51 protein-coding genes (1 of these 51 running past the window's edge) are annotated in these 57,671 nt (G+C 54.0%); 17 read left to right on the forward strand and 34 right to left on the reverse strand.

All coding sequences use genetic code 11. The features are described 5' to 3' along the window. The first annotated feature begins 254 nt into the window (after nucleotides 1-254). The 4 genes from FZF01_RS14860 to FZF01_RS14875 are packed head-to-tail and all read left to right on the forward strand — an operon-like array spanning nucleotide 255 to nucleotide 6,178. Nucleotides 255-2,372, forward strand: coding sequence for a type VI secretion system Vgr family protein (locus FZF01_RS14860; protein ID WP_150278186.1), 2,118 nt, complete (start codon nucleotides 255-257; stop codon nucleotides 2,370-2,372). Continuing rightward, nucleotides 2,357-3,199, forward strand: a complete 843-nt coding sequence (locus tag FZF01_RS14865) for a DUF4123 domain-containing protein (protein ID WP_150278185.1) — start codon at nucleotides 2,357-2,359, stop codon at nucleotides 3,197-3,199. Before FZF01_RS14860 ends, FZF01_RS14865 begins: the two co-directional genes overlap by 16 nt. Nucleotides 3,200-3,201: 2 nt before the next feature. Then, a complete protein-coding gene (locus tag FZF01_RS14870; RefSeq protein ID WP_150278184.1) occupies nucleotides 3,202-5,253 on the forward strand; it encodes a LysM peptidoglycan-binding domain-containing protein in 2,052 nt (683 codons plus the stop codon). After that, nucleotides 5,246-6,178, forward strand: coding sequence for a formylglycine-generating enzyme family protein (locus FZF01_RS14875; RefSeq protein WP_150278183.1), 933 nt, complete (start codon nucleotides 5,246-5,248; stop codon nucleotides 6,176-6,178). The genes FZF01_RS14870 and FZF01_RS14875 overlap by 8 nt, the downstream gene beginning before the upstream one ends. 391 nt (nucleotides 6,179-6,569) lie before the next feature. Here FZF01_RS14875 and FZF01_RS14880 read toward each other — a convergent pair whose 3' ends face one another. Next, complete coding sequence (locus FZF01_RS14880; protein WP_150278182.1) at nucleotides 6,570-7,901, reverse strand: ferredoxin reductase family protein; 1,332 nt, start codon at nucleotides 7,899-7,901, stop codon at nucleotides 6,570-6,572. A gap of 206 nt (nucleotides 7,902-8,107) precedes the next feature. Further along, nucleotides 8,108-8,536 carry an MAPEG family protein gene (locus FZF01_RS14885; RefSeq protein ID WP_150278181.1) on the reverse strand — a complete coding sequence of 143 codons (429 nt, stop codon included), beginning with the start codon at nucleotides 8,534-8,536 and terminating at the stop codon, nucleotides 8,108-8,110. Between the two features lie 186 nt (nucleotides 8,537-8,722). Here FZF01_RS14885 and FZF01_RS14890 point away from each other — a divergent pair, with 186 nt between their 5' ends. Beyond that, nucleotides 8,723-10,078, forward strand: a complete 1,356-nt coding sequence (locus FZF01_RS14890) for a nucleotide sugar dehydrogenase (RefSeq protein WP_223825476.1) — start codon at nucleotides 8,723-8,725, stop codon at nucleotides 10,076-10,078. 17 nt (nucleotides 10,079-10,095) lie between these two features. After that, nucleotides 10,096-11,202, forward strand: a complete 1,107-nt coding sequence (locus tag FZF01_RS14895) for a glycosyltransferase family protein (protein ID WP_150278180.1) — start codon at nucleotides 10,096-10,098, stop codon at nucleotides 11,200-11,202. Here FZF01_RS14895 and FZF01_RS14900 read toward each other — a convergent pair. Genes FZF01_RS14900 through FZF01_RS14920 form a run of 5 tightly spaced genes read right to left on the reverse strand, consistent with a single transcriptional unit; the run spans nucleotide 11,199 to nucleotide 16,151 of the window. Beyond that, nucleotides 11,199-11,951: a class I SAM-dependent methyltransferase gene (locus tag FZF01_RS14900; protein WP_150278179.1), complete on the reverse strand. Its 753-nt coding sequence runs from the start codon at nucleotides 11,949-11,951 to the stop codon at nucleotides 11,199-11,201. The genes FZF01_RS14895 and FZF01_RS14900 overlap by 4 nt on opposite strands. After that, nucleotides 11,948-12,886, reverse strand: coding sequence for a hypothetical protein (locus tag FZF01_RS14905; RefSeq protein ID WP_150278178.1), 939 nt, complete (start codon nucleotides 12,884-12,886; stop codon nucleotides 11,948-11,950). Before FZF01_RS14905 ends, FZF01_RS14900 begins: the two co-directional genes overlap by 4 nt. After that, nucleotides 12,883-13,764: a glycosyltransferase family 2 protein gene (locus tag FZF01_RS14910; RefSeq protein WP_223825475.1), complete on the reverse strand. Its 882-nt coding sequence runs from the start codon at nucleotides 13,762-13,764 to the stop codon at nucleotides 12,883-12,885. Before FZF01_RS14910 ends, FZF01_RS14905 begins: the two co-directional genes overlap by 4 nt. After that, complete coding sequence (locus FZF01_RS14915) at nucleotides 13,700-15,694, reverse strand: hypothetical protein (RefSeq protein ID WP_190325447.1); 1,995 nt, start codon at nucleotides 15,692-15,694, stop codon at nucleotides 13,700-13,702. The genes FZF01_RS14910 and FZF01_RS14915 overlap by 65 nt, the downstream gene beginning before the upstream one ends. Before the next feature lie 52 nt (nucleotides 15,695-15,746). Beyond that, nucleotides 15,747-16,151 carry a pilin gene (locus FZF01_RS14920; RefSeq protein WP_150278176.1) on the reverse strand — a complete coding sequence of 135 codons (405 nt, stop codon included), beginning with the start codon at nucleotides 16,149-16,151 and terminating at the stop codon, nucleotides 15,747-15,749. Nucleotides 16,152-16,415: 264 nt separating this feature from the next. Between FZF01_RS14920 and pilB the strand changes: the two genes are divergently transcribed. From pilB to mutT, 6 genes are read left to right on the forward strand one after another with little or no spacing between them, the layout of a single operon-like run. Beyond that, nucleotides 16,416-18,119, forward strand: a complete 1,704-nt coding sequence (gene pilB, locus FZF01_RS14925; protein WP_150278175.1) for a type IV-A pilus assembly ATPase PilB — start codon at nucleotides 16,416-16,418, stop codon at nucleotides 18,117-18,119. 3 nt (nucleotides 18,120-18,122) lie between these two features. After that, nucleotides 18,123-19,391, forward strand: coding sequence for a type II secretion system F family protein (locus FZF01_RS14930; RefSeq protein WP_150278174.1), 1,269 nt, complete (start codon nucleotides 18,123-18,125; stop codon nucleotides 19,389-19,391). A gap of 3 nt (nucleotides 19,392-19,394) precedes the next feature. Further along, nucleotides 19,395-20,267, forward strand: a complete 873-nt coding sequence (locus FZF01_RS14935; RefSeq protein WP_150278173.1) for a prepilin peptidase — start codon at nucleotides 19,395-19,397, stop codon at nucleotides 20,265-20,267. Between the two features lie 3 nt (nucleotides 20,268-20,270). Then, entirely contained in the window at nucleotides 20,271-20,876 is a 606-nt protein-coding gene (gene coaE, locus FZF01_RS14940; protein WP_150278172.1) for a dephospho-CoA kinase, read from the forward strand. Further along, on the forward strand, nucleotides 20,873-21,061 hold the full coding sequence (gene yacG, locus FZF01_RS14945; RefSeq protein ID WP_150278171.1) for a DNA gyrase inhibitor YacG: 189 nt from the start codon (nucleotides 20,873-20,875) through the stop codon (nucleotides 21,059-21,061). Before coaE ends, yacG begins: the two co-directional genes overlap by 4 nt. 4 nt (nucleotides 21,062-21,065) lie before the next feature. Further along, nucleotides 21,066-22,127 carry an 8-oxo-dGTP diphosphatase MutT gene (gene mutT / locus FZF01_RS14950; protein WP_150278170.1) on the forward strand — a complete coding sequence of 354 codons (1,062 nt, stop codon included), beginning with the start codon at nucleotides 21,066-21,068 and terminating at the stop codon, nucleotides 22,125-22,127. Here mutT and ispH read toward each other — a convergent pair whose 3' ends face one another. The 6 genes from ispH to murJ all read right to left on the reverse strand — a co-directional run bounded on the left by ispH (nucleotide 22,128) and on the right by murJ (nucleotide 29,863). Then, nucleotides 22,128-23,075, reverse strand: coding sequence for a 4-hydroxy-3-methylbut-2-enyl diphosphate reductase (ispH, locus tag FZF01_RS14955; protein WP_150278169.1), 948 nt, complete (start codon nucleotides 23,073-23,075; stop codon nucleotides 22,128-22,130). A 322-nt stretch (nucleotides 23,076-23,397) separates the two neighbouring features. After that, nucleotides 23,398-23,835, reverse strand: a complete 438-nt coding sequence (fkpB, locus tag FZF01_RS14960) for an FKBP-type peptidyl-prolyl cis-trans isomerase (protein WP_150278168.1) — start codon at nucleotides 23,833-23,835, stop codon at nucleotides 23,398-23,400. Beyond that, complete coding sequence (lspA, locus tag FZF01_RS14965; RefSeq protein WP_150278167.1) at nucleotides 23,832-24,332, reverse strand: signal peptidase II; 501 nt, start codon at nucleotides 24,330-24,332, stop codon at nucleotides 23,832-23,834. The genes fkpB and lspA overlap by 4 nt, the downstream gene beginning before the upstream one ends. Continuing rightward, a complete protein-coding gene (gene ileS, locus FZF01_RS14970; protein WP_150278166.1) occupies nucleotides 24,325-27,156 on the reverse strand; it encodes an isoleucine--tRNA ligase in 2,832 nt (943 codons plus the stop codon). The genes lspA and ileS overlap by 8 nt, the downstream gene beginning before the upstream one ends. 11 nt (nucleotides 27,157-27,167) lie before the next feature. Then, nucleotides 27,168-28,118 carry a bifunctional riboflavin kinase/FAD synthetase gene (ribF, locus tag FZF01_RS14975; RefSeq protein ID WP_150278165.1) on the reverse strand — a complete coding sequence of 317 codons (951 nt, stop codon included), beginning with the start codon at nucleotides 28,116-28,118 and terminating at the stop codon, nucleotides 27,168-27,170. A 173-nt stretch (nucleotides 28,119-28,291) separates the two neighbouring features. Next, nucleotides 28,292-29,863: a murein biosynthesis integral membrane protein MurJ gene (gene murJ, locus FZF01_RS14980; protein WP_150278164.1), complete on the reverse strand. Its 1,572-nt coding sequence runs from the start codon at nucleotides 29,861-29,863 to the stop codon at nucleotides 28,292-28,294. Between the two features lie 242 nt (nucleotides 29,864-30,105). Here murJ and rpsT point away from each other — a divergent pair, with 242 nt between their 5' ends. Beyond that, nucleotides 30,106-30,378 carry a 30S ribosomal protein S20 gene (gene rpsT / locus FZF01_RS14985; RefSeq protein WP_150278163.1) on the forward strand — a complete coding sequence of 91 codons (273 nt, stop codon included), beginning with the start codon at nucleotides 30,106-30,108 and terminating at the stop codon, nucleotides 30,376-30,378. 89 nt (nucleotides 30,379-30,467) lie between these two features. Here the strand turns inward: rpsT and FZF01_RS14990 are convergent, their stop codons facing one another. From FZF01_RS14990 to rplU, 12 genes are all read right to left on the reverse strand, one after another. Beyond that, on the reverse strand, nucleotides 30,468-31,409 hold the full coding sequence (locus tag FZF01_RS14990) for a lysylphosphatidylglycerol synthase transmembrane domain-containing protein (RefSeq protein ID WP_150278162.1): 942 nt from the start codon (nucleotides 31,407-31,409) through the stop codon (nucleotides 30,468-30,470). Between the two features lie 6 nt (nucleotides 31,410-31,415). Continuing rightward, complete coding sequence (locus FZF01_RS14995) at nucleotides 31,416-31,817, reverse strand: GtrA family protein (protein ID WP_150278161.1); 402 nt, start codon at nucleotides 31,815-31,817, stop codon at nucleotides 31,416-31,418. Further along, nucleotides 31,814-33,100 carry an NAD(P)/FAD-dependent oxidoreductase gene (locus FZF01_RS15000; RefSeq protein WP_150278160.1) on the reverse strand — a complete coding sequence of 429 codons (1,287 nt, stop codon included), beginning with the start codon at nucleotides 33,098-33,100 and terminating at the stop codon, nucleotides 31,814-31,816. The genes FZF01_RS14995 and FZF01_RS15000 overlap by 4 nt, the downstream gene beginning before the upstream one ends. A 2-nt stretch (nucleotides 33,101-33,102) precedes the next feature. Further along, nucleotides 33,103-34,044 carry an NAD-dependent epimerase/dehydratase family protein gene (locus FZF01_RS15005; RefSeq protein ID WP_223825474.1) on the reverse strand — a complete coding sequence of 314 codons (942 nt, stop codon included), beginning with the start codon at nucleotides 34,042-34,044 and terminating at the stop codon, nucleotides 33,103-33,105. A gap of 196 nt (nucleotides 34,045-34,240) precedes the next feature. After that, nucleotides 34,241-34,978 (reverse strand): SDR family oxidoreductase, encoded by a 738-nt coding sequence (locus FZF01_RS15010; RefSeq protein ID WP_150278159.1) that lies wholly within the window; start codon nucleotides 34,976-34,978, stop codon nucleotides 34,241-34,243. After that, nucleotides 34,975-37,323 (reverse strand): hypothetical protein, encoded by a 2,349-nt coding sequence (locus FZF01_RS15015; RefSeq protein WP_150278158.1) that lies wholly within the window; start codon nucleotides 37,321-37,323, stop codon nucleotides 34,975-34,977. The genes FZF01_RS15010 and FZF01_RS15015 overlap by 4 nt, the downstream gene beginning before the upstream one ends. 58 nt (nucleotides 37,324-37,381) lie before the next feature. Beyond that, nucleotides 37,382-38,692: an FAD-binding oxidoreductase gene (locus FZF01_RS15020; protein WP_150278157.1), complete on the reverse strand. Its 1,311-nt coding sequence runs from the start codon at nucleotides 38,690-38,692 to the stop codon at nucleotides 37,382-37,384. Then, entirely contained in the window at nucleotides 38,692-40,128 is a 1,437-nt protein-coding gene (locus FZF01_RS15025) for a UbiA family prenyltransferase (protein ID WP_150278212.1), read from the reverse strand. The genes FZF01_RS15020 and FZF01_RS15025 overlap by 1 nt, the downstream gene beginning before the upstream one ends. A 108-nt stretch (nucleotides 40,129-40,236) precedes the next feature. Then, nucleotides 40,237-41,355, reverse strand: coding sequence for a glutamate 5-kinase (proB, locus tag FZF01_RS15030; protein WP_150278156.1), 1,119 nt, complete (start codon nucleotides 41,353-41,355; stop codon nucleotides 40,237-40,239). Between the two features lie 190 nt (nucleotides 41,356-41,545). Continuing rightward, nucleotides 41,546-42,754: an Obg family GTPase CgtA gene (gene cgtA, locus FZF01_RS15035; protein WP_150278155.1), complete on the reverse strand. Its 1,209-nt coding sequence runs from the start codon at nucleotides 42,752-42,754 to the stop codon at nucleotides 41,546-41,548. Nucleotides 42,755-42,854: 100 nt separating this feature from the next. Then, a complete protein-coding gene (gene rpmA / locus FZF01_RS15040; RefSeq protein WP_150278154.1) occupies nucleotides 42,855-43,112 on the reverse strand; it encodes a 50S ribosomal protein L27 in 258 nt (85 codons plus the stop codon). 23 nt (nucleotides 43,113-43,135) lie between these two features. Beyond that, a complete protein-coding gene (gene rplU, locus FZF01_RS15045) occupies nucleotides 43,136-43,447 on the reverse strand; it encodes a 50S ribosomal protein L21 (protein ID WP_150278153.1) in 312 nt (103 codons plus the stop codon). A gap of 312 nt (nucleotides 43,448-43,759) precedes the next feature. On the opposite strand from rplU, the gene FZF01_RS15050 reads away from it, so the two are divergent. After that, complete coding sequence (locus tag FZF01_RS15050) at nucleotides 43,760-44,728, forward strand: polyprenyl synthetase family protein (RefSeq protein ID WP_150278152.1); 969 nt, start codon at nucleotides 43,760-43,762, stop codon at nucleotides 44,726-44,728. A gap of 66 nt (nucleotides 44,729-44,794) precedes the next feature. Here the strand turns inward: FZF01_RS15050 and FZF01_RS15055 are convergent, their stop codons facing one another. After that, nucleotides 44,795-45,409, reverse strand: a complete 615-nt coding sequence (locus FZF01_RS15055) for an FKBP-type peptidyl-prolyl cis-trans isomerase (RefSeq protein WP_150278151.1) — start codon at nucleotides 45,407-45,409, stop codon at nucleotides 44,795-44,797. Between the two features lie 118 nt (nucleotides 45,410-45,527). On the opposite strand from FZF01_RS15055, the gene FZF01_RS15060 reads away from it, so the two are divergent. Both FZF01_RS15060 and trmA read left to right on the forward strand, forming a co-directional pair. Beyond that, a complete protein-coding gene (locus FZF01_RS15060) occupies nucleotides 45,528-46,820 on the forward strand; it encodes an NCS2 family permease (protein WP_150278150.1) in 1,293 nt (430 codons plus the stop codon). Then, a complete protein-coding gene (gene trmA / locus FZF01_RS15065) occupies nucleotides 46,820-47,905 on the forward strand; it encodes a tRNA (uridine(54)-C5)-methyltransferase TrmA (protein ID WP_150278149.1) in 1,086 nt (361 codons plus the stop codon). Before FZF01_RS15060 ends, trmA begins: the two co-directional genes overlap by 1 nt. Nucleotides 47,906-47,922: 17 nt before the next feature. On the opposite strand, the gene FZF01_RS15070 is transcribed toward trmA, so the two are convergent. From FZF01_RS15070 to FZF01_RS15095, 6 genes are all read right to left on the reverse strand, one after another. After that, complete coding sequence (locus FZF01_RS15070) at nucleotides 47,923-48,318, reverse strand: type IV pilin protein (RefSeq protein ID WP_150278148.1); 396 nt, start codon at nucleotides 48,316-48,318, stop codon at nucleotides 47,923-47,925. A 9-nt stretch (nucleotides 48,319-48,327) separates the two neighbouring features. Further along, nucleotides 48,328-51,540, reverse strand: coding sequence for a pilus assembly protein (locus FZF01_RS15075; protein WP_150278147.1), 3,213 nt, complete (start codon nucleotides 51,538-51,540; stop codon nucleotides 48,328-48,330). 61 nt (nucleotides 51,541-51,601) lie between these two features. Then, entirely contained in the window at nucleotides 51,602-52,090 is a 489-nt protein-coding gene (locus tag FZF01_RS15080) for a pilus assembly PilX family protein (protein WP_223825473.1), read from the reverse strand. 11 nt (nucleotides 52,091-52,101) lie between these two features. Then, nucleotides 52,102-52,836: a prepilin-type N-terminal cleavage/methylation domain-containing protein gene (locus FZF01_RS15085; RefSeq protein WP_150278146.1), complete on the reverse strand. Its 735-nt coding sequence runs from the start codon at nucleotides 52,834-52,836 to the stop codon at nucleotides 52,102-52,104. Further along, on the reverse strand, nucleotides 52,833-53,321 hold the full coding sequence (gene pilV, locus FZF01_RS15090) for a type IV pilus modification protein PilV (protein ID WP_150278145.1): 489 nt from the start codon (nucleotides 53,319-53,321) through the stop codon (nucleotides 52,833-52,835). The genes FZF01_RS15085 and pilV overlap by 4 nt, the downstream gene beginning before the upstream one ends. Then, nucleotides 53,318-53,773 carry a GspH/FimT family pseudopilin gene (locus tag FZF01_RS15095; protein WP_150278210.1) on the reverse strand — a complete coding sequence of 152 codons (456 nt, stop codon included), beginning with the start codon at nucleotides 53,771-53,773 and terminating at the stop codon, nucleotides 53,318-53,320. The genes pilV and FZF01_RS15095 overlap by 4 nt, the downstream gene beginning before the upstream one ends. A 159-nt stretch (nucleotides 53,774-53,932) precedes the next feature. On the opposite strand from FZF01_RS15095, the gene FZF01_RS15100 reads away from it, so the two are divergent. Beyond that, nucleotides 53,933-54,451 carry a GspH/FimT family pseudopilin gene (locus FZF01_RS15100; RefSeq protein WP_150278144.1) on the forward strand — a complete coding sequence of 173 codons (519 nt, stop codon included), beginning with the start codon at nucleotides 53,933-53,935 and terminating at the stop codon, nucleotides 54,449-54,451. Nucleotides 54,452-54,617: 166 nt separating this feature from the next. Here FZF01_RS15100 and argJ read toward each other — a convergent pair whose 3' ends face one another. Together argJ and secA are read right to left on the reverse strand one after the other, a co-directional pair. Then, a complete protein-coding gene (gene argJ, locus FZF01_RS15105) occupies nucleotides 54,618-55,835 on the reverse strand; it encodes a bifunctional glutamate N-acetyltransferase/amino-acid acetyltransferase ArgJ (RefSeq protein ID WP_150278143.1) in 1,218 nt (405 codons plus the stop codon). Nucleotides 55,836-56,103: 268 nt separating this feature from the next. Then, nucleotides 56,104-57,671, reverse strand: partial view of a preprotein translocase subunit SecA gene (gene secA, locus FZF01_RS15110; protein ID WP_150278142.1) — the 3' portion only. The gene runs 1,177 nt beyond the window's last position; 1,568 of the gene's 2,745 nt are visible here — the last part of the coding sequence; the start codon falls outside the window, past its right edge; it ends in the stop codon at nucleotides 56,104-56,106.

Below are 57,671 nucleotides of genomic sequence, written 5' to 3' on the forward strand. Positions count from 1 at the left end.
CGAGTAATACGGCCAACATAGGTGTTACCTATGTGGCCGGTTTGTGGTGTTACCTATGTGACCGGCTCAACAACCTTCCCGGCCACAACCAACTGCGCCAATTCTTGCGCACTTTGCCAGCTCTATCCCGCACCTCCAACCAACGTCTGGCGAAACCTCCAACCGCTGCCCGTTTTGCCGACCACCTCACGTTTTTCATTTTCTCGATCTGCAATAATGCTGCCGCTCCACAGCCCAAGCACAAGGAACAATGGATGTTCGCCCCTGCCAACATGGCCGCTTTTACGCTGGAAATCTCAGGCATCGCCCACGACTTCAAAGTGCTGTCATTCACCGGCACCGAAGCCATCAGCCAGCCCTACCGCTTCCAGCTGGAACTGGTTAGCGAACGCCCTGATCTGAATATTGAAGCACTGCTGCAGCAGCCGGTTTTCTTCAGATTCGCCGGCGAGGGTAAAGGCATCCATGGCCTGATCCACCGCGTTGCCCAGGGCGACGCCGGCAAGCGCCTGACCCGTTACCACATCGACCTGGTGCCACATTTGTATTACCTCGGCCACCGTACCAACCAGCGCATCTTTCAGCATCTCACCGTGCCGCAGATCATCGCCCGGGTATTGAACGACCATGGCATCCAGGCAGATACATTCCGCTTCCAGCTCAACAGCGAATACCCCCAGCGGGTCTACTGCACCCAATACGACGAAACCGATCTGCATTTCATCCAGCGTCTGTGTGAAGAAGAAGGCATCCATTACCACTTTGAACACAGCACCGATAACCACCTGTTGGTGTTCGGTGATGATCAGACCGGCTTTCCCAAGCTGGATCGCCCCACCGCTTACATACAAGACAGTGGCCTTGTTGCCGACGAGCCGGTGATCAAACGCTTCGCCATGCGCTTCGAAACCCGCCCCACCAGAGTGACCCGCCGCGATTACGACTTTGAAAAGCCTCACCTGGTGATGGAAGCCGCACACAAAGCACAGCAGCCAGCCGAAAGCGAACAGCCACCCACCCCCCTGCCCGACCTGGAAGACTACGACTACCCCGGCCGCTTTACCGAACGCGCCCGCGGCAAACAGCTAGCCAAACGCAGCCTGGAACGCCACCGCAGCGACTACCGCCTCGCCGAGGGCAAAAGCGATGTCCCCACATTGGTCACCGGCCATTTCCTGACCCTGTCAGAGCATCCACGCACCGAATGGAACGACCTGTGGCTAGTCCTCAGCATTCGGCACGAGGGCAAGCAGCCCCAGGTACTGGAAGAGTCCGTCACCAGTGATACCAAGGAGTCAGACGGTTTTACTCAGGGCTACCGCAACCAATTCACCGCTGCCCCTTGGGATATTCATTACCGCCCGCAACTCGACCACCCCAAACCCAAAGTGCTCGGCACCCAGACCGCCGTGGTTACCGGCCCAGTAGGCGAAGAGATCCACTGCGACAGGTACGGTCGCATCAAGGTGCAATTCCACTGGGATCGCGAAGGCCAGGGCGACGAGCGCACGAGCTGCTGGCTTAGAGTTTCGTCCAGCTGGGCAGGCAATCAATACGGCGGCATCGCCATCCCGAGAGTAGGGATGGAAGTACTGATCACCTTCCTCGAAGGCGACCCGGACCAGCCACTGGTCACCGGCTGCCTCTACCACAAGACCCACCCAGTCCCGTATGAACTACCCGCCAACAAAACCCGCAGCGTGTTCAAGACCCTCAGTTCCCCGGGTGGTGGCGGCTACAACGAGCTGCGAATCGAAGACAGGAAAGATCAGGAGCAGATCTACATCCACGCCCAGCGCGACTGGGATGAAAACATTGAGAACGACAAGAAGATCCGCGTCGGCAACGAACGCCACGATCGTGTGGAGGCCAACAGCTACACCGAGTTCATGGCCGAAGAGCACCACACCACCCACAGCGATCGCAAAACCGAGATCAAGGCCAACGATCATCTGACAGTCGGCACCAGCCAACACATCAAGCTCGGCACCGGCCAGTTCATCCAGGCAGGTAACGAAATTCACTATTACGCCGGCGACAAGGTTGTGATTGATGCGGGTATGGAACTCACCGCCAAAGGTGGCGGCTCGTTTCTGAAGCTTGATCCCAGTGGGGTGACGCTGATCGGGCCGGCGGTCAAGATTAATGCGGGGGGAAGTGCCGGGCGGGGATCGGGCGTAAGCATTCAACTACCTACTATACCTGGCGCTGCCGATCGGGCTGTCGCAGGGCAATTGACGCTGAATGCACAGCCAAATGATCTGTCCCGGCTCAAGTCAGCGGCCAGAGATAACCTGCTCCTCTCCAGCCAGTGTCACCGCCAACCGGATGGCCACTGCCCATTGGAGGCTTGTCCATGTCTGAGCGCATGAATGTACGGCAGGCATCAGCTCCTGATTATTCCGACGATTGCTACCTGTTGCTGGATGGTTTGAACATGGACGTACCATTCACCGCATATACCCATGATGACCACCCCACAATCGTACCGCTGTTTCGCGGCACCAGACATGCCAAGGTCATTGAAGCCAGTCCCTGGCTGGTCAAGCCCAGTGCGGGAGGGCAATTGCTGGCCAAGCCTGAAACCTGGCAAGACTATGGTCTAGTGCTGCGCTCGGCAGCCGGCAAGGACACCATTGCCGATCATCTGCGTAGCCTGATCAGCGTACTGCTACCTTCCCGGCAACTGGCCTATTGCCGTTTCTACGCCCCTACCTGGGCCGACAGACTGTTCAGCACCATGCGTCCTGAAGAATTCGAGTCATGGTCTGGCCCCATATCTCAATGGCTTCTTCACGATGGCAGCGCGTGGAAAGCATACGTCAGTACGGCCAACGGCAAGCCTCGGGGTCTCAACGAGGAGGGTTGGTACCTACTTCGCGAGGAACAACTTTCTCAATGGCAAACCGATGAACATGAACGATTTATCGACAAGGCCACGCATCACCTGGGCTGCAATCAGGGTCATGCGGGTTACTTGAACCAACGCGAGCACATCGCCGCCCTGATCAAAAAAGCCCATGACTATGGCTTCAGGCTTGAGCATCAGACGCTCCATTACCTCGAGTTGGCCTGGCGCTTTCCCCAGGAGCTAAGCAGTCCCTATTGGGCTGAGTACCTCGGCGATCAAACCCATACGGCCGATCAGCGCCTGGCATTCTCCGAACAACAGCTCTTTGGTCTGAACAAGGACGTCTAGCCATGGAATATATCGTCAAATCCGGGGACAACCTCAGTCTGATCGCGCGGGCCAACGGCACCACTATCGCCACACTGATGCGCTTGAACCCCGAGATAGAAGATGCCAACAGTATCTATCCGCAACAGCGCCTCCGACTGCCTGACACAGACGACGCCCGGCAAACCCGTGAGGTTGGGCAGATCACCGATTGCAGTGAGTGCGCAGACGACTATGTGGACCTGCTGCACCAGGCAGATGAAGCCGTTTTCATCCCCTTGACCGCAGAGCACCAACGGGAAATTCAGCAAGAGGAGGCCGTTCTGGAGCAGCTTATCCAGCAGTTTCACTCTGAAATGGAAGGCACTGAGGAAAGCATCGCCGGTTTCAAGGACAGCTTTATCGAGCGCCTCCAGCAAGAGCGGGTAATCGACAGCGCCAAGCCAACCGAGCCCATGCAGCTCACCGAAATAAGGCGACTGATGGGCAATCGGCACTATGCCTATGTACGGAAGGATTCAGGTTGGCGGCGCCACCGCAGCTACAGCATCGAGTCTCAGGACAGAGCGAGCACCAAAGGCTGGTATGACCCTGCCAGCGGAAGAGTAGACGGTCAGAAGCTGATCGACTCAATAGCCAAGGATATGCGCAGCCCTACGCTAAAAGCCAAGCTGACCCTTCACAGTAGTTTTACCGACTGGTGTCTGCTCGAATGGCAAAGTGATCCAACGCGCTGGACACCTGTCGACGGCATGCCGCCCATCGTCATCGGCACCCAAGCACAGGCCATGCGCTATGCCATGGGCGCCAGCCTGAACGCCGGCTTCGACGCAAAGAAGATGAATGCCCACGTCGCAGCCAAGGCCAGCGTCAGCGCCAACCTCATAGAAGCGAAAGCTCATGCTGAAAGCTCCTGGCCAGCCGAGGAGGACAGTGAGTGGATAATTCGCTATAGAGATGAATTCAACAGTTTGCAGGAAGCATCATTGGGTAAGTTTCGCGCTCTGATCAAGGCCGAACTAACCGGCTTTGCCGGCGCCAGCGCCCTGCTTAGCGCCAACGTGCATGTCGACATGAAAAATGGCCTCCCGCAGTTGCGCGGCACCGGGGGCTCAAGCAGCAGCCAAAGCAACGACGGTCCTGCATCCGCAGAAGCCAGCGCCTTCGCCGGCGTCCGCGCCGACGGCAAGCTGGAAGGCAGCGTGGAATGGCAGGACACGCTTGCTGAGCCAGCCGCATGGACAGCTTTGTGCACCCTCGGAGTGGGAGCTGGCGCTGCTCTTGGCCTGGGTGGTGAAGCCAAGTTGAAACTCAAGTGGAGCGCCCGGACGCACAAATTCTACTTTAACGTGCAGGCCGGTCTGGTAGCAGGCGCTGGCGCCTCTGGAGAATTAGGTGCCGAAGTAGATGCGGGTACATTCCTGGCTATGGTCAAGTGCGTCTACAACAGCCTACTCACCGTGGATTTTCATAAGGTTGAGGATATTGATTCTGATGCGTTTGGTCAGTTGATCAACTTTGCTTTTCTTGGAATCCTTGCTGGCGCAACTCATGCTGCCGTAACGGTGCGCTTGGGTACAAGAATTGCCGAACGAATCGGCGACGATATCAATAGAATCAGATCTGATCACAGAAGCGCCCTTGAAAGAGAACAGTTGGCCATAACAACGGCCAACAACGTCATTTCCGACCTCGCCAGGGGGGGTGAAAGCTGGGTCAGGTACGCACCTCCTGAAGTAAAGGGTCGTCTTCTGGACATTTTCTGTTTCGACTACGGCCCGAGCTTTTGGGACACTTATACGATGGGTTATAACCGCCGTGAAAGAGCCGTTTTATCTCTCCTTGAAGTTAGCCAGAGCTGGCGTGACTACGAGGAAACCGTCACCCGCATCAATCCGGCAGGCACAAAGGGCAGCTTCGCCCACAACCGCACTCGCTTACGCAATCTAATGCGCCTGTTTCCCAGCCTGCAGATAGACCGTATCGAGAGCGAACTACGGGGAAAGCGGGCGGTCCCCAACCAACCAGTGCAACTAGCCAAACATGTCCAACTGACGGGAACCTACTATGCGTAACCTATCTCTCGTAACGATATTGATTAGCTGCAGCACACTTCTCAATGGTTGTCAGAACAGTCAGCCTCCTAACGCAACTTATGATCTGCCTAAGCTCGTCACCCTGCTAACCGAAAGAACCCGAGACAACCTGGCCTTCATCGAAGGCGGCACTTTTATCATGGGCGACTTCGGCGCCGTCGGAGAAGATGGCGTATGGCGACCCTATTTCCCGCCAACAATTGAAGAAGACCAGCCTCATAAAGTAACTCTGTCCAGCTATTCATTGAGTAAATACAAGACCACATGGCATGATTTTGATACCTATCTGCTAGCGAATGACCTGCCATTGATCGAGCGGGGCCTGTCCAAGACGTGGGAAAGAAATCCTTTTGAGCAAGATCCGGCTAGCCGCCTATTTGTCGAAAAGCCTGCTCGAGTCACTTGGCAGGACGCCAAGAACTATTGTCAGTGGCTAGGCAGCCTGACCGACCTGCCACTGGATTTACCCACCTCGGCCCAATGGGAGTTTGTTGGACGCAACCGAGGCAGTAAGAATTGGATCTACTCTACCCATGACGGACAACCACTAAGCGCTCATCCCGAGCTATCCGAGCGAGTCCACGACACCGGAGAGTACGTCCCAGTGGGAAGCCGGTTGCCCCCCAATCCGTTAGGCATTTACGATATGGCCGACAACGGTATGGAATGGGTCAACGACTGGTTCTCGGAAACATGGTATCGGGAAAATCCGGAGATAACTGATCCAAAAGGGCCCGACGAGGGCGCCGAAAGGATTGTCCGTAACATGGATTTCAGCTTTTCACGTATTGGCATGCCAGAGTCGCTCCCCAGTGCACTCAATGAAGAATGGGACAGCATTTCGGAGTACACCTTCCGCTGCGCCCTTCAGAGCCCCATCCCTCTCACTGACAGCGATCAATAGGCAATCTAGTTTTTATCAAAAGCGAATTACCGTTACCCAGGAGTATGAACAAGTGAAATCATGGATGAACCATATCTTCGCACTCGCATTGTCGCCCATGAGCTTTTCTCTCGCAGAGCTCTACTGGCAGTGTGACCTTCCCTGAAGCGGGTACAAAGCTGAGGGCTGCCTTTCTGGGCGCGATTCTTGCGCTGCTCATTGCCGTGTCGTGGTTAATACTTGCCGGCTTTTCGTGGAGCTCTTAGCCCAGATCACTTGGGCTTGGCTCGTCCTTACCCACGCACGCAGGATCCCGGGCAACGACCAAATACGCTCTGACTGATACCCAGGGATCGATGACTCTGCCCCCCATTGATCTCCATTGATTCGAAATCTGGCCCAACCAACACCATTAACGCATATCAAAAAACTCCCGGTGCATGCGCCTGGCCGGTACGCCCCATTTGCGAAACTGACCGAACACCGCACTGGCGAACTTCACCGGGCCGCAGAACCACAGGCTGGCCTGCTGCCAATCGGGCACAGCATCACGGATATCCTGCGCTGTCAGCCTGCCCTCTGCTTTGCTACGCCGAATGATCAGATTGACACCTGCAGCCTCGGCATCGGCGCGCAGCTTATCGAGCGCCTCTTCGTTGACATCCTCTGTGGTATGGAACAGGTATACGGTGCGGTGATCCGGATGCCTGGCCAGGTAATTCATGCGGGCAATAAAGGGAGTAATACCAATCCCGCCGCCCACCCATATCTGGGTAAGGCTGTCATCTTCAAAGTTGAAAGCACCATAAGGTCCTTCCACCGTTACCGGCATACCCTGGCACACCTTCGCGCTGGCCAGCCGGGTGTGATCACCCAGCTCCTTCACAACAAACTTCAGGAAACGGGTCTGCGGATCCCAGTCTGAGGCAATGGTATAGGGGTGCGGACCGTCCCGGGGGTCGGAAGTAACAAAGGCAAACTGACCCGGCTGGTGACCCTGCCAGCCATCCTCCACCCTGACCAGGCATTCGAACACCCGCAGACCGGGATAATGGTGCACCGAGACCACTTCGCCCGACACCTGTCGCGCCCTCGACGGCCAGCCTAACAGCAGCAACACTGCCGCTACGCTACCCGCCACCACAACAAGGAACGTCAGCCATCCGATAGGGTCGGCCCAATAATCGAAATTCATCAGAATAAAGCTATGCCAGGCCAGAGGCAGGAACGCCACCGCCAGCAGCTTGTGGGTCTTGCGAAACAGGTGGTACGGAAAAGCCTTTACCAGAGCCAGCACAATCAATAGCGCGACAATATAGAACGCCCACTCCCCCAAGGTTTCTGCCAGCCCGCGCTGGCTGCGTAACCAGGTTTCGATGCCGGCGAGCTCTTGTCCGGCGCCTCTGCGGGCCGGCTTTTCCAGCCAGCCCCAGCCCACCATCCACTTGCTACCCTGCGCCCACCACCAGTGCAAAGTAGCCAATACCAGGGCGCCAATGCCCAGCCATTTATGCACGCGGTAAACCTTGTCAAGGCCACCGAGCCAACGTTCCAGCAATCGCAACCGTAATGCCAGCACCAGGGCCGCAGACATCATGAACACCGCCAGGATTCCGGAGTACTGCACGAATACCTTGCGAAACGGAAAGTACGCAAACGGGCTGACCCACAGGGTGTCCGACATAAACCAGATGCCCGTGACCAGTGCAATCAAACCCCAGAAAAAAACCGATATACGCGCCATGGGAAACCTTGTGAGCGACCTGTGTCCGGTAAGACGCTACTCGCACCAAACCCACTTGCGTTTGATCCTTGTCAAACAGAACCCGACTTTAAACAGAATTTACATAGCGCCCGCCAGCCGAGGTCTGTATCAACGGGGTCTAACTGATTGAACACGGTTGGGCATGGCTATCCGCCTTGCCCTGTCCCTGATCTTCAGCGCTAGACCTAACCAGCCAACCCGGACAACCGCAGCAACCACCACGCGACAATCAACAACTGCACTAGAAAACCGGCAAAACGCAACCAGACAAAAATCTGAGCCGTACTGATCAGATGCATAACCGATTGAAAAATCCGCGCAGCTAAAAGCAACAGCGCAAGGCCATCCGTTACAGCGCTATTACCTGTAGCCAACGCATAGAGTAGTACCGCAAAAAGCAACGGCAGATTCTCGACACAATTGGCATGCGCGCGAACCAGGCGACGACCAAAGCCCTCCGGCGTATTACTGCCGTCTGGAGCAAATGCGTTGACTTTCATCTTGCCCGACAACACCAAGAGCCCGCGTTGATTGACCATCACAAACAACAAAATCAGCATCCAGGCCGCAAGGCCCAGTAAAGCAACGGCAGACGGGGATAAGGAAGACGACATAGCAGATACCTCATTATTTTTATTGGGAAATCGAGGATAGAGTAATAGCTCTATTTTTCCAAGCGCAGGCCTTCAAGAGCATCCACACAGCGCTCGACCAAAAGGACCAGAAGAAACCTTGCTCCTGTTCAGCCTCTTTGCAATGATCACTTACCAGCATCATCGTCACGGTCAAGGAACCAACCCATGCCGCAGCAACAAACAGACAATGCCAGCACCATGACCTATCCCGCTAATACATCGCTCGAAACCCTTGAAAAGCGAATCAGCGAGCGGATCTGTCATGTGGGCATCTACGGCCTGGGATACGTGGGCTTGCCGTTAGCGCTGCGGTTTGCGCAAGTGGGCATCAGGGTCACCGGCTTCGACATAGACGTGCACAAAGTGGAAACCCTGAACGGCGGGCACAGCTACATCGAGCGCATAACGTCAGAACAGATTGCAACAGCCCAGGCGGCAGGGTTCATCGCTACCAACGACTTCGCTCTCACCACTGACGTTGATATTCAGATCATCTGCGTCCCAACGCCACTAGACAGTCATCACCAACCCGACCTGAGCTATGTAACGGACACGGTAGACAGCATTCTCCCCTACTTCCGTGAGGGTCAGATACTCAGTCTGGAAAGTACGACCTGGCCCGGCACCACCGAAGAATTGCTGGAACCGAGATTACGCGCCAAGGGCTTCATACCCGGAGAAAACTGTGCACTGGTGTACTCACCAGAGCGAGAAGACCCAGGCAACGCCCAATACCAGACCGCAGACATTCCTAAAGTGATAGGCGGGACCACACAGCGCTGCCTTGACCTCGGAGTATCGCTTTACAGTTTAGCGATAAAAACCATGGTGCCCGTAAGCACGCCTAAAGTCGCTGAAATGACCAAGCTCCTGGAAAACATTCACCGGGCCGTCAATATCGGCCTGGTGAATGAAATGAAGATCGTCGCCGACAAAATGGGCATCAATATCCACGAAGTCATCAAGGCAGCCGCCACCAAACCTTTTGGTTTCGTTCCCTACACTCCGGGTCCCGGCCTTGGCGGCCACTGCATACCCATAGATCCCTTCTACCTGACATGGAAAGCCAAGGAATACGGGATCAATACGCGTTTCATAGAGCTGGCTGGTGAGATAAATCATTACATGCCGCACTGGGTAGTACAGAAGGTAGCAGACGCGCTGAATGATCACGGCAAGCCGGTCAAGGGCAGCAGGATTCTGGTATTGGGCTTGGCCTACAAGAAGAATATTGATGACACAAGAGAGTCACCCGCGGTGGAAATCATGGCGCTGTTGCAGGATAAGGGGGCGCTAGTGGAGTATTCGGATCCGCATGTGCCTATTTTTCCGCAGAAGCGGGATTATAGTTTTGACCTGAAATCGGTCGACCTAACACCCGCTGCGATAGCTGCCTATGATTGCCTCGTACTGGCCACCGACCATGACGCATTCAACTACGGTAATCTAACAATCTTTCCCAAGCTATTAATCGATACGCGAGGGCGCCTTCCAATTCATCCACAAATTGTTTCCGCATAACATAAGGCGTACGAGCATTGAAAACGCAGTCGAATCTTGAGCCAACTCCTCAACTAAAGGTCTGTTACGCACTTGCGTACAAGGCTCCAAAATATATAAGAACATTGAGCATTATCCAGGCCTTAGAACGAGAAGAAAAAATCCACCTCACCGTCGCGACAAACTCTAGTACAAATACTTTTCGATACCTAGAAACAACTTTGAAGCTTATTATTCAAGCATTCAGAGGACGACCGGATATATATATATTAGGCTTCAGGGGGCACGAGCTCTATTGGCTATTAAAATTGATTGCAGGAAATAGGCCCATTGTTATTGACGCACTAATGTCTCCATATGCATCATTGGTAGAAGAACGTAAACTTGGAAAAGCAGGGTTAATTATTTCTAATATTATTAAAATAGTGGAATCAACGATTTTAAAGAGCGCAGACCTAATAATCACTGACACTGACTCACATTCAAAATATTACTCAGAAACCTTTTCTATCAGCGAAAAAAAAATAGTGACAGTACCTGTGGGCGCCATAGAAATAGACCACCTAACCCGGACACCGGTAGAATCATCTTTAACCATACTATTTTATGGATCTTTTTTACCCCTCCACGGCGTTAGCACTATCGTTGACGCTATCGCTTTTATCCCCGACATTCCGTTACATTTCATCTTCATTGGTGGTAAGTTGGAGTATGAGAAGACACTAAAAAAAGCTTTTGCAAAAAGAACGCCAACGTTGAGCTACAAATATATAGAAAGCGTTCCTTTCGACCAACTGATTGATTTCTATATACCCATGGCAGACGTCTGTTTGGGCGGGCCTTTCGGTGGCACCAAGCAAGCGCATCGCGTTATTACCGGAAAAACATCACAATGCCTAGCCCTTGCCCGAACAACCATTATTGGAGAAACAAACGAGGTAAAGAATTTCAAGCATAAAGAAAATTGTTTGATAACCAAACAAAACGACCCCAAATCACTAGCGGAGAATATCACCTGGTGTTGGGACAACAGGGACCGTTTAGAGAAAATTGGAATCGAAGGCAGAAAAATGTATTTCACTCATTTATCTATCGATGTGATTCGAGCCAAGTTAACAACAGCATTATTCAATATGAATTTTTAAACATTTTTTTTAGCGAGAAAGATAAAACCGTCGCCAAAGTCGCGAACCATTGGGGCCCTCTGTATATTTTTAAAAAACCAAAGCAACAAGAAAACTATGCTTTTATTAAAGAATCGCAGTCCACTTCGAGATATACCGCTTTGAGCGGTGGCTGCATCTCTACTTAGAACAGCGGCTTTCTTATAATACAGCTCTCGCAAACAGTAAAGGGCATTAGTTACAGGAAATCCGTATATATCAATAGTAATAACTGAGAAACCTGCCACCTCCAACTTTTCTTTCAACTCAGAGCGCTCATATCTGCGAACATGACCTGCCCAAACATCGACCGCTTGCCATTTATTCATGTAAGCCGGTACCGAGCCAATAAACAACCCACCAGCAGTCATATAGCTGTGTATATTACTCAAAAAATTCTGGTCATCTTCAATATGCTCCAAGACTTCAAAAGCCATAATCAGGTCGAACTCCTTCCCTACAGAGTCAAAACTATCGACTATCTTTACATTATTAGCTTCATTAAACCGTTGAACCAAAAGATCCCTAGCATCTATAGATGACTCGACCAGCACTACCGATTCACAAGCAACAAAACTGTTAAACCAAGCAGCAACATCACCAAGCCCCGGACCTATTTCTGCGACCCTAATCGCTCTTTTGTAAGACAAAACGTACCGACGGAGCAGGCGATCAATTTCAAAGAAACGCATAATAAAACGGGGAGCAGGTGCGCTGATAAATTTTTTCATTTTTTACCATAGCGAAATGTTGTTAATACCACGCATGTGACGCCAAACATTACATCAATGACACAGCAAATCAGCCGATGCATAAGCACCCATGACAATGCATGCTCCCAAGGAACAATTGAACCTGCCAAACTTGTAAATATGGCTTCTCGCACGCCGATACCTGCTGGTGCAAGAAAAGCAAGCCAGCCAGCTATCACTGAAATTAAAAAAGCGGCAAGCAGAAGGCCAGTACTACCAGCCAACCAACCCTCTCCAAACAGAGGTATTATTGAGATTCCGGTAAAGAGCCATGTTGAAGCATATCCTATACCAAGCGTGAAGGAACTATAGATCGATACTGTTGTTACCGACAAACCTTTTCCTAGAACCATTGACGTAACAGAAGTCGAAAATCGGATGGATATACATAACAGAAAAAAGTAACATACAGTTACGACTGAGAGAGACACCAGGCCCGAAATATAAACTAGCGCAATCACCCAGCCAGCCGTTAGGACTCCAATACACAAGGAGGAAATTTGCTCCCCAACTGAAACGATGGAATTTATACGACTGAGCTTGACCCCTTGTTTTGATACAATACCTCTTCCCAGAATCCCAACTATTTTTCCTGGGAAATATTTACCTATTACCAAAAAACCGGTATCAATTAGTATGTCTTGAAAGCTTCTAAATATATTGTAAATTCGAAGATATCGCTGCCAAAGAAACGCTGACAGGAAATATACTGACAACATCAAAGCCATTACCAACATGGTCGCTACAGGTGAAAAGTTTAAATCTAAAGGAAGTTTTGATTTTGTTTTTAGGAGATAAATAGCTGCCAGCACGAGAGCAATAATAGCCGCCAAGAAAAAACTACTCCACACAAGCTTTATCCGGGCGCTCTCTCCAAGCCCGACCAACCAAGCACTACCTTCTATATTTCTCATTCACTTCTCTTATACATGAGCATTGTTATCTGTTCGGATATTAGCCCCATCAAGAAAATCATTGCGCTAGAGGTAAACAATAAAGCACTCATATTAGTAAACTTATCAAATGCAGAAAGGGTATAACCGTACCATCCCATACCTAACATGAAAATAAGAAGTGAAATTGGGGCGAATATTTTCAAGGGAGAATAAAGCGTTCCAATTTTGAATATAATTAAAACAAATCTAGTGCCATCCTTTAAAGGCCTGATGTGGCTAGTACCAACCCGTTTTGCGACATGGATAGGCTCATATGCTACCGAATAACCAGCCCTAAAAAATGCCATAGTGCTGGTGGTTGGATAAGAAAATCCGTTGGGCAATAAATAAATAAACTCCCGAAATTTTTCTGCACGTACCGCTCTAAACCCTGAAGTTAAATCACTCACTTTATGCCCGGACATGTATGTTGCAAGCCAGTTATAAAATCGGTTAGCAGTCCCACGCCACACATTGGCCTGAGATCCTCGTTGGCGCGACCCTACGACAAGATCGTGCCCCGAAAGCAGGCGATCAACAAGCTTCACAATAGAATCAGCATCGTGCTGGCCATCCCCATCCATAAATACCAGAACATCACCTTTAGCATGTCGCGCACCGGTCTTGATCGCCGCCCCATTCCCTTTAGAATAGGGGTGCTTAATAACTATTGCCCCAGCAACAGAGCTGATTATTCCTGTATCGTCGTCTGACCCATCATCAACCACGATAACTTCCAAATCAAGCGCAAGTGCCCTTACAGTTTCCACTACAGTGCCTATGGTTGCGGCCTCATTCTTGGCCGGTATTACCACCGATATTTTCAATTTTACTACTTCTTCTGAGAGTTTCATCATTGCTTTCAATCTCTGACTTAAGTTCTTGAATCATCGACGCTAGTTTACTATTCGTATCTGGTTTAGCTAATAACTTTTCTCTGCGTCTAACTGCATCGTAAGCAGATTTCTTGTCTCCGTCTTTAAGGTGCAGGTAAACCTGATATTGCAAAACTGGAGCAACCTGAGGCCCGGCCTGCTCAGCGATATCAAGCTTGGTAAGAGCATTTGATATATCACCCCTACCTTCCTCAGTCATTGCATACAAGAAAAATAGCTTTGTATTGTATTCAGGTACCTGAGCTGCCTTATTCTCAATCATAGCATCCAGCAGTCCTGAAAGGTGGCCGTAGTCCAAATCACCGCATGATTGAGAGGCGATAAATTCATGCAGATCAAATAACAAATTTATTACACTTTGATCTAAATTTCCTGAGGGTACAAGTTCTAGAAGTGATTTGAACCGTTCAAGGATTTGATCTGACGTTTCAACCACACAGGCAAATAACAATGCTTGTATTCTAATATTTATGCAGTCTGGACATGCCTTGAAAGTCTTATCCATTATTCTTAATGAGATTGCATGCTTCTCTTTAACAATAAAGTCTTGGTTAGCATCATACAAATTTTTGGCTTGGCCGTTGGGTAGGCCTTCCATTTCAATAAATACAGAATGCAAAGCGGCTCTAACTGAACCGGGATGCTTTTGATTCCAAACATCAGCAGCCTTTGCGGGCTGCCCCCATAAATTTGTAAGACCATATAATATTACAAGTAACAAGCAGCAGTAAATAGCATAAGAATATCTAACAATTCTACCGACTCGGCCACGGACCATGAAAACTGTTACAGTCAGGGACAATACAGCACCATATAGAGCAGTATAATTTCGATGCTCATAATATAGCTCCAGCAGCACGGTGGTGGACTCAATCAGGTGCCCTGTCAAGTACCACGCCAAAGCAAACAAAAGCCAAACACTTCGCTTTCTCATTTTAAAAGCTAAAATCGAAATAACTGCCCAACCACACATTGCGAGTATAGTTTTCAGTTCAAAACCAAGAACCCCAAAATAATCGTGAAACGGCCCATATGACGTTGGGGATTGAGGGAAAAAAGCTGAAAAAAGATATTGCCAAAGGATATAAGTTTCGGTCAGCAGTCTGTCCCAGGGTGTGTACCCTCGGTGTTCGCTATATTCAAACCAATTAATACTCAATGGCGAAATCTGATATAAAATCACTAATAATGGGAGGAGTAATGTCAAACGCCTAATATTTTGAAAAGCTTGAGCTTCTGGCACCTTGCGAGCGAATAATAACTCGATTACTAGCGCATAAACGGGGAATATTAGACCAATTTCTTTGCTGAACACCGAGAGAACACTAAATGCCCCTACGCCTCCAACCTGTATTAACATCGCTTTATTTGGGCTATTTTGGTAAAACTTATATCCGTGCAAAAACAAACTCACGCCAAAAAGACCAAACAAGGTCGCTAAACCAGTCATACGTTGAATCGCAATTAAACTCGTAGACGCTAATATTGGCAATATGGCCCACATAAAAGCAGCTGCGACAGATACCCTAAAAGAACTCCCTACAACTTTAGCTTCCGACAACTTTACTAGCCGATGACCTATGTAAACCAGCAATAGAAAATTCAACAGATGTATGAGTACGTTGAACAACAAAACTGCTTGTGTGTTTCTGGGCCAACCATCAGCGAACGGCACAAAACTTAGAAGCGCCAATGGCCTTCCTAAAGGCCCTGAATGTCCACCAAACACGAATGACTGAATGTCTCCGGAAGAGGCGAGGGTGGTTAATCCACTGAGATTCGAATAGTCATCATAATATAAGGCGCCGGTTGTACCTGGATAATATGCAAGACCAAGCAGCATAAGTGCCGCAAGTAAAATTAAAGATCGAGAAATTATTAATTTTTTCATATTCACCATAAAAAAACCCCGGCATGAAGGCCGGGGTTTTTAGTCTACTAAATCAACCGCGGCAAGAGCCCGGCATCCACTTAAGAGGCAGACCAGAACATACCCACTCGCCTATACGGTTTGTGGAAGTATCCGACGGAGTTAGGGTAACAGTCACTGTCTCGCCGAAGTTCTTACCTGTTGCTGTAACTTCGCCTGAACTTGCGTCTACGAGAAGAGTAGAAACATACTGGGTCGAGCTAAAACCTGTGGAACAAGTATCAAGGTTTGAAAAACCTTCAGACTGAACTATCTCAGTCACACATGTCCGCGCCGAGCTAGCAGCCAGAACAATCTCAGAGGCCTTAGCGCGGTTAGTGTAATCCTGGTATGCCGGCAGCGCGATGGCAGCCAGAATACCGATGATCGCTACAACGATCATCAGTTCGATCAATGTAAAACCTTTTTGAGCTTTCATAGTCAACTCCATTTATGTGATTTAGCCTAGAGGCTGCTTTTCTAAATGCATAATCCGTGCCAGATCCATGATAGCCCGGCTACGCTGCCCTGCGTTTCAGATGCTACCACTTGTTACCGGAAATTCATCACCTAGCTCGTCACTGTGTGACGTAATTTGTCACATCGGTGATCTTTGCGCAGAGACTATGTCTCCTGTCAGGCACTGCTGTACTATAGTCCCAAATGAAATGCTACTAATAACGGATCGAGACAGCCTTAGCCTATGGATACTCCCGCTCTCTCCGGCCTGGCCCGGCGCATTGTTCAGGATCAACTCCTGGACGCACAGGCTGCCAGCAAGGCCAGCAAGCAGGCAACGCAGGACAAGATCCCCTTCATTACCTATCTGGTTCAGCACAAGCTGGCTAACGCCAAAGACCTCGCCATGCTATGCGCTGAAGAATTCGGTTATCCCTATTGCGATCTCACTGCAATTGACGGCGAATCACAGCCGCGAGACCTGGTGAGTGAAAAGCTGATTCGCCAGCACAGCGTCATCCCACTATTTAAGCGAGGGTCGCGTCTTTTCCTTGGACTGTCAGACCCGACCAATCAGCAGGCCCTGAGCGATATTCAGTTCAATACCGGCTTGATGACTGACGCGGTCATTGTCGAAGACGATAAATTGCAAGCGGCAATTGAGAAATTTCTCGACAGCCCCACTGGCGGTCTTGGCGATATGGCTGACGAGGACCTGGACGCACTCGATGTACAGAGCGTCAAGGACGATGACAAAAACGAGGGAGTCGGCGGCGATGCAGATGACGCCCCTATTGTTCGCTTCGTCAACAAGATGCTTCTTGATGCAGTGCGGATGGGTTCTTCAGACTTGCATTTCGAGCCCTACGAGAAGATCTACCGCGTACGTTTTCGTACAGATGGTATTTTGCACGAAGTAGCCAAACCTCCTGTGCAGCTGGGCGTTCGTATCGCTGCACGCCTTAAAGTGATGTCCGCAATGGACATGGCTGAGAGACGCAAACCGCAGGATGGTCGGATCAAGATGAAGATATCCAAAAACAAGGCTATCGATTTTCGAGTGAACACCCTGCCCACCCTCTGGGGCGAAAAAGTCGTATTGCGTATTTTGGATGCTGAGAGCGCTAAAATGGGTATTGATGCGCTGGGTTATGAGGACGATCAGAAAGAGATGTACATGACCGCCCTTGCCAAACCACAGGGCATGATTCTGGTGACCGGCCCTACTGGCTCGGGCAAGACGGTGTCGCTGTACACCGGCCTTAATATTCTGAATACCGTGGAGCGAAATATTTCCACCGCGGAAGATCCGGTTGAAATCAACCTTGAGGGCGTTAATCAGGTAAACGTTAACCTGAAACAAGGGCTCGATTTCTCCAAGGCCTTGCGGGCGTTCCTTCGCCAGGATCCGGATATCATCATGGTGGGTGAGATTCGGGACCTGGAAACGGCGGAAATCGCAGTCAAAGCTGCGCAAACAGGCCACATGGTGCTCTCCACACTGCACACCAACAGTGCTGCCGAAACTCTGACCCGCTTGCGCAATATGGGCGTTCCCTCATTTAACATCGCAACATCAGTCAACCTGATCATCGCCCAGCGATTGGCCAGGCGCTTGTGCAAGCAATGCAAGCAACCGATGGAAGTACCTCGAGACGTACTCTTGGAAGAGGGTTTCAGCGCCGAAAAAATTGATGCCGGAATCACAATTTATGGCCCTGTGGGTTGCGAAAGCTGTAAAGATGGTTATAAAGGACGTGTGGGGATTTATGAGGTAGTCAAGATCACGCCGGCAATGCAGCGTATTATCATGGAAGATGGCAACTCCATCGAGATTTCAGACGTCGCCCAGAGCGAAGGGTTCCGCAACCTGCGCCAATCAGCCTTGATGAAGGTGGAGCAGGGTGTGACCAGCCTGGCGGAAGTCAACCGTGTGACCAAGGATTAAGTCATGGCGCAACAAGCAGCGATAAAAAGAAAGGCCGCTCCTGCTAAAAGGAAGGCTGCAGTAAAGGAAATACAGCCTTCCGCCTACAAATGGGAAGGTAAGGATCGTAAAGGCACCAAGGTATCCGGCGAGATGCAGAGCACCAATCCTGCTCTGGTCAAGGCCCAGCTGCGCAAGCAGGGAGTGCTGGTTACCAAGGTCAACAAGAAATCCACGTTGTTTGCCAGCCGCGGCAAGAAGATCAAGCCATTGGATGTGGCATTTTTTACCCGCCAGCTAGCGACCATGATGAAGTCGGGCGTACCTATTATTCAGGCGTTTGACATCATCGCCGAAGGTACCGCGAACCCGAATTTCCAGAAATTGATCCTTGAAATCAAGACCGATGTAGCCGCAGGTAATACGCTGGCTGACTCCCTACGCCAACACCCGAAGTATTTTGATGATTTGTTCTGCAACCTGGTCGAATCGGGTGAGCAATCGGGCCGTCTTGAATCACTGCTGGATCGTATTGCGACTTACAAGGAAAAGACCGAGGCCCTGAAGGCCAAGATCAAGAAGGCAATGACCTACCCCATCGCGGTGGTTGTAGTCGCAATTGTGGTCACGGCAATTTTGCTGCTCAAGGTGGTACCGCAGTTCAAGGAAGTTTTTGCTAATTTCGGTGCTGAACTGCCGGCATTCACTCTGATGGTTATTGGGCTTTCGGAATGGCTGCAGTCCTGGTGGTTCATCATTCTTATCGGCTTTATCATCATCGGATACGCATACACCCAGGCCCACTTGCGATCAAAGAAGTTCCGTGACGCCCAGGATCGGATTTTGTTGAAAGCGCCCATCGTTGGCGACATTATCTACAAAGCTGCGGTGGCTCGCTATGCCCGCACACTGTCCACCACCTTTGCCGCGGGTGTGCCGCTAGTTGACGCTTTGGACTCGGTGGCTGGTGCTGCGGGTAACGTGGTGTTCTACAACGCTGTTATGCAGATCAAGGAAGACGTTTCCGCAGGCTCGCAACTTAATTTCTCCATGCGGACCACAAACGTGTTTCCGTCACTGGCTATCCAGATGGCTGGCATCGGTGAAGAGTCGGGTAACCTTGACGGCATGCTCGATAAGGTAGCCGACTATTACGAGGCCGAGGTGGATAACGCCGTGGATAACCTGACGACCCTGATGGAGCCCATGATCATGGTGGTTCTGGGCATTCTGGTTGGCGGCCTGATCATCGCGATGTACCTGCCGATCTTCCAGCTGGGCGCCGTCGTCTGAACCATGACCCTTATTGATTATCTGGCCAGCCATGTGCTGGCCTTTATTTTGCTCGCCGGCCTGCTTGGTTTGATTGTGGGCAGTTTTCTGAATGTGGTGATTCATCGCCTGCCCATCATGATGGAGCGCGCCTGGCTCAGGCAAAGCAGAGAAATGCTCGAGCCGGATGTCGAATTGGCCCCGGAGCCAACATTCAATATCGTCCTTCCCCACTCCCATTGCCCCCACTGCAATACCGAGATCAAGGCTTGGCAGAATCTGCCCGTTATTAGTTATTTGCTACTCCGCGGGCGCTGCGGGCATTGTCAGAAGCACATCAGCTTGCGCTACCCTTCTGTCGAGCTACTCACCGCTGTCTTGTCCATGGTGGTTGCCTGGCAATTCGGCTTCGGCTGGCAGGCAGGTAGCATGCTGGTGCTCACCTGGGCGCTTATCTGTCTCAGCCTGATTGATGCCGATACACAGTTGCTGCCGGACGCGATAGTGCTGCCCCTGCTCTGGCTAGGACTTATAGCCAATAGCTTCGGACTTTTCACTGACCTGCACACCGCCCTCTGGGGCGCGGTAGCAGGTTATCTCAGCCTCTGGCTGGTGTTCTGGGCGTTCAAACTGATAACCGGCAAGGAGGGCATGGGCTACGGTGATTTCAAGCTTCTGGCCATGCTCGGCGCCTGGGGTGGCTGGCAGATCCTGCCCCTGACCATACTGCTGTCTTCGCTGGTGGGTGCCATTCTCGGCATCATCATTCTCAAGACCCGCGGCCAGTCGAATGCCACTCCCCTGCCCTTTGGCCCTTACCTGGCGATCGCCGGGTGGATTGCGCTGATCTGGGGTGACACAATAACCGGCAAATATCTTCAAATTGCCGGATTCTGAATAATGATCATTGGTTTAACTGGCGGCATTGGCAGTGGCAAGTCTGCCGTTTCACTGCACTTTGCAGTTAAACATGGCATTCACGTTGTGGATGCCGATATCAAGTCTCGCGTTGTGGTCGAGCCAGGCAGGCCGGCTCTTCACGCCATAGTTGATCGTTTCGGTGACGCTGTCCTGCAGACTTCCGGTGAGCTGGACCGAGCCGCACTACGCGAAAAAATCTTCAGCGATCCGCAAGAGAGAGTATGGCTCGAGGGCTTGCTGCACCCGCTGATCCGCGAAGAGATTATTACTGATCTGGCTTCTGCCACATCGCCATATGCGTTGCTGGTCTCTCCCTTGCTCGTTGAATCCGGGCAGCACAAGATGACCGATCGTGTGCTGGTGGTGGATGTATCGGAGGAAACGCAGCTCATGCGGACCGCGTTACGGGACAATGTGCCAGAGCAGCAGGTCAGATCTATCATGCAAGCCCAGGCATCCAGGGAAGAGCGTCTGAAACATGCCCACGACATAGTCAGCAATGATCAGGACCTGGCAGCGCTCCACAAGCAGGTGGATGCGCTGCACCAGCAATACCTGAAACTGGCTTCCGGAGACACCATATGACCCTGAATCTGCAATGCCCTACCTGCACCGCTCCAGTCACCTGGGATGAAGCCTTTCCCGACCGGCCTTTTTGCTCCCCTCGATGCCGCTTGATTGACTTGGGGGCCTGGGCTTCCGAAGAACACGTCGTGCCCGGCGAGGAGCTGGAACAGGATCTGTATTCCGGCGATCTGCCGCAGCAATAGCGCGATGACTCGGACCCGGATCCATGTGATGGCCGCGGTGATTCGCCGGAGCGGCCGCATTCTGATTGCTCAGCGCCCCAAAGCCGCGCATCAGGGCGGACTGTGGGAGTTTCCTGGCGGCAAGCTTGACGCGGGTGAAGACCGTTACGAGGGCCTCAAACGGGAATTGGAAGAAGAGCTGGGCATTGAGGTCACCTCTGCCCGGCCCTTGATTGATATCGACCACGATTATCCGGACAAGTCTGTGCGTCTGGATGTCTGGCTTGTAGATGATTTCAATGGCGAGGCCCATGGCGCCGAGGGTCAGCCTGTTCAATGGGTATTACCCGGCGAGCTGAGGCTGTACGACTTTCCTCAAGCCAATGTGCCTATCGTCACCGCCGCACAACTACCGGAAAGCTACCTGATTACCCCCGACTGCGAGGATAGTTCAACGCTTGTTGCCGGACTGGATGATGCCCGTAAACGGGGCCTTACCATGGTTCAGCTTAGGCAGACAGCTATGCAGCCCGCCAAATATGAGCAGCTGACGACCAGATTGATGCAGAGCTTTGGCGACGACTTTATCTGGTTGCTCAAGGCCGCGACTCCACCCGCGAGCGGCGATGGATGGCATGTGACTGCGTCGCAGCTGCGAGAGCTGCACAGAGCCGGATGGCGGAAGGGAGAACCATTCCCGGCGGGGCCGCCGGTCCCACCAAGGTCAGTGCAAGCGCCCAACCTCGGGCCTAGGTCCGCACCAGAGTGGGAGCGGCTGCCTGGCCGCGAAGGAGCTCCAGCTGGCAATAATCTGCTGGCCGCTTCCTGTCATGATGCAGAGGAATTACGAATGGCAGCAGAGATCGGCGCAGACTTCGTGACTCTCTCACCGGTGCTGCCGACGACTTCGCACCCGGAAGCCAAAGGCATGGGGTGGGAAGAAGCACGAAATCTGATTGCGCAGGTGAATATCCCGGTTTACCTGTTGGGCGGGCTGTCGACTGACAATCTGGAGCAGGCTTTTCAGGCTGGCGCCCAGGGCATCGCGGGCATATCCGGATTATGGAAGCCCAAGACTGACCTCTGATCAGTCCAGCGAAACTACCCGCAACTCCTTGGGCATGCTGAAGACGATATTCTCCTCCTGACCAGCCAACTCCTCTTCGCCAGTCGCACCCAAACCGTGGAGATGTTGGATAACCTGGCGCACCAGAACATCCGGCGCAGAGGCGCCCGCGGTGATACCGATATGCTTTACGCCATCCAGCCACGCTGACTGGATCTCTTCAGCGCCGTCGATCAGATAAGCCGGCGTACCCATACGCTCGGAAAGCTCGCGCAGCCGATTAGAATTAGAGCTGTTCGGACTACCCACCACCAATACCAGATCGCACCCCGCCGCAAGCTGCTTGACCGCATCCTGACGGTTCTGGGTGGCATAGCAGATATCATCCTTGCGTGGCCCATCAATCGCCGGAAAACGTGCTCTGAGCGCGTCTATCACCCGAGCGGTATCGTCCATGGAAAGCGTCGTCTGGGTGACGAAAGCCAATCGCTGGGGATCCTTCACTTCCAGCTTGCCGACATCATTCTCGTCTTCAACCAGATAAATGGCTCCGCCGTTGCGGGCGTCGTACTGACCCATGGTGCCTTCAACTTCAGGGTGACCCGCGTGGCCGATCAGGATGCACTCGCGCCCATCACGGCTATAGCGTGCCACTTCCATATGCACCTTGGTAACCAGCGGACAAGTAGCGTCGAAAATCTTCAGCCCGCGATCTTCAGCTTCCTTTCGTACCGCCTGGGAGACGCCGTGGGCACTGAAGATCACGATAACGTCGTCAGGGACCTGTTCTATCTCTTCCACGAAGACCGCACCGCGATTGCGCAGGTCCTCAACCACAAACTTGTTGTGCACCACTTCATGCCGCACATAGATCGGCGGCCCGAACACTTCGAGCGCACGATTGACGATCTCGATGGCGCGGTCTACGCCGGCGCAAAAGCCGCGGGGGTTGGCCAATTTGATCTGCATGGAGAGCCTCGTGGTTGGGTGCTGAATGACCGCATTATCCACGATAAGCGGGACAGAATCGATGGGGGCTGGTCTGATGGAATGGTGTATGCAACAAGGTCAGAATGGATTCCCGCGTGCGCGAGAATGACGGGTACAAGTACGAGCGCACCCTGACAGGCGGCCGTGGATTCCCGCGTGCGGGAGAGTGACGAGGTTTTGGTTTAGCGCTTGCGCCTGAAGCGGGCGCTACGCGCTGCCAAAACAGGACTCCGCTCCTCCCCCAAATCGTCATCCTCGCGAACGCGGGGATCCATTCGCATCTGGACTCAACAACTACGCCTCAAACCGGCTGCACATCCAGAATCTCGACATCAAAGGTCACTGTCTTCCCGGCCAGCGGGTGATTGAAGTCAACGTCCACCGTGGTGTCATGGATGGTCTTGACCACACCGGGCATCTCTCCGCCGGCCGCATCGCGGAAAATCACCAGCAGACCTGGCTCCAACTCCATTTCATTGAACTGGTCTCGCGCAATGCTCTGAATATTCTGCGGATTACCCGGACCAAAGCCGCGCTCTGGCTCTATCTGAAAGCTGCGCTGATCCCCCGCCTTGAGGCCGAATACGCTCTGCTCAAAGCCCGGCAGCAACCTACCGTCGCCTACCTTGAACGTGGCCGGAGATTTATCGGTGGTCGTGTCTATCACCTCACCACCAGGCAATTTGAGGGTGAAATGCAGCGTCACTTGGGTGTCATGGTTGATGCGCGTTTCAGTCATGGGTTTGCCTTTGCGGGTTTGGTTATGAACATGTCCAGAATCAACAGCGCTGCACCGACCGTTATGGCGCTATCGGCGATGTTGAAGGCCGGAAAGAACCAACTTTGCTGCCAGTGCACCAAAATAAAATCGACTACATGACCGTGCATGATCCGGTCGTACAGATTACCCAGCGCGCCGCCCAGGATCAGCGCCAGTGCAATCGACTCCAACCGCCTGCTGCGCGGCAAACGGGCCATCCAGATCACCAGCATGACACTCACGCCAACCGCAATCGCGGTAAAGAACCAGCGCTGCCAGCCGCCTGCACCCGCCAGAAAACTGAAGGCTGCACCTGGGTTATAGGCCAAGGTAAAGCTGAACAATCCATCAATGACCGGTAGCTGCTGGTGTAACTGCAACTGATTCAAGGCGACCCACTTGGTCAGCAGATCCAGTGCAATGACCAGTACGGAAATCCAGATCCAGCGCAGGCCTCCCTGACGCAAATCAGGCATGCTTGCGCACCTCACCCGGGCCTTCGATGTTATCTATGCAGCGACCGCAGAGTTCGGGATGCGCAGCATGTGAGCCCACGTCGGGGCGCAGATGCCAGCAGCGGGCGCACTTGGCGTGACCGGATTTGACGATACTCAGCTTTAAGCCCGGTAGTTCTGTTGTGACCGAGTCTGAGCCCGCAGCATCCAGCGGCGCAATAGCCGCCTGGGACGTAATCAGCACAAAACGTAACTCGTCGCCAAGGCGCGCAAGCTTGTCCGCAAGTGCTTCGTCGGCATGCAAGGTCACTTCCGCCTGCAGGCTGCCGCCGATGACTTTTTCCTTGCGCAGATTTTCCATCTCGCGATTCACTGCCACCTTCACTGCCATGATTTCTTCCCAGAATTCACGGCCGAACGCAGCACTCTCTGGCAACGCGGCCAGCTGTTCATACCAGGTATTGAGCATCACGGATTCGTTGTGCTCGCCCGGCAGGTGCTCCCACAACTCTTCAGAGGTGAACGCCAGGATAGGGGCTATCCAGCGCGTCAGCGCCTCCACGATGTGATACATGGCCGTCTGGCAGGACCGCCGCGCAGTGCTGTTGGCACCAGTGGTGTATTGGCGGTCCTTGATGATATCCAGGTAGAAGCCGCCCAGCTCCTGTACACAGAAGTTATGCACCTTCTGATACACGTTCCAGAACTTGTAGCTGTTGTAATCCTCGATGATCTCCTGCTGCAGCAGCAAAGTGCGATCAACTGCCCAGCGATCCAGATCCAGCATCTGCTCAGGATCGAGAAGGTGCTCTTTTGGATCGAAGCCGGTCAGGTTCGAGAGCAGGAATCGAGCGGTGTTACGAATACGGCGGTAGGCGTCTGCGCTGCGCTGCAGGATCACCTTGGAAACCGCCATCTCGCCCGAGTAGTCAGTCGAGGACACCCACAAACGGAGAATGTCTGCACCCAGGCTGTTGTTGATTTCCTGGGGTGCGACCACGTTGCCCAGGGACTTGGACATCTTGCGGCCGTTCTCGTCGACGACGAAACCGTGGGTCAACAGCGCCTTGTAGGGCGCGTGGCCATCGATGGCGGCGCCGGTCAGCAGGGATGAATGGAACCAGCCGCGATGCTGGTCGGAGCCTTCCAGATACAGGTCCGCACGCGGGCCCTGTTCGTGACCCATCGGGTGTGAGCCGCGCATAACGTGCCAGTGGGTGGTACCGGAGTCGAACCAGACGTCCAGCGTATCGCTGATCTTGTCATACTGCTCTGCCTCGGCACCCAGCAGCTCCTGTGCGTCTGCCTTGAACCAGGCCTCGATTCCCCCCTGCTCGACTCGCTTGGCAACTTCTTCGATCAGCTCGAGCGTGCGCGGGTGCAGGTCGCCGGTTTCCTTGTGCAAAAACAGGGGGATCGGCACACCCCAGTTGCGTTGGCGCGAAATGCACCAGTCAGGACGGCCGGCAATCATGTTGTGCAGGCGCTGCTTGCCCCAGGCGGGAACGAATTCGGTTGTTTCAATAGCGGCCAGAGCGCGCTTACGCAGGCTCTCGCCCTCCTTCGGCTCGGTATCCATGCCGACAAACCACTGCGCTGTTGCGCGGTAGATCACCGGCGTCTTGTGACGCCAGCAGTGCATGTAGCTGTGGCTGACCTGCTCGTGGGCCAGCAGACAGCCGACTTCTTCAAGCTTGGCGACCACATTGGGGTTGGCTTTCCAGATGAACTGGCCACCGAAGAATTCCAGCGATTCGACATACACACCATTGCCCTGAACAGGGCTGAGAATGTCGTCATTGACCATGCCGTAGCGCTTGCAGGTATGAAAGTCGTCCACACCATAGGCAGGCGCTGAGTGCACGATACCGGTACCCGCACCCAACTCGACATAATCAGCCAGATAAACTGGCGACTTGCGTTTATAGAACGGGTGATTGAAATTGATCAACTCCAGCGTGTCGCCGGTAGTAACAGCAACAACCTCGCCTTCACGGCCGTAACGGGCCAGACAGCTTTCGACCAGTTCTTCAGCCAGCACCAGCAATCGGTCACCGACATCAACCAGGGCGTAGTTGAATTCCGGATGCACGTTCAGCGCCTGGTTGGCCGGGATCGTCCAGGGAGTCGTGGTCCAGATGACCATCTGCGCCGGCTTGCTCAGCTCTGGCAGGCCAAAGGCGGCGGCGAGTTTGGCAGGTTCGGCGCAGGGGAAACCGACATCAATGGTTGGCGACTGCTTGTCGGCATATTCCACTTCAGCTTCAGCCAGGGCCGAGCCACAGTCGAAGCACCAGTTGACCGGCTTCAGACCCTTGAATACAAAACCTTTCTCGACCATCTTGCCCAGCGCACGGATCTCGCCCGCCTCGTTGGCATAATCCATGGTCTTGTAGGGATTATCCCACTCCCCGAGCACACCCAGACGCTGGAAGTCGGTCTTCTGGCCTTCGATCTGCTTGGCCGCGTAGGCACGACTCAACTCGCGGGTTTTAGCTGGCTCCAGATTCTTGCCGTGGGTGACTTCGATCTTGTGCTCGATCGGCAAACCATGGCAGTCCCAGCCGGGCACGTAGGGTGCGTCAAAGCCCGACAGCGTCTTGGAGCGGGTAATCATGTCCTTGATGATCTTGTTGACTGCGTGGCCAATATGAATATCGCCGTTGGCGTAGGGCGGGCCATCGTGCAGCACAAAGCTGGGCCGGCCGCGGCTGATCTCGCGGATCTTGCCGTACAGGTCGATACCTTCAAGACGCTTGAGCGTCTCCGGCTCACGGTTGGGCAGGCCGGCTTTCATCGGGAATGCCGTTTCTGGCAGGTTCAGCGTCGCTTTGTAATCAGTCATCTGGTCCAGGCTCACTTGTTTGAGTCAGAGGCCCATTGGGCGCGGGCAGCTGCAATATCTGCCGTGATAGCTGCCTGCAGGGCATCCAGGGAATCGAATCGCTGTTCGTCACGCAGTTTTTCATGAAATAGGACGGTGAGGTGGCGGCCATAGAGATTGCCCTTGAAGTCCAGCAGATGGACCTCGAGATGCGGCTGGCCATCACCTTCAACCGTGGGACGCATGCCGATGTTGGCCACGCCCTGATGTGACCCCTTGAAAGGGTCTTCGTCGAGCACCGCACTCACACGGAATACCCCCTTGAGCGGTGCGTGCAGGCGTTTTAATTGCACATTAGCGGTGGGTGCACCCAGGGTGCGGCCCAGCTGCTGACCGTACATCACACGACCGCTGATACTGAATGGACGCCCCAGCAGACGCTCAGCCAGCTCGAAGTCGCCGTCGGCCAGCACCTGGCGCAACCGCGTGCTACTGATGCGGTCGCCGCTCTCTGCCACCGTATTGGCCGCCTCGACGGTGAAGCCGTGGCGCTCGCCGCTACCCTCCAGAAAAGCAAAATCACCACTGCGATCGCAACCAAAGCGGAAGTCGTCACCCACTTCCAGATGCTTTACACCAAGGCCGTCGATCAGCACCTGCTGAACGAATTCCTCTGCGCTGAGCTCGCGTAGCCGGCGATTAAAGGCCAGACAAAGCACGCGATCAACCCCTTCAGCTTCAAGCAGCATGAGCTTGTCGCGCAAGCGGGTAAGGCGCGGGGGCGCGGCGTTGGGCGCGAAGTATTCCCGAGGCTGCGGTTCGAAAATCACCACACAGCCGGGCAGTCCCATACGGGCAGAGTGCGAACGCAGGCGCTTCAGAATGGCCTGATGCCCGGCATGCACACCGTCGAAGTTACCGATTGTCGCTACACAACCCCGATGCCGGGGGCGCAGGTTATGTAGACCGCGGACCAGTTCCATAATGCTCGTTGTTTGGCTGAGGGATCAAACGCGCGAGTATACAGGGTAAGCGGTGTGCGCGTCATGCGCAGGCGCCGAGTTGACCGCCAGGATGCTGGTCGAGATGGAACTCGACCCTCCGGGAAACCACCCCTGGGAATGGCCGAGTTCCACCTCGGCTTTCGGGGCTGCTGTCAGCCCTGACGCAGATGACGCATGCGCATTCCTGTGGCGATTAGCGTCAACACAAAGATACCTATGCCGGCGCCAACCAAAAGAGCCATCTCGAGCACCTTGCGTTGCCACGCCCAGGCGAACCACTGCTCGATACCCGGCACCATCCAAACGATAACCAATGCCATCGCGATGCAGGCTGTGACCAACCGGAAAGCGAACACCCCCCAGCCCGCCTGGGCCTGATAGATGCCTGCCTTGCGCAACCCCCACCAGAGCAGACTCGCATTGAGCACGGCTGACAATGAGGTTGCCAGCGCCAACCCAACGTGGGCCAAAGGCCAGATCAGGATCAGGTTGAAGCCCATATTGACCACCATGCAGATGATCGCGATCTTTACTGGCGTCTTGATGTCCTGGCGCGCGAAATAACCCGGAGCTAATACCTTGATGAGCATGAAGGTCATCACGCCTATTGAATAAGCTCTCAGTGCGGCGGCGGCTTGCAGAGTGTCGCGTTCAGTCATGGCGCCATAGTGAAACAGGGTGGCAATCAGCGGCTCAGCCAACAGCAGAAGCGCCAACGCGGCCGGCACGCCCACCAACAAAACCATGCGAATCGCCCAGTCGAGAGTGGCAGAAAACGCCTTGGGGTCCTCCCCCGCGTGCTGGCGGGACAACGCTGGCAGAATGACCGTACCAATCGCGATACCAAAGGCGCCAAGCGGCAGCTCTGACAGACGATCAGCGTAGTACAGCCAGGAAATGCTGCCCGTTTCCAGGAAGGACGCGAGCACAGTATCCAGCAGCAGATTGATCTGGCTTACCGACACACCGAACAACGCCGGTAGCATCAGGGTCATGATGCGCTTGACCCCCTCATGCTTGCGGTTGGGGCGCGGCATCGGCAACAGTTTGATCTGCGCAAGAAACGGCAACTGGAATAACAGTTGCACTACACCGGCAATAAACACGCCCCACGCCAGCGCCATGATGGGCTCGGCAAAATAGGGCGTCATCAGAACCGTCGCACCAATCATGCTCAGATTGAGCAGTACCGGGGTAAAAGCCGGCACGGCAAATCGACCGTAGCTGTTCAGTATCGACCCGCAGAGGGCAGTAAGTGAGATCAACAGCAGATAGGGAAAGGTGATACGCAACATATCGGTCGCCAGGGCGAGCTTTTCCGTATCGCCATGGAAACCCGGTGCAAAAATGGTTATCAGCACCGGCGCGCCCGCAACCCCCAGCGCCGTGATGGCAACCAGAGTGATTCCCAATGTCCCGGCAACGCCGTTCACCAGGTATTTGACATCCTCCAGACTGCGTTTGGCGCGATATTCGGACAGCACCGGCACAAATGCCTGGGCAAAAGCGCCCTCGGCAAAGAGTCTGCGCAGAAAATTGGGGATCTTGAAGGCGATAAAAAAGGCATCGGCTTCGGACTGGGAACCGAAATAGGCCGCAACCACCACGTCGCGCACCATCCCGAGTACACGCGAGAGCAGCGTCATGATGCTCACAACCATGCCTGAACGCAGTAACGTCGGGGCTTTGGGTTCGGGAGCTGCGGGAGGGACCTGCTCAGTCATGGATTCGAGTCGCCAGGTAAAGCCGCGATGATAGCCTCCCGACGTACTCTCTGGCGAGAACCGAGCCTTAGCAAAAGCTTGTGGCCGGAGCGTAAAAGCCTCAAGCTACTGCCCCACGGTAAACGGCCTGAAACTTCTGGTTTGCAGCCGATCGACACCCCTTGACATTGGTACAGGCTGGCGGCATAGTACGCGGCCTTATTTGTACCCTTATTCATAACGATTTTCTGAGGAGCACGACGGTGGCAAACTCACCTCAAGCCAAGAAACGCGCCAAGCAGGCCGAGAAGCGCCGCAATCACAACGCAAGCCTGCGCTCCATGGTTCGTACTTATATCAAGAACGTGGTCAAGGCTATCGACGCCAAAGACCTGGAAAAAGCAAAGACTGCCTACACCGCAGCAGTGCCGGTTATTGACCGCATGGCTGACAAGGGCATCATCCCCAAGAACCGAGCCGCTCGTCACAAGAGCCGCCTGAACGCACACATCAAGGCAATGGCTACCGCCGCCTGATCTGCGTTTCTTGTGGAAGAAAAAACCGGCCTTGAGTCGGTTTTTTTGTGGGTGTTGTTTAGAAATAGAAAAGGCGGCCCCATCCCGCACTAACGCCGAGACTCTCTTCTTTCGGACATTTCCAGAATTCCTATAGCAGCAAATCCAAAAAGAATGGAAAACCACATTCCTGCGACTCGAATCGCTATCGCGGTGACAGCTGCAACCTCCACCGAAATACCATAGACACCCAGAATCGCTATCAGAGAAATCTCCGTCGAACCGATGCCGCCGGGCAACATGGACGCCGCGCCAGCAAGCATCGCCAGCGGATAGCTACCGAATGCGCTCAGAAAAGGGATTGTCAGATTGAGCCATTCAAGCAGGTAGCAAAAAGAAAGAGCGGTAACCGACCACGCCAATAAGCCAAGCCCAAAAGAGAGTGCAACGTCAGGGCCGTTCATCCAAACCCGGCAGGATATGAGCCCATCCTCGACAACCTTCACCATCCCGCCCAACCGATCCATCCCGTACCTGACAACAAAACTCTCGATTACGTGCAGTGTCTGCGGGAAGCGTCCAAGCAGCAGAACCGCACTGGTGAAAAGCACTACGAAGATACCGCTTAGCCAAAGAATGCCGTGCTCACCAAATGCAGCCATACCCAGCAGAAACACTACGACCAGGTCGAACGATCTTTCATATACAAACGCCCCGAAAACGACCTGAGCAGGCACCGACTGGCGATCCAAATATCGGATTCGAATCAGCTCTCCTATCTTGCCTGGCGTTGCCGTAAAAGCGAAACCTGAAAGGTAAGCCAGATAACCGAAGATCCACCCCGTCCGATACCCGGCCCGCTTAAGCAACCAATGCCACCTCAGATAGCGGACGAACCATGACAAACATGCGAAACCAACCAATACTGGAAGAACCCGCACGACCTGGTCCATCAGCTTGAAAGTGTCGTTTCGGGTATCTGCCCAGATCAAGCCAAGCAAGTAGAGTGCAGACAGGACGATGAGCCCGAGTACGGCGCGACTGAAATTCAAACGTGATTACCGGAAAGAATAATATTTATGACCGAGATAACTAGTGAACACAGGAACAACAACCCCAATCGCGTGGGCTGCTTCGCGCGCAAACCTTTCAATCCCGAGCCACGGAAACACTACGAAAGCCAGAAACATGCTGAGCCCCCATGTCTGCAAAATCGCCACGAAGTTCACCAGAACAAACCACCCTGCAGAAAGCCGTAAAGACTGCCGGGTCTCACGGAACACGAACAATCTGGCCAACACGAAAGCGGTCACCATTCCGGTAAGGTAGGCTAGAACCACGGCAGTAGAAAAACTGGTCCAAACGTCATAAACAATCCGCGACGCCAGATTGACCAGCGCTGCGATGCCACCCGTTATTAGAAACGCCAGGAATTTTCCGGAAAGGAATTGCCGGATCATCCTGCGGCGTCTCTGGCGATTGCACGTCCGAACTTAACGCTTTCCGATATCCCCCTGTCTTCCGGGTAGTAATAGGACGTGTCAGCGACCCACAGTCCCGCTATCGGCAACTTGGGCGGAGGAAGCCTGCGCAGAAAACCCGGCTCGCAAATCGGTTGCGCGAAGCGATAGCGGCTGGCATGAATATCCAGGAAGTCATCATCATCCAAAGCCGGGTTGATTTTCTTGAGGTAGCTTCGCACCTTGTCCACGAAAACCGAATCAGGATCGGCAAACTTCCGGTGCTCTGCCGGCATGTAAAACGGCACGTAAACGATACTTTCTTCCAGGGGATACAAGTTCGAGTATTCGACCAAACCGGGTATATCCATGTCCGGATCATTGATATTCACCCAGAAATTCGAGCTGACCGGCTTGTTCAACTTCGCAATTACGCAAACGACGGCAATGTTCCGCACGGAACAAAAACGGTCTAGTAGCTCAACGAGCAGATCCGGGGCAATTTGAGGAATGTAAGGCAAAGGGATCGTGCTTATGACCCTTTCAAAAGGATCAAACTGGCCTTTCGCCTCGATACCACGGACGCTCCCCCCTTCCATAACGATTCGCGAAACCGGCGTATTGAGCCTGACCTCTCCGCCCCGCTCTTCAATCGACGCACGCATAGCTTGAAGGAGAGTGTCTGATCCGCCTTCAAGATACCCAAGCTTTTCCTTGAACAGATTGTATCTGGAGCGACCGATACGGCGGATGCGACTCCATATCCATGCCGCAGAAAGGTTATCTGAATAGTCGTAGAACTTGTAATCGAAAAGTTTGCGCCATAACACTTCGTACGCCTCTGGACCTACCCAGCGCTTGATCCAGCCCGTCGCCTCCACGTCATCCAGCGGCGTCCAATCATTGCGTTTGGTTGACAGAAAAGCATGCAATCCGTATCGAAACTTGGCGATCATGCCAAGCCCTCGAAATCTCAGCAATGCAACTGGATTGCCCCAGGGCTGAAGTTCACCCTGGTACCAGTAACCCATTCTGGTAGCCACCCAGTGCATCTTGTCCGTCAGATCCAGCTCCTCCAACAGCTCAAGAAATGCGTCGTCGGAGGTGCAATGGAAATGGTAGTAGCGTTCGATATTCAACCCAGAGAAGTTAAACGGAGCAGCCATGCCGCCCACTCGATCATCCGCCTCGAAGACAATCGGCTGATGGCCATCCAGCGCTAATTGATACGCAACTGCCAGCCCCATCGGACCTGCGCCTAAAACTGCTACGCGCTTACCCATATTCAGAACTCCAGAGCAATGTGGCTGTATCGGGGATCATTGAACGTCTCGTTGATCGCTTCCGCAAAAGGCGTGCACTGAACACCGAAAATAGCCGGCCAATCAATCACTTCAAACTCATCTTTGGCGGTTAACGCCGCCAGTTGCTGAGTCGTGAAAGGCGGATTTCTGTCGAACAGTGCCCATATCCAGAGTAGAGAATGAAACATGCTGTAGGGAATCTTGGTTATGACAGTCCGTGCGCCGGTCACGCGCTTGATGTGCCGAATAATATCTATGTAATCGACCTTTTCATGACCGGAGATGTTATAGATCCCGTCCGCTGCCCGGCCCTCCATGGCGCTAATGATCACGTTACAGAAATCTCCGACATATAATGGCTGCCGCATGTATTCACCATTACCAGGAATAGGAAATACGGGCACCTTCTTCATAAAGCGGGAAAGCCAGCCCAGATGCTTCCTGTCAAACCACCCGAACATCAGAGTCGGCCGGAGGATTGGGCACGAAATCCCGCTCTCCAATACCAGGTTTTCTTGCAGGATCTTGGTCCTGGTATAAAAATCGCCAGCAACAGAAACCACAACCGAGGAACTGATATGCACGAGCTTCGAAACCTGGTGCTCTTTAACTGCTGATAGTATCAATGCCGTAGCCTCGACATTGTTACGGAGAAACTCCTCGTACTCTGTTCCGCCAATCTGCGCCTGCAGCATCACTACCACTTTGGCGTCTTCGAAATGCTGTCGCCAATCGCCCGGCTGCGCCAAATCGACACACTCTGCCAGCACCCCGCCATGTACCGATTTCAACACATCCACGTTGTGTTGGTGTTTATCCAGCACAACGATGTTCGAACAGCCCTTGGCAATAAGCCTCGCCACCAGATTCTGACCAACCAGCCCGGCGCCCCCAGGCAAAACAATTTTATCGGTCAGCAACATCAGCGTAATCCTTGATCCAGTTGGTTGGTACTGATGGCTTTAGTCTACCAATCACTTAGCGGTGCCTGTAATTCGAAAAAATTACAGTGAACTCATCAGCGAAAGACCTCGTTGGCATCAGTCAAATGACATCATCAGCGTGATGGATCGCAGAGGACACCTGGCGGCTCTCCATAAACATAATGCTAGCCGCGGATTACAGACGGGTTCGTTTCAGTATGTCGTGGGGCATCGAGCGGATGATAAGCATGATCCACCACCAAAAACCGGGCACGTAAACAACATTCATTTTGCGCTCAATGGCTCTACGAATAGCTTGGCCAGCACGCTCAGGCGACACAGTGAGCTTTTTTGGTAGGTCAAGACCTGCGGTCATAGGGGTCGAGACAAATCCAGGCTTGATCGTTACAACATGAACTCCCACCTTGTAAAGCCTAGCGCGCAGCCCTTCACAGAACGTCGAAACTGCAGCTTTCGCCGCCCCATATACATAGTTGCTCTGGCGCCCCCTATCACCTGCCACCGAAGATATGACCGCAAGGGTTCCACTGCATTGGATCTCCAGATGGTTGGCGATCACCGAAAGCAACATAATTGTCGAGACCGCGTTGGTTGCGAAAGTATCCAGCAGCACACCTACATCGTTTTCGCATTTAGTCTGATCAGGGAGTGTGCCATGGGCGACCAGAGCAACATCTATATGGTGCAGCTCGCGAAGACAGGCATTCAGCATCTCGGGATGTGTATCCAGGTCGTTCACGTCCATCTTGAAGAGAATCACCGAGCTGGCACCCCGGACATCAAGGTCGTTCTTAATCTGCTCAAGCTTTTCTTCGTCCCGGCCGACAAGAAAGAAAGTGTGCCCCTGCTCCGCCCAACCCCGAGCACAAGCGACGGCGATGGCCGACGTGGCCCCTAGAATCAATATGTTCATTCTGTACTCTGTTCCCAATCAGGCTGGCGGGCCCGAACTTCCAAGTTTGAACGTATATTTGAGCACCTGTGGACCGCGCCCTCCTGAACGAAAGCCAACCCTACCTCAAAACTACCTTGTAGCTTGCCCACCACCGCGGCAATCGAGAACCCTGAAGCTGATAGCTTTTCATCGCCAAAATGATCGCCTATCTCAGGCCGTATTTCGGAGCTTGTCTCGAACCAGTGTGATACCCCTTCTGAGTCTTGCAGCACAAAGTAGGTTAATGCAGGCACAAGGGGTTGTTTTTCTGAGCTTATCAGCCAGCCACTTGCATGGAGAATTTCATCAGCAGCTGACACCCGATCCACAATTTTAAAAGCACCTTCACAGGTTACCATTCGCGTTTCTGCTTCGCTAAATAGGTTTGGCTCAGCTTTCGAAAATTTATAGATATCCTCCACCGCGAACTTGGAAACACCATCCAATGATTCGATCACTACGTGAATGTTTTCTTGCCAGAACCAACTCCCCCACGAACTGCTTGTCACTTGGACCGATTCCACTGATTCTGCAGATAAGTAATTTGTCCGCCCCCAGAAAAATCCGAATTGCTTAGTATTATTAATGAGCGGACTGACCACAAAGCCACTGCGAGCCATGGTCGCTATGAAGCGATAACTATAAGTTCTTCCATCCTGCAGCCGGACCACTAGCTTAAGCTGATTCGGCTTGAATAAAAAAGAAACAAGCCTGCCAAGGAGTGAAGGGGTGATATCCATGCTCATAAAAATTGGCGTATCTCGATGCGGAATAGTTACAAGCTCTCCCAGCCTGTAGGTTCCTTTGAAAATCTCTTGCCGAGACATGGAGTAACCGCTTGTGCGCTCAAGCTGTAAATGGGACTGAAGGAACTGCACAGGTTTATATCTCCCAAGCAGCTCCAGCCAACTTAAACCGTCTTCTATCGCAGGAAAACGCCCGTCAATGGGCTCCACATTAAAAAAAATGTTACCAGGTGCGCTATTACTAGCTAAATAAGCTCGGTTTTGCTCGGCCAACGAGTCCGTATAAACTGAATAACTCTGAAAGACTGGGCGGGGGGCCCAGTTGTTCCCCGAGGCTATGAGCGCCCACTGCTGATGGGAGTAAATATCAGATCCTCCTTCTAACAGTGGTATCGGAGAAAGTCTCCCGAGGTTTTCTAACGATAGATCGTAGGAAGCTTTAAGTGATGCCGGCTGGAAAAGCCTAAGATAGGCTCCATAGGCGGCCGCACCATAAACATTTTTATTAGATGAAAGATAGTCTCGCACTGGAGAGTGCAAGTAACTAGCGCTGATAAAAAAACCGCTCGTGCACGCAATAACAACCGCAAAACCTGAAGCTCGATTAAAGCGAAATAGCAAAGTGCAAATAGACACCAAAATAAGCACAATGCTAGCTATCAGAGCGTGATGGCCGTCGTGCCGAACAAAACTCGACTTAAAGGAAAGAAAAAGAATCAAGCAGAACATCAGAAATACGTATATTTTTTCCCAACGCGGCTGCTCTTGCAAGAGCACCGCCAGGGATATGGTGCAAGCAGCCGCCAAGTAAACTATGACTTCAAGAGAAGATCCCGTCAACGCCATGGCTTCAGTGTAACCTTGAACGATCGGCAGCATATTCGTAATATAAATCCGTAGTGTATCTAACGGCTGCTCTGCGATAAGCCACGCTGCAACTATAACGATAGGCGGGATGCACACTGTAAGCGTGGCCATAAGCCACTCTCGCCGGGCGATCAGCAACACCGCAGCCAAAACCATTACCGCTATGCAAGCGATCAGGAGGGTTCCCTTAATCAGGGGCAAGAAGCCAAGCGGGGCAAGCACAATAATCATCACGAGCGCACTTGCTAACCGGCTATGATATCTATCGCGAAGCCCAACTATCGCTAATCCAATCAAAAGTGGGAGCAAGAACAAAAGAGCATCTCTTGCGAAAAGGCTAGTTGGTAACGCCAGCGCCAATATTACCAGCGGGAGAGAAGAGCGCCTACCTGCCGCCATGAGAGCTGCTACCCAGCCGGCAAAGGCCAGAAATAAACTACCCCATACCATCAGTTCGTCCGTTGCCGGATGAAAGTACCGAGTAAAAACAGCCGCATAGGGGCCAAAGGTGAATATGATATCTTCACCGATCTTCATTCCTTCGGCCACACCTACGTTCATTCCCAGTCGCCACGAAGGATCAAGACCAGCCACAGGCATAAGTGGCAACAACGGAACCAAAACCGCGAGCATTGCAAACAACAACAGCCCTTTAGCAAAGAGATTCAACCATCGACCCGAAGAACTCGTGTTTTGATTAGCCTGACTCATAAAAAATCTCCCGCTACGCTGAGCGAAAAAGCGTATTCTCCGTTCGTTATTTGTAGATTCATTCCGTTACCCGTTTCCAGAATCTAGAGTTAAGTGAGGGATCACGCAGCAACTCGACCTGCTCCCACGCTGGATACCCGGAGCGGAAGTCCGCCCCGGACATGTGTGCATCTTTTGCTGGGTAAAGCCGGCCCCCTGCCTCGCGAACCACGAGATCCATCCGGTTGAACAGACTTGCCAACTTTGAAACCTGGGGGAAATCCAAGGCTAGAGAAATACCCGGCTGCGGAAACGACAGCAGGCCGGGGCTTATACCGTTGCCACAGCGCTTAAGAACTGCGAGGAATGAACCCTGGCCGGAACTTGAGATTACATCCAGCAGGTCGCGTATTGCTTCTCGTGCGGAGTGATGCGGCACTATGCACTGATACTGTTGAAATCCGCTTCGACCATAAATACGGTTCCAGTTGGACACACCATCCAGCGGGTAAAAGAACGGTTGATAATCGCTGCGCTGCGGGGTGGGGGCGCTTTGGTGCTTGCGCCAGTACAACTCGTTAAATATCCGCAACGACGGATTGTTAACTAACGAAACAGAGGGAGCAAAAGGTACGTTAAATCGGGGGGGCGAGCTGTGATCGAGAGTACCGGAAGGGGCGTGATCACCGACGAAGTAAACACCTCTGCCCGCTGAGGATCCCGTGGCCAGACAATCAATCCAAGCAACGCTGTACTCATGTTGGTCATCTAACTGTTCTGACAGTTCGAAAAATCGGTCTAGATTATCAAAGCGTCTAACGACGCCGCTGATCTGGCTCGACGATATCGGCATAAGCTGAATTTCGGCCCATTCGATCACACCAGTCAGGCCGAGCCCTCCAATGCTCGCCGCGAAAAGCTCTGCGTGTATTTCTCGTGAGCAGATCAGCGCACCGTCGACGGAGCGGACAAGACTAAATTGATTCACATGACTGCCAAATGTGCCGCGTATATGATGATTTTTCCCGTGGACGTCGTTGGCTAGCGCACCGCCCAGTGTCGCGAATTGCGTTCCGGGTGTGACTGGCAGAAACCAACCGCGCGGAATCGAGAGCTGCAGGATCTCGCCCAGCGTTACTCCAGCTTCGGCGCGAAGAATACCGTTTACCCAGTCAGCTGCAATGAACCTGTCCAACGAGCGCATCTGAAGCACGTGGCCCGATGTCGCAAGACAGCTGTCTCCGTAGCTTCTGCCGTTTCCAAAAGGCAGCAGTTCTCCATGCGCACGCGCGATAGAGGCTATTTGATCAGCAACCTGATTGCGCCAAACAAGAGGATGCAAGGTTTGGGGAAAATGGGGATAACGCCCCCAGGAAAGAGCTGTATCCATTACGCTGCAATCCAGAAAACCATACCGAACAGCACACCCACCATCAGGCTTACGCGGTCGCGGATGGCGAATACCACTGGGTCATCATCCATGACCCCGCGATGGGTCAGCATCCAAATGCGGGTAATCCAGAATAACAGTAGCGGACAAGCCAGCCATATGAGGCGTGGTTCCGTATACATCCCGGTAGTTTCCTGATCGTGGATATACAATGCCAGGACCATCACAGACAGATAGCCCGAGGAGGCGCCAAGTGATGCAACCATTTCTAGATCGGAAGGGAAGTATCCTCGACCACGGGTTTTTTCGGTCTCGCCGCTACTTCGCGCCGCGTTGAGCTCGGCATATCGCTTGACCAGCGCAAGGCTGAGAAAAACGAACATGGAAAAGGCCAGCAGCCAGAAAGTGGGGGATAAGTTGAACGCTGCGGTACCAGCGATAATGCGCATCGTATAAAGCGTCGCTAATGTAATGACATCGATCGTCATTAGCTGCTTCAGCCAGAGCGAGTATGTCAATGTGATGAAATAATACAAAGCTAATGCGGCGACAAACTTCCATGGCAGAAATAGTGCAGCGCCCGTAAAGGCGACAACAAGCAGGGCCGGAAAGACCAGCAAGCCAGCTTTGATGGACAGCGCCCCCGAGGCAAACGGCCTTGCATGCTTGGTCGAATGGTGACGGTCATCCTCAAGATCGAGTAGGTCGTTGAAGATGTAAACCGATGATGCGCATAAACCAAAAAAAACAAAGGCAAGAATGCCTTGCAGAAGAAGCGAGCTTTGATCGAACTGATGCGCAGCGAGCAGGGGAACAAAAATCAGTAAATTCTTTAGCCACTGATGAATCCGCAACGCCTTGAACCAGACCCGTATCCCCGCCCGGCCAGAATCCATGACAGCTTCCACATTGCCCTTTCGCCTCGCCGCAATCAGAACGCCAGCTTGAGGGTTGACCACATAGGCTCGGCGAGCTGCAGTCCATATGCATATGTCGTCTGAAGAGTTGCCGGCATAGTCAAACCCGCCTCGGCCGTAATGCTCAACCAGCAGGTCACACTTGCTCTGAGCTGAAAGGTTCCGGCTGGCGTTGGTCGCCAAAACCTTGTCGAACAGTTGAAGATGTTTGGCAATGCGGTTGGCCAATATCTCATGGCTCGCAGTGGCAAGAACTATCTCACGCCCTTCACCGCGCGCGTTTTCGATCAACTCCAGAACGGCCGGGTCATAGGGAAGTACAGTCACATCTATTTCGGTAGCTCTGGCAAGCTCCTCCTTTAGCTTGACCTTACTCTCGTGCAACCATTGGAATGGCTTGATCACGCCAAGAGGGTACTGACGCAGGAACGCCAGACCGCTCTCAAGCAACATGTCCGACCGAAGTAGTGTGCCGTCAAGATCAATGCACAGCGGGATCTTGCCTGTCATGCACTTCATGAGGCTAAGTTGTTCGCGCTGAGTATCCGTATCCGCTTCCACATTTCAGGGATTCCTTCTCCCAAAGCCATACAACAAGGTGTGAGGACGGTGACGCCTGCGTTCAACCTATACCAGCACCAAATTATCCCGATGCACCATCTCCGGCTCATCGATATATCCCAGTATTTTGGCCACCGAATCGGTTGGCTGGCCGAGGATGCGGCTGGCATCCAGGGCACTGTAATTGACCAGTCCGCGCGCCACTTCCTTGCCGTCAGGCCCAACGCAAACAACCATTTCGCCACGGCGGAAAGCACCTTCAACAGCGACTACACCTACGGGTAGCAGGCTGCGGCGTCCGGAGGCCAGGGCCTTTACAGCGCCCTCATCGATAATCAGCCGACCGCGGGTCTGCAGGTGTCCTGCGAGCCATTGTTTGCGGGCTGCCAGCATGCCTTTCTCTGGCAGCAACAGCGTACCCAGCTCCTCGCCGCCCTGTAGCCGCCCTATGACACGATCAATCCTGCCACCGACAATCACCGTACCCGCACCGGAACGAGCCGCCAGCCGCGCTGCACGCAGCTTGGTGAGCATACCGCCGCGGCCCAGCGCGCCAGCACTGCCGCCCGCCATCGCATCCAGAGACGGATCGTCCGCCATTGCTTCGCGCACCAGCTCTGCCTCGGGATTGCTTCGAGGGTCAGCGGTGTACAAGCCATCGCGGTCGGTAAGGATGACCAGCAGATCGCCTTCGACCAGGTTGGTCACCAGCGCGCCCAGGGTGTCGTTGTCGCCGAAGCGGATCTCGTCAGTGACCACGGTGTCGTTTTCATTAACCACCGGGATGACGCCCAGATCGAGCAGGGCACGAAGGGTGCTGCGGGCATTCAGGTAGCGTTTGCGGTCAGAAAGGTCATCGTGAGTCAGCAGAACCTGGGCAGTAGACAAACCGTGAGCCTGGAAACTGGATTCCCAGGCCTGCACCAGACCCATCTGGCCGATTGCCGCCGCCGCCTGCATCTGGTGGATTGTCTTGGGGCGCTCAGTCCAGCCCAGACGACTCATGCCTGCCGCTACGGCGCCGGATGAAACCAGAACCAGTTCCGCGCCGCTTTTACGCAGCTCGACCAACTGCTCTACCCAGACCGCCATCGCCTCCTTGTCGAGACCGCGACCATCACCGGTCAACAGGGCGCTGCCGATCTTGACTACCCAGCGACGGGCGTTGGTTACTTTGTCACGCATATTCGATCCAGAAACGAAGAGTCAATAGAATTAGCGCATTCTAACCCTATCCGCAGCTAACGCGAACGGGCCTCGCCAGACAGACTAGCTTTCCGGGAGGGCCGAGTTCCATCTCGGCCAACGGTGGCGTGATTGGCGCCGCCTCGTCGAGATGGAACTCGACACTCCCAGTAGGCAGCAGTATCAGCAATCAATGCACGTAGATGATCTCCGGACCATCTTCGTCATCTTCGTCGTCATCATCCGCATCATCATCTTCGTTGAGCAGACCCTGCTTGCGCAGCGCCTTGCGATCGTCCAGATTCTGGATATGGGCGCGGGCTTCATCCTCGATCTGCTGATCCAGAGCGCGCACCTCAGCGGCGTACTCCTCATCTTCCTGCATACGCAGCGTACGCTCGTCCAGCCAATTCATTACTTCCTTGGCCAGCTCGTCGGTACCCTGACGCTCGGAGGCGGAAATGACGAACACCGGACCCTCCCACTCCAGCCGCTCGACCACGTCATCCAGCAACGCCTGCTGCTCGTCTTCCATCAACTGGTCGCACTTGTTCAGCACCAGCCAGCGCTCACGAAGCGTTAGCGCGGGGCTGAACTTGCCCAGTTCATGAATGATCGTCTCGATGGACTCCACCGGATCACTGTCATCCGGCGGCACCATGTCGACCAGGTGCAGCAACAGGTGAGTGCGCGACAGGTGCTTGAGGAATCGCGTTCCCAGGCCTGCGCCCTCAGCGGCACCGGCTATAACACCGGGAATGTCCGCAATCACGAAACTGCGCAACTGCCCAACATCCACAACACCCAGATTTGGCACCATGGTGGTAAACGGATAATCCGCTACCTTTGGCTTGGCTGCAGATACCGCGCGAATAAACGTACTCTTGCCCGCATTGGGCAAACCGAGCAGACCCACGTCCGCCAGAACTTTCAGCTCCAGCTTCAGGTCCCGCAGATCACCCAGGCTACCCTGCGACGTCTGCCGCGGCGCACGATTCACGCTGGACTTGTACCGGGTATTACCCAGACCATGAAAACCGCCCTGGGCAACCAGCAGGCGCTGACCGGCTTCGGTCAAGTCACCGATTATTTCCTGAGTACCGGCATCGATCACGGTAGTGCCAATCGGCACCTCGAGGAACATGTCCTCACCTTTGGCGCCGGAACAGTCCTTGCCACGACCGTTTTCGCCACGCTGGGCGTTGAAACGCCGCTTGTAGCGGTAATCAACCAGGGTATTGCAGTTTTCCGCGGCCACCAGATAAATGGAGCCACCGTCACCACCATCACCGCCGTCAGGCCCGCCCTTGGGGATGAATTTCTCCCGGCGAAAGCTCATGCAGCCATTGCCCCCATCGCCGGCCTTGACCGTGATGGACACTTCATCAACGAATTTCATCTTGCTCCCTCCCGCAACGGGATGGACTAAAGGTTGCTACAAAAAGAACAAACAAAAAAGCCCCGTCGTCAGACAGGGCTTTTTCGAACCGAGGGTGGTATCAGGCTTCTACGACGTTTACGTAGCGACGACCCAACTTGCCCTTCACTTCAAACTTGATCACGCCAGCCGCTTTGGCGAACAGGGTGTGATCCTTGCCCATGCCGACGTTCTTGCCGGGATGGAATTCAGTGCCGCGCTGGCGAACGATGATGTTGCCGGGGATGATTGCCTGGCCGCCATACATTTTCACGCCAAGGCGTTTCGATTCGGAATCGCGACCGTTACGTGTGGAGCCGCCTGCTTTTTTGTGTGCCATGGGTGTTTATCTCCTCAATGGGCTTAGGCAGAGATGCCGGTAATCTTGATTTCGGTGTACCACTGACGGTGGCCCTGACGCTTCATGTGGTGCTTGCGACGACGGAACTTGATGATGCGGATTTTATCGCCACGACCGTGGGCGCTAACTTCAGCAGTCACCTTGGCGCCTTCAACAACAGGCGCGCCGATCTGTACGTCATCGCCATTGCCAATCAGCAGCACGCGGTCGAAATCAATGCTGGCGCCAGTTTCAACGTCCAGCTTCTCTACTCTCAGGTATTCGCCTTCGGCGACCTTGTACTGCTTACCACCGGTAACAATCACTGCGTACATGATGCTTTCTCCGTAATCCTGCTCACCCGGCGCTTGGGTATAATCGTTAGTGGCCGGCATGGCTGCAAGTGAACCCGCCTATCGGGCCCTACCTTGCCATTGTTAAAACAGGGATGCTGTAAATCTGCTTAGCCGTAAATACGGTTTTCAGGGGCGGGAATTCTACGCAATGCGTGCCGCTTGCGCAAGACTTACCTTCTTCACCCAACAGGCCTGTTAACAGCCTTTTATAGGTTACCAGGCAGCGGCTTTCTTGACAGCGCGGGGCCTGCCGCCTAGCATGCCGCGCAACCTACGAGGAATGTGCAGTTAATGTCCACCCTGCCTTTTTACAACGCAGTCGCCGATGATTTTGACTCAGTCAACCAGCTGATCATTCGCCAGCTGCATTCGCGCGTTCCTCTCGTTGAGAAAATCGGCAATTACATCATCAACGCCGGAGGCAAGCGCCTGCGACCTCTGGTGGTACTGCTCAGCGCCCGGGCCTGCGGCCTGAGCGATGAACGCCAACACAGCCTGGCCGCAATTATCGAGTTTCTGCACACCGCCACCCTACTGCACGACGACGTAGTCGACATATCCGACCAGCGTCGCGGTCGCTCTACCGCGAACGCCAAGTGGGGCAACGCGCCCAGCGTACTGGTAGGAGACTTTCTGTATTCCCGTGCGTTTGAAATGATGGTCGAAATGGGTGACATGCGCATCATGCAGGTGCTAGCCAACGCCACCAACGTGATTGCCGAGGGTGAAGTACTGCAGTTGACCAAGGTCCGCGACGCCGGCACCGACGAAGCCACCTACATGGAAGTTATCCGCAGCAAGACCGCGATGCTGTTTGAGGCATCAACTCACAGCGCGGGCATTCTTGCAGGAGCCAACGAGGAGCAGATTGACGCCTTGCGCCAATACGGCAATGCCTTGGGCATCGCCTTCCAGCTGATCGATGATGTACTCGATTACACCGGCGATGCCGAGGCCATGGGCAAGAATGTGGGAGACGACCTGGCCGAAGGCAAACCTACCCTGCCATTGATCTATACCATGCGTGAGGGAACGGCTGAGCAGGCGCAGAAAGTGCGCCAGGCGATCCAGAAGGGCGGAATCGAAGACATCACGGCAATACAGCAAGCTGTGCGTGAATGTGGGGCGCTGGATTACACCTCGCAACTCGCGCGCACGCACATCGACGAAGCGGTCAAGCTGCTCCAGGTGCTGCCACCTTCGGTCTACCGCGACTCTCTGGAGCAGCTGGCCAAGTTCGCGATCGAACGCCGCTTCTGAGCCACCCCTTCGGGCCGGAGCCGGCGCTCCTGCCGGTAGGAGCGCCGACCCCGTCGCGAAGCGATCTTAAAGTACCTTGATCAGCTCAATATCGAATATCAGCGTGCTGTGCGGCGGAATGCTACCCGCGGCGCGGCCACCGTAAGCCAGTTCCGGCGGGATGAACAGCCGCCATTTGGCGCCTTCCTGCATGAGCTGCAAGGCCTCGGTCCAGCCGGCAATAACGCCGCCCACCGGAAACTCCGCAGGCTCGCCGCGCTTGTATGAACTGTCGAACACTTCCCCGCCAATCAAGGTACCTTCGTAGTGGGTGCGCACGGTGGAGGACGCGACAGGAGTCGCTCCGTCGCCCGCATTGACGACCTCGTATTGCAGACCCGAGTCCAGGGTAATCACACCAGGGCGCTCCGCATTCTGTGCCAGGAAATCGATTCCTGCCTTGCCTGCCTCGCGAGCCGCCTCTTCAGCAACGGCCTGCATTTTCGCCTGCAAACCCTGGAAGGCCTCCTGCAGTGCAGCTTCGTCCACCTGGCTCGGCTGCTGAGTAAAAGCATCGCGCAGGCCAGCGACCACCAGATCAATCGTCAGATCAGGGATGTTGCTGGTCAGTAATTGGTCGCCCATCTGTCGGCCAATGCCGTAGCTGACGCGCTTTTCGTCTGTATCAAAGGTATCGCTCATACCGGTACTCCCTGGAAATTAGCCATAAAGCCTGCCATAAAGCTGGGAGGAATTCATTAAACGGCGCCAGTCCGTTACAATGCCGGCCTTTTTCGTCCTCCCTAAACGAGATACCGCCATGCTGGAAAAGCTATTCCAACTGCAAGCTCACGGCACCAGCGTGCGCACCGAAGTGATTGCCGGCCTGACGACGTTTCTGACCATGGCCTATATCATTTTCGTCAACCCGATGATGATGGCAGACGCGGGTATCGATCCCGGTGCTGCCTTCGTAGCGACCTGTCTGGCGGCAGCCATCGGCTCGCTGATCATGGGCCTGTGGGCGAATTACCCGATTGCACTGGCACCGGGCATGGGTTTGAATGCCTTCTTCAGCTACACCGTCGTCGGTTCTATGGGTTACAGCTGGGAAGTCGCACTGGGCGCGGTCTTTATCTCAGGCTTTCTGTTCTTTCTGCTGAGCATATTCAAGGTCCGCGAATGGATCATCAACAGCATTCCAATGGCACTGCGCTCAGCAATAGCCGCCGGCATTGGACTCTTTCTGGCGCTGATCGCACTGAAGAACGCCGGCCTGGTCGTTGACCACCCTGCCACGCTGGTGACCCTGGGTGACTTGTCGCAACCCGCACCGCTGCTGGCAGGCCTGGGATTCGCCATTATCGTAGCCCTGGCGTATCGGCAAATCACCGGAGCGGTGATGATCGGTATATTGGTGATTACCGGCATCAGCCTGCTTGCCGGCTTTAGCCAGGCAAATGGCGTAGTTTCGGCACCGCCGAGCCTTGAACCGACCTTCCTGGCACTGGATATCCGCGGAGCCATGGAGATAGGCATGCTCAGCGTGATCTTCGCCTTTCTGTTCGTAGACCTGTTCGATACCTCGGGAACACTGATCGGCGTGGCGCAGAGGGCCAACCTGGTAGAAGCAGACGGCAAATTACCGCGCCTGGGCCGCGCCCTCATGGCCGACAGCACCGCCACCATGGCCGGCGCCGCCATGGGCACCTCCACCACTACCAGCTATATAGAATCGGCGGCAGGCACGGCTGCAGGCGGCCGTACCGGCCTGACCGCTTGCGTTGTGGCCTTACTGTTTCTGATCAGCCTGTTCTTCTCGCCACTGGCCGGCGCCGTTCCTGCCTTTGCCACGGCACCTGCGTTGCTGTTTGTTGCTGTATTGATGACCGGCGGCCTGGTACAGGTCGATTGGGAAGACCTGACGGTCGCAGCCCCTGTGGTTATCACGGCCATCACCATGCCGCTGACCTTCTCCATCGCCAACGGCATTGCACTGGGCTTTATCAGCTGGACGTTGATCAAGCTACTGGCCGGCCGCTGGCGTGATCTGAACCCCAGCCTCTATGCTCTGGCGGCCCTTTTCATCATCAAACTTGCGTTGTTCAACTGATGAGCCTGTCCTTCGATCCTGCCGAATACGAACAGCAACTTGCAGCCAAGCGCCAGCGCCTGGTTGAGCTCCTGAAACCCTTCAACGCCCCTGAACCGGAGGTGTTCGAGTCTCCGCGGGAGCATTTCCGCCTGAGAGCCGAATTCCGGCTCTGGTATGAGGATGGCAAGCCGTACTACGCCATGTTTGAGAAGGGCAACAAATACAAGCCAATCCTGATCGACCAACTGCCCATCGCCAGCCGTCGCATCAACGAACTGATGGGGCCGTTATTAGAAGCCTGCAGAGCCGAACCAATGCTGGGGCGCAAGCTGTTTCAGGTCGAGTTTCTCACCACGCTGTCGGGCGAAGCCTTGGTCAGCTTGTGCTATCACCGCCCGATTGATGAAACCTGGGACGCGGCTGCGCAGCGCCTTGCAGACCAGCTCGACATCCTGGTGATTGGCCGAAGCCGAGGCCGTAAGCGTGTGCTTTCACGGGACCATGTCATTGAAGAACTGGAAGTCAATGGCCGGACCTGGCGCTACCAACAGGTAGAAGGCGGCTTCACCCAGCCCAACGGCAACGTGAATCAGCACATGCTGAGCTGGGCTCAGGACGCTGCCGGCAGCAACGATGACGACCTGCTGGAGCTCTATTGCGGTAACGGCAACTTCACGCTGCCGCTATCGACATGCTTTCGCAAGGTGATGGCCACCGAGCTGGCCAAAAGCTCGGTTTATTCAGCTATTACCAATATGGAAATGAACGGCGTAGAAAACGTCACCCTGGTGCGGCTGGCAAGTGAAGAAGTAACCCAGGCGTTGACTGGCGTACGCGAATTCCGCCGGTTACAGGGTATCGACCTACAGAGCTTCGACTTCGGTACGGTGTTCGTCGATCCACCCCGAGCAGGTCTTGATCCGGCCACGCTGGAGCTGGTCAGGGGCTACAAGCGAATATTTTATATTTCCTGTAATCCGGAAACCCTGGCGGCGAATTTGCTGGACCTGTCCAGCACGCACCGGGTAACCCGATGCTCACTCTTTGATCAGTTTCCCTATACCCACCATATGGAGAGTGGGGTGTTGCTGGAAAGAGTCTGATAGCGCCTGGCAAGGCGTCACTCTCTCCAGCATTTATCGTCTGCCGGAGTTGTCTGACCCAGCGCATTTATCGTCATGGTTGCACAGTCATCTCCCGCCATTACACCACCAGCAACTGCGGTAGCCGTAATAAGATAGCCTCCGTCAGTGCCCGCTCCGTTGGCGAGAGCCACGTTATAAACAGCGTCCCCTGTTATAGGGCTGCGAGTGGGTATCGGCGCGCCGGCGTAGGCACCAGTACGCGAAAACTGACGCTCCGTCACCTGCGCGGCCTCAAACAGCACCGCGGAGGCCTCCGCGCGACGGGTCTTCTTCGTGTACTCAACATAACTCGGGTACGCGATGGCCGCCAGAATGCCTACAATGGCGACCACAATCATGACCTCGATCAAAGTAAATCCCTTGCTTCTCATAGCACTTCCTTATTGCAGCTGTCGCCACATGATACGACGGGATAGCCCAGAAGCGGCAGCTCTTTCATCAAGGAATAGAGTCTGACCTGTGGACAGCAAGACAGCTTTGGTTTGCGTCGGCTTGTCATCACCTCGATCGATAATGACAGGCAAACCAGGTAGCCCCTCATTGATATCGATGCCCGCAACAATCGAGTCATTATCGTCGATCCTGCCATCCCTGTTGGTATCCAGCACCTCATAATTGAGCATACCGCCTGTGAGTAGATCGAGCTCAACAAGTCGACCACTACCCGAGCTAACACAAGGGTCCTCAGCATCAATGATCGCCGTTACAAAGACTACCCGGCCCTCTGTTGTCTGAGCCGGGAAGATCACCCGCTCACCCTCGGCGACACCGTTATAAATCAAAGGCAGATACCACCCTTTCTGCGTGTTGAAGTCGACCGGGTTGGCGCTGGTGCGGAAGTAGTCCTGACCACCGATCGTAACCTCATCAGTAATGGACTGAGGCTGCAGATTTGCCAGCACAACCTCCCCGGTGTTTGTCGGAGAGTCCCAGATCGAGTAAAACGCCTGCTGAGTCTTTGTCAGCTTGTCTGGGGCTTCGGCCAACTTACCCGTGCCGAACGATACCAGGTGCCCCCCTTGGGGATGTTCGGTAATCAGCGGATACGTTGTAATCGGCTGTGTTGAACCAGCAGCAAACAATTTGCTTGCAGACCAGTCGCTTTCCAATGTCGAAGAGGTATCAAACTTCCAGAGATTGCCGCGCAGGTCACCGGCATAGATCTTCTCGATCTGGTGCTGCGCGTTTACCACGATCTGTGGAGAGGCCAGCCCCGAGCCCCTCGCCTGCTCAGCTGCTGTCCCGGAGGTGTTCTCATCTACAACAATCTTGCGAACCAGGGCGCCCGTTGCCAGGTCGACAATGTAAAGAGCTGCCTTGCCAGTATGACTACCATATCCATTGCCGAAAACTGCGACCCACTGGTTATCCTTGGTTCTAGCAATCGCAGCACGGGAGTATGTGTAGCCAAGGTCATTCCACTGGTTGGACGGCGTATTGGCAGCCGGAGGAGAGAGCTCCCAGAGCGCAGATGGCGTATTTGGATTGGTAGCGGTTTGTTGGAATAACCTGACAGCAAACATGCTCTTGCCGCCTGCGCCCATTCCAGAGACGGCAACAGTTGACCAGGTAGAGCCAAGCTGGGCATCTGATACCGATATCTGCCCATCTACCAGGAACCGGTGAGTGCCGGACTCGGCATAATCAGGTTCAGCTACGATATTCAGGGAAGGGAGCACACTTGAGGGCATGTAGCCATAACGGTGCTGACCATTGTCCGCGTTTAGAATATGGAAAAAACCGTCATTGGCATTAACGATCAGACTGGTCTCGAGCTCAGAAGTCTTGTAAGCCAAGTAACTATCGTAACTTAAATCTCCAACAATCGCAGACACGCTTTGCGTTTCGGGAGCTACTCGCTCAAGGGAAGAGTTGACGACATCGCCCAGCAAAACTGAACGACTGCGTAATCCGCTAATCGATGCGCCTTTGCTCCAGGACAACAAATCAGCACCCGTAATAGGCGAACTTACCGAACCATTCAACTGTGCCTGCTGCGCAGGGGAAAGATTACCGTAAGCGAGAGTTACCGGCGCGTTAGTAGCGGTGTTATAGCCCTGATAACTCGCGGGATTGAGGCTTGGTGTGAAGGTGTTATCCGTAGTCCAAAGCAACGTATCGGCGCGCCCTGTAACGGAGTTGAGACGATATGCTTCAATCGTGCCACTCCATGAGGAGGGCTCATAAAGGGTTTTGTAATAGACCGTATCGGCGGTTAAAGTCGCGGAACTCGAAGCACCTGCCCCACCGGAACCTGCCTGAGCAGTGATGGCGTTGATTGCTTTAGACAGACTATCATTTAACTCGCTAGCATCATTGGCAGTGTAATATTCGCCATTGCCGTAATCAGCAGCATCTTCAAGCATGTCGTTGCTGGTAGCAAAGCCGACGGTGTATGTCTGCATGTTCTGTTTAGCAAAGCCTGCCGCGTTAAAGCTTTTGCCAGCCAAGTCAGGTGCGGTCGTATCGCGCAAGTCAATATCGTAAGCAAATTTGGCTATATCGTCTAGAAAGAGCGTGTCACCCTCGGCGTCGCCCGATGAATCATTACCGTCATTTCCACTATCACCATCCCAGTTAGGCAGGTTGTTATTGCCGGTCACACTGGGATTATTGCGCTTGGGGTCGTCATTAGGGAAACTTCGGTCAAAGGTCGGCAGACCATCAGTTACCACGATACTGAAAGTTCGCTGACAACGGTACTCAATAGGACTCTCGTAAGTACTGCTGCCCGATAGAGTCTGCAATCCTTGATCGGGAGCCAGCCCCCTGAGATATCGCGTCATCTCATAATAACTTTCAGCCAGTGGAGTATTGGTCGAGGCATCTACATCATTCACCTCGTCTACAAAGTCCTCGAAATTGGTTTGAGCCTGAGACGCACTAGTGATCACTGAACCGGCAGGAGAAACGGTTTCAGAAAAATCCTTGACCTCGATTTGTAAAGACCCACCCGGTCCGCGATTACCATCAGCAGGTGGGTTGAAAGTAAAAAGCCCATATCTTAAACCTCGGTTATCAGAAACGATTTGATTGGTCACCTCCCGTGCAACGTTCATACGATAATCGTCAGGCAAAACGTTCCTCAAGTCGACCCCGTTGTTCGAGGTAGAAGGCCAAGTGTTATAAATATAGGATAAATATTTTCTGGTATATCGAGTAAGTCCATTCCCAACTGGATCTGGAAGCATAAAACAGCGACGGTCGCTTACGTTATTACCACTCAAAAGGTACAAGGCAACACGGCCTGTACTACATAATGACCCGATACCTCTGCTCAAATTTCCGAGTGTTATATTATCGTTGTCCGCTTCAAGGTATAATTCGACGGTCACATTACGACAGCCAAAGAAATTACATCGCCTTTCAACCCTGCTTGTAGCATAAGCCACATTATCGTAGTTGCTAGCTGCTACTCCTGAAGGAGCTATCGCGTTCCGCATACTCCCCGAATTATCCAGCAGAACAAGTACGTTCGGCGTCACAGCTGAGGCACTCAGAATCGGCGCTTGCACGGGAGAGAAGGCGTAAACTGGAGCGGTGACGAATCCGCTCAACAGGACACCCGAGGCAAAGCTGATTAACTTTTTCATTGTAGTTCTCCCTGCCGTAACCGGTGTCGGCTGGCTTGGTAATCGCGCGGAGACAAACTGATTAATTCTTTGCATAAATACTCTCCAGCGCGGTAGTGGTATTGCCCACAGTTGCCACTGAGGTGACGCGATACAACATCACACTTTCGCCTGGGTCGACATTAATGGCTGCGCTGGAAGTACCCAGTTTCTGAATCTGATAGAGACTATTGCCATCAGTCGCTGCTCTCCATATACCGCAAGCGCTGTTACCGTTCTGGGCAGCTGCGTTATCGAAGTCGGGTGTTCGGCACCCATTACCATTACATTGCGCACAAGCTGCCAGCGCGGCCGCGCTGTTGAGGTTGGCAATAAAGCCCTCACCTTCGCGCAAACCAGCTTCCGCATACTGGAAGGTGATAGTTTTGAATCGGGTATTACCCGACATCTTTTCCTGCAAGGTCGCACTCTTCATTGCTGACACACCAACAATGGTCAGCAGGAGCAGGAAAATCAGGCTAACGAACAAAGCCACGCCACCCTGGGCCTTTTTCGGTGTGGTATTGAACATAAAGGGCTTCCTCATAACAACCGATTCCGCAAGGCTGCAACCACCGTGTATTCCTGCTCGGCGGTTCGTTGATTTTCGTCTTCAAGCACGAGTGCAATTCGTACGCTGCGAATAACGGCCGGATTGGGGACTAACCCTGGAGCAACATAGTTACCAGTCACGTAGGTATCACCAGCGTTAGCTGCAACACCAAACTGGATATCCAGGGACTTGACGTTACCTATCAGTGGTTCGAAACCCGCGCCGCCGCCATAACGTACTTGGAGGACATTCTCAGCAGCGTCGAGTTGATATTCGATCTGGCGGATGGGCAGTGCGATCTCACCAGCCGGTGGGGTAGCCGACCCCACCTCCACACTTCCACCAGTCCGGCAGTCTGTCACCAGCGTCCAGTCGGCGTTGGAACTCTGACCCACCGCCTGTGTCGCGTTGGAGGTGATAATCCGCAGCGTAGCGTTGGGACCATCCCAGGCAATCGGATTGTCAAAGGCAGCCGGTACATTTGTAATGGAGCCCGACGCAAGTGAGAGGCACCCAAACATGCCGGCCATGCGCAACTCCTGCGTCATACGAGTCAGCACGTAACGTGCATCTTCCTGCAAGGTGGCGGAGGCATCCTGAACTAACGCGGTCTGACGACTGCTGGCAAAAATCTGGGTTATGCCCAGCACCAGCACCAAGCCCAGCACCAGCGCAATCATGATCTCGATAAGACCGAAACCCTTGCTGCTATTCTTGAACTTCATGGGGCCGCTCCCACTGCATTGACTGCCACGTTGGTCGTGATCGCCAGTTCGCCTCGCTGGACATTACCCTCAGCGTCTAATCCGCCAGCACGACCTTCCGACCAGCTCACTTCCACACTGACTTGCGAGCCGTTAACGTCTATCGAGCCAGCCCCATCAGGCAAAGCACTGACTGCATTGGCGAAATCGATCAGGTCAGTGGCCAATACACTGTTTGCTGAGCCGGGCACGGCCTCTATGTTCGCAATATCATATTGATCCAGTTGCACCGGGTCGGCATTCGCCCTGATGCGATCTATTACGTCATACACGATAAAGCTCGCCTGTGAGCTGAGTCGCGAGCTGTCGGTGTATTTCAACGCATTAAGCTGCATTGCTGCAGCTCCGAGCACACCAATAGCCGTTACAAAAACGGCAATCATGACTTCAAGCAACGAAACCCCGCGCTGACGTTTGCTGCGTACCAATCCGAGTTTACTTCTCATATGCAGGACGCTCCCGTGAGAATTCTCCCGGTCGGGCACACCACCATACTTTTGGTAGAGTCGCCCCGGGTGTAATTGAATACGACAGAATTGGCCGGCGTTTTCAGGCCGCCCAGGCTGTCGAACACAATCGTGTCAACATCACCTGTGGCTGTAATAGTCGCTCCAGAGGGAAGCCCTGCATAACGCCGTATGACTGTCCCATCGCGAACAATTTCCAGGTCCTGAGTCCAATCATCATCAGTGAGGGCGCTAACATTTACATCCTCGCTGTGATTGATAGCCTCAAGCCTCGCCAAACTGAATGCACGGAGCAAATCGCTGAGATCAGAGTCAGCGCGTGAGCGTTCGAAGATCCCGCTAAACGCGGGAAAACCAATAACGGTGACCAGAGCCAGCACCGCTATTGCGATCATCAACTCAATAAGAGTGAAACCCTTCACACTTTTCATCAAAATCCCCTTTATCACGTGCTGACACTATAGAAAGCCCGCCGCAAGCGGTCGCGTTCGTTTCGATAACCGGTAAGATCGAGGTGATGACAGGTCGAGACGTCATTTTCAAGGCATACACGGCAGTAGGCCTGTTTCACATTTCAGGGAGGATACCCCATGCGTTCCCGTGGTTTTACTTTGATTGAGCTTATGGTGGCGCTGGCAGTGTTCGCGCTGCTGATCGGCATTGCGGTCCCCGGTTTCGGCAGCATGATAGACCAGCAGCGAATGAGCACAGGACTCAATAATCTGGGTTTGGGTCTGACAATGACCAGGGATGAGGCCGTGCGAATGAACCGCACTTTGACCCTCGCCCCTATCAGCGGGGACTGGAACGAGGGCTGGGTGATCTTTGTCGACACCAATAACGACGGGGTGCCCGATGGGGGAGAAAAGGTTTTACGCCATCTGCCTCCGGATACCCAACTGCGCGTACACGCAAACAAGCCGGTTTCCAGGTATGTGCGGTTCAATGCCCATGGTCAGACCGAGCTTCTCAATGGTGGCTTTCAGGCCGGTACCTTTCGGTTTTGCCCTTCCAAGTCGGGCGCAGAGGGGCGGAAATTGGTAATCAATCAGGTGGGGCGGTGGCGGGTCGAGCGCACAGTGATAGCTGCGAAGTATTGTGGGCCTTGATGTTTTTGCTGGTAAAGCGGTAGGTCAAAATGGGCTCCCGCGTTCGCGGGAGTGACGGGGATACTGGCGGGAGTGACGGGAAGACTGGCGGGAGTGACGGGAGGACTGACGCGATTAAGAGGTACTGGGACCGGAGTGACGGGGCTGGGCCCGTCACTCCGGCGCTTCAGGTTCGGTATTCGGCGTTGATACGCACGTATTCGTGGGACAGGTCGGTTGTCCATAGCGTTTCTGAATGCTCGCCTCGGCCAAGCTCAATGCGGATGGTGATCTCCGCCTGGGCCATGATCGCTGCGCCCTGCGCTTCTGTATATTCCTCGGCACGGCCTCCGTTGCGGGTAATACAGGCCTGATCGAGATATACATCGATCTTCTCCACATCCAGGTCCGGCACACCTGCACGACCCACCGCGGCAAGAATACGACCCCAGTTGGGATCGGAGGCGAAAAGTGCGGTCTTGATCAGGGGAGAGTGCGATATGGCGTAGCCCACATCCAGACACTCATCCCGGTTATTCCCACCATTCACCTGCACGGTAACGAATTTGGTAGCCCCTTCCCCGTCACGGACGATTGCCTGCGCCAGTTCAAGCATGACGGCCTTGATTGTATCGGCCAGCAGCGTGTAGTCCTCGCCTGCGGCCTCTGTTATCTCAACCGCCTGCGTCTGACCCGTGGCGATCAACATGCAGCAATCATTGGTGGAGGTGTCGCCGTCGATGGTGATGCGGTTGAAGGAGAGATCGGCCGCTTCGCGCAACAAACCCTGCAACACAGGCTGCGCTACCTTTGCATCAGTGGCGATATAGCCAAGCATGGTGGCCATGTTTGGCTTGATCATACCCGCGCCCTTGGATATGCCCGTTACTGTCACGGTTTCACCTGCGAGGGTGATCTGACGGCTGACACCCTTTGGCAGGGTGTCGGTGGTCATGATCCCCTCCGCGGCCTGGGCCCAGTTGTTCTCGTCAAGGTTTTCCAGGGCAGCCGGCAAGGCGCCTATTACCTTATCAGCGGGTAACAACTCGCCAATCACACCCGTACTGAAGGGAAGCACCTGTTTGCTGTCGACGCCGACCAGCTCCGCCAGAGCCGCGCAAGTTTTCAGGGCTGCCTGCATACCGGGATTGCCGGTGCCTGCGTTGGCGTTGCCGGTATTGACCAGCAGGTAACGTGGAGACTGGCCCAGATGCTGACGGCAGAGCGTTACCGGTGCAGCACAAAAGGCGTTGAGGGTGAACACACCCGCGATGCTGGAGCCCTCAGCGGCTTCCATGATAACCACGTCCTTACGGCCCGCACGCTTGATGCCCGCGGAGGCGATGCCCAGGCGAAAGCCTGGAACGGGATGCAAAACAGGTAGGGGGCCAAGTCCGACGGGCATGGTGCAATCTCCGGATGAAATAAGAGGGATATTGTAGCCGCCCGGGAGGGTCGAGTTCCATCTCGGCCGGCGGTGTGGCGGCAACAACCTTGCCGAGGTGGAACTCGGCCACTCCCAGGGGCGGCGTGCCCATCCGGGGAGGTCGAGTTCCATCTCGACCGACGGTGGTGGCTAGAACGCCAATGGTCGGGGTGGATTCCCGCCTTCGCGGGAATGACGAAGGCCCTCCCGGGTAAGGCGGAGCACTGGCTCGGGCGATGGCGCTAGCTCAGGCTATCTTGCCGTGGCACTGCTTGTATTTTTTGCCGGATCCGCAGGGGCAAGGATCGTTGCGGCCGACCTTGGGTCCTTCGCGGGTGACCGGGGCGGCGGATGCAGCTTCGTTTTGCTCACTCTCACCTTCTTCGCTGCCTGCGCTTGTAGGCGGCTCTACCTGCTCATGCTTGAACTGCATGCGCTTGGCCATTTCTTCTGCCTGGCGGCGCTGACGCGCTTCTTCTTCGGCAGCGTCTTCACGGCGTACCTGCACGTGGCTGAGGATACGAATGGTGTCGTGCTTGACCGACTCGAGCATTTCCTCGAACAGGTTGAAGGCTTCGCGCTTGTATTCCTGCTTGGGATTCTTCTGGGCGTAGCCGCGCAGGTGAATACCCTGGCGCAGGTGATCCATGGTCGCCAGATGCTCTTTCCACAAATCGTCCAGCACACGCAGCAACATCTGCTTCTCGAAGGTGCGCAGCGCATCGGCGCCGGTCAGCTCTTCCTTCTCGGCATAGGCCCTCACCAGCTCGTCCAGAATGCGCTGACGCAACCCTTCTTCGTGCAGGGTGTCGTCTTCATCCAGCCACTGCTGCAACGGCACCTTGAGCGCCAGCTCGGCACTCAGGTGCTGCTCCAGACCCGCGACATCCCACTGCTCCGGCACGCTCTGGGGCGGAATGTACTGACTGATGGCACCAGCCACTACGTCTTCACGAATGGCCTGGATGGTGTCAGAGACGTTTTCCGACGCCAGGATCGCATTGCGCTGGCCGTAGATAACCTTGCGCTGTTCGTTGGCGACGTCATCGTACTCAAGCAATTGCTTACGGATATCGAAGTTGCGACCTTCAACCTTGCGCTGAGCCTTTTCGATGGCATTGGTGACCATGCGGTGCTCGATCGCCTCACCCTTCTCCATGCCGAGCGCCTTCATGAAGTTCTTCACCCGGTCAGAGGCAAAGATGCGCATGAGGTTATCTTCCAGCGACAGATAGAAGCGGCTGGAACCCGGATCCCCCTGGCGGCCGGCACGGCCACGGAGCTGGTTGTCGATACGGCGTGATTCATGCCGCTCACAGGCGATGATGTGCAGACCGCCGGATTCGAGCACCTGCTGATGCCGCTGCTGCCATTCGGCTTTGATCTGGGCGATCTTCTCGTCAGTCGGATTCTCCAGACTGGCTACTTCCGCTTCCCAGCTACCGCCGAGAATAATGTCGGTACCACGGCCCGCCATGTTGGTGGCGATGGTTACCGCGCCAGGGCGACCGGCCTGGGCGATAATTTCGGCTTCTTTCTCGTGGTGCTTGGCGTTCAGCACCTTGTGCGGGATCTTTTCCGCGTCCAGCAGACGGGACACCGCCTCGGATGATTCGATCGACGCAGTACCCACCAGAATCGGGCGACCTTCACCCATGCTGTGCTTGATATCAGCGGTGATGGCAGCGAATTTCTCATCGATGGTCAGGTAGACCAGATCGTTGTAGTCCTTGCGCGCCATGGGCTTGTTGGTCGGAATAACCACCACGTCCAGGCCGTAGATCTGGCGGAACTCGAATGCTTCGGTGTCAGCTG

Source organism: Halopseudomonas salina (assembly GCF_008641105.1).

Bases quoted from the DNA above. Each gene is read 5' to 3' on its own strand.
- FZF01_RS14860 (WP_150278186.1), top strand. From the start codon at position 255: ATGTTCGCCCCTGCCAACATGGCCGCTTTTACGCTGGAAATCTCAGGC.
- FZF01_RS14865 (WP_150278185.1), top strand. From the start codon at position 2,357: ATGTCTGAGCGCATGAATGTACGGCAGGCATCAGCTCCTGATTATTCC.
- FZF01_RS14870 (WP_150278184.1), top strand. From the start codon at position 3,202: ATGGAATATATCGTCAAATCCGGGGACAACCTCAGTCTGATCGCGCGG.
- FZF01_RS14875 (WP_150278183.1), top strand. From the start codon at position 5,246: ATGCGTAACCTATCTCTCGTAACGATATTGATTAGCTGCAGCACACTT.
- FZF01_RS14880 (WP_150278182.1), bottom strand. From the start codon at position 7,901: ATGGCGCGTATATCGGTTTTTTTCTGGGGTTTGATTGCACTGGTCACG.
- FZF01_RS14885 (WP_150278181.1), bottom strand. From the start codon at position 8,536: ATGTCGTCTTCCTTATCCCCGTCTGCCGTTGCTTTACTGGGCCTTGCG.
- FZF01_RS14890 (WP_223825476.1), top strand. From the start codon at position 8,723: ATGCCGCAGCAACAAACAGACAATGCCAGCACCATGACCTATCCCGCT.
- FZF01_RS14900 (WP_150278179.1), bottom strand. From the start codon at position 11,951: ATGAAAAAATTTATCAGCGCACCTGCTCCCCGTTTTATTATGCGTTTC.
- FZF01_RS14905 (WP_150278178.1), bottom strand. From the start codon at position 12,886: ATGAGAAATATAGAAGGTAGTGCTTGGTTGGTCGGGCTTGGAGAGAGC.
- FZF01_RS14910 (WP_223825475.1), bottom strand. From the start codon at position 13,764: ATGATGAAACTCTCAGAAGAAGTAGTAAAATTGAAAATATCGGTGGTA.
- FZF01_RS14915 (WP_190325447.1), bottom strand. From the start codon at position 15,694: ATGAAAAAATTAATAATTTCTCGATCTTTAATTTTACTTGCGGCACTT.
- FZF01_RS14920 (WP_150278176.1), bottom strand. From the start codon at position 16,151: ATGAAAGCTCAAAAAGGTTTTACATTGATCGAACTGATGATCGTTGTA.
- pilB (WP_150278175.1), top strand. From the start codon at position 16,416: ATGGATACTCCCGCTCTCTCCGGCCTGGCCCGGCGCATTGTTCAGGAT.
- FZF01_RS14930 (WP_150278174.1), top strand. From the start codon at position 18,123: ATGGCGCAACAAGCAGCGATAAAAAGAAAGGCCGCTCCTGCTAAAAGG.
- FZF01_RS14935 (WP_150278173.1), top strand. From the start codon at position 19,395: ATGACCCTTATTGATTATCTGGCCAGCCATGTGCTGGCCTTTATTTTG.
- coaE (WP_150278172.1), top strand. From the start codon at position 20,271: ATGATCATTGGTTTAACTGGCGGCATTGGCAGTGGCAAGTCTGCCGTT.
- yacG (WP_150278171.1), top strand. From the start codon at position 20,873: ATGACCCTGAATCTGCAATGCCCTACCTGCACCGCTCCAGTCACCTGG.
- mutT (WP_150278170.1), top strand. From the start codon at position 21,066: ATGACTCGGACCCGGATCCATGTGATGGCCGCGGTGATTCGCCGGAGC.
- ispH (WP_150278169.1), bottom strand. From the start codon at position 23,075: ATGCAGATCAAATTGGCCAACCCCCGCGGCTTTTGCGCCGGCGTAGAC.
- fkpB (WP_150278168.1), bottom strand. From the start codon at position 23,835: ATGACTGAAACGCGCATCAACCATGACACCCAAGTGACGCTGCATTTC.
- lspA (WP_150278167.1), bottom strand. From the start codon at position 24,332: ATGCCTGATTTGCGTCAGGGAGGCCTGCGCTGGATCTGGATTTCCGTA.
- ileS (WP_150278166.1), bottom strand. From the start codon at position 27,156: ATGACTGATTACAAAGCGACGCTGAACCTGCCAGAAACGGCATTCCCG.
- ribF (WP_150278165.1), bottom strand. From the start codon at position 28,118: ATGGAACTGGTCCGCGGTCTACATAACCTGCGCCCCCGGCATCGGGGT.
- murJ (WP_150278164.1), bottom strand. From the start codon at position 29,863: ATGACTGAGCAGGTCCCTCCCGCAGCTCCCGAACCCAAAGCCCCGACG.
- FZF01_RS14995 (WP_150278161.1), bottom strand. From the start codon at position 31,817: ATGATCCGGCAATTCCTTTCCGGAAAATTCCTGGCGTTTCTAATAACG.
- FZF01_RS15000 (WP_150278160.1), bottom strand. From the start codon at position 33,100: ATGGGTAAGCGCGTAGCAGTTTTAGGCGCAGGTCCGATGGGGCTGGCA.
- FZF01_RS15005 (WP_223825474.1), bottom strand. From the start codon at position 34,044: ATGTTGCTGACCGATAAAATTGTTTTGCCTGGGGGCGCCGGGCTGGTT.
- FZF01_RS15010 (WP_150278159.1), bottom strand. From the start codon at position 34,978: ATGAACATATTGATTCTAGGGGCCACGTCGGCCATCGCCGTCGCTTGT.
- FZF01_RS15015 (WP_150278158.1), bottom strand. From the start codon at position 37,323: ATGAGTCAGGCTAATCAAAACACGAGTTCTTCGGGTCGATGGTTGAAT.
- FZF01_RS15020 (WP_150278157.1), bottom strand. From the start codon at position 38,692: ATGGATACAGCTCTTTCCTGGGGGCGTTATCCCCATTTTCCCCAAACC.
- FZF01_RS15025 (WP_150278212.1), bottom strand. From the start codon at position 40,128: ATGAAGTGCATGACAGGCAAGATCCCGCTGTGCATTGATCTTGACGGC.
- proB (WP_150278156.1), bottom strand. From the start codon at position 41,355: ATGCGTGACAAAGTAACCAACGCCCGTCGCTGGGTAGTCAAGATCGGC.
- cgtA (WP_150278155.1), bottom strand. From the start codon at position 42,754: ATGAAATTCGTTGATGAAGTGTCCATCACGGTCAAGGCCGGCGATGGG.
- rpmA (WP_150278154.1), bottom strand. From the start codon at position 43,112: ATGGCACACAAAAAAGCAGGCGGCTCCACACGTAACGGTCGCGATTCC.
- rplU (WP_150278153.1), bottom strand. From the start codon at position 43,447: ATGTACGCAGTGATTGTTACCGGTGGTAAGCAGTACAAGGTCGCCGAA.
- FZF01_RS15050 (WP_150278152.1), top strand. From the start codon at position 43,760: ATGTCCACCCTGCCTTTTTACAACGCAGTCGCCGATGATTTTGACTCA.
- FZF01_RS15055 (WP_150278151.1), bottom strand. From the start codon at position 45,409: ATGAGCGATACCTTTGATACAGACGAAAAGCGCGTCAGCTACGGCATT.
- FZF01_RS15060 (WP_150278150.1), top strand. From the start codon at position 45,528: ATGCTGGAAAAGCTATTCCAACTGCAAGCTCACGGCACCAGCGTGCGC.
- trmA (WP_150278149.1), top strand. From the start codon at position 46,820: ATGAGCCTGTCCTTCGATCCTGCCGAATACGAACAGCAACTTGCAGCC.
- FZF01_RS15070 (WP_150278148.1), bottom strand. From the start codon at position 48,318: ATGAGAAGCAAGGGATTTACTTTGATCGAGGTCATGATTGTGGTCGCC.
- FZF01_RS15075 (WP_150278147.1), bottom strand. From the start codon at position 51,540: ATGAAAAAGTTAATCAGCTTTGCCTCGGGTGTCCTGTTGAGCGGATTC.
- FZF01_RS15080 (WP_223825473.1), bottom strand. From the start codon at position 52,090: ATGTTCAATACCACACCGAAAAAGGCCCAGGGTGGCGTGGCTTTGTTC.
- FZF01_RS15085 (WP_150278146.1), bottom strand. From the start codon at position 52,836: ATGAAGTTCAAGAATAGCAGCAAGGGTTTCGGTCTTATCGAGATCATG.
- pilV (WP_150278145.1), bottom strand. From the start codon at position 53,321: ATGAGAAGTAAACTCGGATTGGTACGCAGCAAACGTCAGCGCGGGGTT.
- FZF01_RS15095 (WP_150278210.1), bottom strand. From the start codon at position 53,773: ATGAAAAGTGTGAAGGGTTTCACTCTTATTGAGTTGATGATCGCAATA.
- FZF01_RS15100 (WP_150278144.1), top strand. From the start codon at position 53,933: ATGCGTTCCCGTGGTTTTACTTTGATTGAGCTTATGGTGGCGCTGGCA.
- argJ (WP_150278143.1), bottom strand. From the start codon at position 55,835: ATGCCCGTCGGACTTGGCCCCCTACCTGTTTTGCATCCCGTTCCAGGC.